This window comes from Methylothermaceae bacteria B42, from assembly GCA_001566965.1.
Taxonomy (GTDB): domain Bacteria; phylum Pseudomonadota; class Gammaproteobacteria; order Methylococcales; family Methylothermaceae; genus Methylohalobius.
Genome location: LSNW01000023.1, coordinates 1 through 57,671, shown reverse-complemented (window position 1 = coordinate 57,671; position 57,671 = coordinate 1). Strand labels below are relative to the sequence as shown.

The following is a 57,671-nucleotide window of genomic DNA, read 5'->3' as shown; positions in this document are numbered from 1 at the left end:
GCTTTTCCGGGGTAAATTCGATGATTTGCTTGCCGGGTTTGAGTTCAATTTCCAATCCCAAATCAGGGACCAGAATCACGCGGTTACAGCCAGTAAGCTCTTTGCCTTCGATTTCCCATTTTACCGGTACGCCTTTTTTGAGGACAAACCGGTTGGGTTCGTAGCCGCTGGCCTTGACTTTCATGTGGATGGTCTGAAAATCCTCTTTTCTAGAAGGCTGGGCCGGTTGAACTTGGCGCTGGGATAACACTTTCCGCTGCATCAAGGTATGGAAATCATAACCGGTGCCAGTCATGGCCAGCCCCCGGTTGAGCATAATCAATCCCAAGCTGATCACCAGGATGCCAGAGGCGTTAAGAATCTTATGGGTCATGCGGTGTGAAATCAGGCTTGTCAGAAAGCCAAAGCCAAACATCAATGGCAAGGTGCCCAGTCCGAAAATAAATAGCAATTTCGCGCCTTCCAGCGCACTGCCTGTCCCCGCCGCCATGACATACATGGCCTGCAGCGGTCCACAAGCAATCATCAACCCATTCAACAAACCAATCACGAAGGGATGAGTGGTTTTATTGGTTTCTTCGCGAACGAAACGCGCCAGGAACCGGGGCATGGTAAAGCCAATGCGGACGGACGAAAACACGTGGAGCATGTTAAAACCGTACAGAATCAGGAAGCCCCCTGCAAGAATGGCGGCAATTCCCCGAATTACCGGAGTAAAACTGATAACCGCTCCCAAAAGCCCAAATCCCGCCCCGATTAAGGTATAAGACAAGACTTTTCCCAGGCCATACTGGAAATGCAGCCAATAGGTCTTTTGCCCCAATTGGGCGCCCTTGGCAGTATAGCTGACGACAAAGCCGCCGCACATGCCAACGCAATGGAATCCGGTCAGCAACCCGACAAGAAACAGCAATCCGTAGCTGAGCTGGAGGTTAATTTCAGGCAAATCAAAACGGTGAATAAAGCGGGAACCGCCGTAGAGGATCAATAAGATGCCAATGACCCCTAAAACCGCCCCTAAAACGCGGTTGAACGCTTGCTTGCGCTGGGCCGCGGCATCAATCAAAGAGCAATGGTAGCCCTTCGCTTCAACTGTATCGAAAATCTGGGAAAGCGGGATTTTAGAAGGATCAAAGCTGACTTTAACCACTTCGGAGGCATAATTAGACCTCACTTTTTCCACGCCAGGCAGTTTGCTCAACGCCAGTTCGATGACTTTTTCGCAACTGGTGCAATGCATACCCTTGGCGCGAAATGTTACTTGACGCATAACCATAGGCACTTCGCTTAAAACTTTATCGTTATATTTCGACCTTTTCCGGAAGAAAAAAGTCCTAACAACTTTAAACCATTATAATTCTTACTACTTTAAACCCTGTGCGGCATATTGTCGCACAGGGTTCAAGGTTTTTTGTTGGGCGAAAACTAAGGAGACTCTGATTTATTCAGAGCCCCCCAAAGCCGGCTAGAAAAGGGCAATCACCGACCTACGCAACAACTGGAGTATTTCTCGGAACGCACATTTTAGCTTGATTTGGCTCATGCAGCGCCAATGACCTTTCACTTAGCTTTTGAAAAACTGCAGCAAGGTTTGGAAAAATGCTTTCAGCTTGTCAACGAAAGATTCTTCGCCGAAGCCAACCACTTTAAATCCTTGATCGACAATCGTCTGCTTCAGCTCATCCAGATTAGCCTTGGTTTCATCGTATTCAATTTCTACGGTCTTGGCTTGATGATCGGCCTTGACGGAAACCACGCCTTCTTTCTCCATCACAGCATCATGAATCAGATTTTCACAGGCATCACACTTCATGCCGGTGACTGGTAAGGTTACTTTTTCCATTGCAGCTCCTCTTGTTTATTTTGACGATTATTGTGGGTGTAAAAGAGTAATATTCTTATTCTCCCACCCGCATGGCGACCAGACTGATGTCGTCGTAGAATACATCACTTTGATGAAAATCATACAACTCGTCAATAAGACCCTGCACCAATTCAGACGGTGACGCTGCCGACAATCGGGTAAAAGCACGGCACAAACGGCTCATGCCAAAAAACTCCCCTGCCGGATTTTGAGCCTCGACTATGCCGTCAGTATAAAGCAGTAACAAATCTCCAGGCAGCATGGATAGGGTTTTTTGTTCGAATTCCACACCGGGGCGAACCCCTAGAATCAAACCCTCGGCATCTAGCTGCCTACATCCACTTTCGTTGCTTCGAATCAAGAGGGGATGGTTATGGCCCGCGTTGGCATAATGCAATTGTTTTTTTACCGGGTCGTAACGGGTATAGAACAAAGTGATAAAAAGTTCCGAACGGTCCAAATCTTCGAATAATACGTTATTTAAGGTCTGGAGTAACGAGGCCACATCCGGAGGTGGGAATTGCTCTTGGCGGGCCCTGCTTTGCACTTCAACTCTCAATGTACTACGGGCTTCCGCCATGATGAGCGCCGCCCCCACGCTATGGCCGGACACATCGGCCACCACTGCATCAACACCTGCAGCCGTAAGAAAATAATCGAAATAATCTCCCCCCACTTGTTCTGCCGGAATGCAAAGCCCAGCTAGCTCAACCCCATCGGCAATCAAGGGTTGATCGGGTAGCAGCGATTGCTGGATATGACGGGCAATTTCCATGGCGTGCTTTTCCGCCTCCGCCCTCCTTCTTTCGGTAACATCATTTTGGATCTCAATCACATGGGTCAGACGGCCTGCCTCGTCCTTGACCGGTGAAATAATCATATCATTCCAGAACGGCCGGCCTTTTTTGTCGTAACATAAGATTACCTCTTGGGCTTCGCGGCCTTGCCTGACTTCCGCGCGAACTTTTTCCAAGGCACCCTTGTCGGTTTCCGGGCCGCACAACAGATCCGGAATGCTCTGTTTGAGCAATTCTTCTTTGCTGTAACCTGTCATCCGGCAAAGGGTCGGGTTGACATAAATTGCTTGCCAGCGCGAATCCAACACTTCGTCAATATCAATGCCGACACTGGCCGATTCAATGGCCCGTTCCCGGACCCGCAATTGATCTTCGTATCGCTTTCGCTCGGTGACGTCGTGATCTACCCCGCGCCATTTTAGCAGTCGCCCCGCCGAGTCAAACAAGGGAATCCCCGTGGACTCGGTAAAGACTTCGTGACCGTCCTTGTGGCGGTAACGGTTGATAATGCGGTAAAAATGCTTGTGATAAAGCGGTTTGAGAGGGGTATGCTGCTCCCAGCGGCGGCGGTCTTCGACGGTAAACAAGTCCAAATAATGTTTGCCGATAATTTCTTCCGGTTCATAGCCGAGTATTTGTTTAACCGCGGCGCTGCTATAAATATACCGGCCTTCCGGATCTTGTTCCCAGATCCATTCCCCCGTCATATCGGCAATCTGGCGAAAACGGGCTTCGCTTTCGGCAAGGGCTTCCTGGGCTTGTTTCTGTTCGGTGATATCTTTCTGAATTGCTAGAAAATGGGTGATCTCTCCTTGTTCATTTTTGATGGGAGAAATAGTCTCCAGCACCCAATACAATTCGCCGTCTTTTTTACGGTCTTGAATTTCCCCCCGCCATTCACCGCCTTTTTGAAGCGTTTCCCATAATCGTCGGTAAGTTTTAGGAGGCGTTTTCCCGGATTGCAATAACCTGGGATTTTTACCCAGGACTTCCTCTGCGGAATACCCCGTCATTTGGCAAAATTTGGGGTTGACGTACACAATCTTGCCATTAAGATCAGCAATCATGACCGCGTTGGGACTTTGCGTTACCGCCGCTGTCAAAATGCTTAAACGGCGCATTTTTTCATCCGTGGCTGAGCGGTCACGAAATAGTAGCCATGCCCCTTTAATCTGGCCATTTCGACTAAATGGCTTGAGCGTCAGATATACGGGCAATTCCCGCCCGTTTTTACGGCGCAAAAAAGCTTCTTCTTGTTGCCAGGTTTTGCCTGTTTCTAAAAAAACCGGCCAACAAAATGCGCCGTCCACCAGCAAGCGGTTTAATTTAACCCCGCGCAATTCATCGGCGCTGTATCCCAACAACTCCTCCGCCGCTGGGTTGACGTACCGCATTGCGCCTATCTCATCCAGCACGCAGAAACCCTCCGGCCAATCTCGCCAAAAATCTGGGCAAGGGTTATCCAAACCGTCAAACATCGGCCGTCTCAACCATGGCGGTCCTTTTCGCCAACCAGGATTTTAAAACTTCAGAGCCCGCCCCGGGCCGGTTCCCCTGTTCGCTTAGATGCCGGCGCCAAAGACGCGCCCCGGGTTGGCCATGATACAACCCGGAAAGATGACGAAGCATGCTATGAAGACGAATGCCTTCGCTCAATCGCGCTTCTACATAAGGCATATAGCTTTCCAATATTTGCTCCCGGGTGGGAATCGGGTGATTGTCTTGAAAAAAAAGCCAATCCGCCTGGCTTAATAGATAAGGATTATGATAGGCAGCCCGGCCTATCATGACGCCGTCAACGCTTGACAACAGGGATAAGGCTTGTTGCAAATCAACAATGCCGCCGTTGAAAATGAATGTTAACTCAGGAAAATCCTGTTTCAATCGGAAAACAAGGTCATAACGCAAAGGGGGAATAGTACGATTGTCCTTGGGCGATAGCCCCGTCAGCCATGCTTTGCGGGCATGCACAACAAATGTCGTACACCCCGCCAAGGCAACGGTTTCGATGAAATTCGCCAGCGCTTCATAGCTATCCCTGTCATCCACGCCTATCCGGCACTTGACCGTAACCGGCAACCTGGTTTTGGCTTTCATGGCAGCGACACATTCGGCCACCAATGACGGTTCCTTCATCAGACAAGCGCCAAACCTGCCTTTTCGCACCCGGTCACTGGGACAGCCCACGTTCAAATTCACCTCATCATATCCCCACGCTTCGGTTATGGCCGCACACTGGGCCAGTGACTTTGGACAACTCCCTCCCAATTGCAAGGCCAATGGCTTTTCTTCCGGGTTGAACGCCAGCAGCCGTTCGCGGTCACCATACATTATTGCCTGGGTGGTAATCATTTCACTGTAGAGCAATGTATGATAGCTGATCATCCGTAAGAAATATCTGAAATGACGGTCAGTCCAATCTAACATGGGCGCTACCGCCAACACTCGATTGAAAGCGACAGATGATTTATCGTAATTAACCATACTAATGAAATAGAATAAAAGTCATGACTACTGAATGCCGACCTGCTTGCAAAGTTTTGGATGAGTTAACGATAGAAATAGAAAAACTGAGAAAGACGCTTGACACCCTCAAGGATTTAGAATTCGAGCATCTGCTCATTGACCATATTCAAAAACACTTAGGCACTCTGGATACGCTGCAAAAAGCTTACCACAGCCATTACCTTAAAATTATCCGATCTCTGCTGAACGCGATTTCACAAAACCTTGATGCCACCGATCCTGTTAAAAAACGTGTCATCTTTCTTGAAAAGCTTTTGGACCATCCTCCAACCCTTAATGAATTAGAAACCTTGCACATAGGCATTCAATCGTTGCCTTCATTATCTCAAATATTGGTTTCCCTCAAGCCGAACCAAGTCATTGGTGATCTCCCACCTTTGCCACAACAATATTCGCAAAAACCGGCTGTCAACCATACCTCTTCCGTTATGGAGAAAATGGATCTGTTACAACAAAAAACCCAGGAACTTGGCGACCAGATTCAAGACATTCTCGACTTTCTTCGGGACCCTGCTCAAAAATCGGAAAACGACTCTACACAGCAAACGCTCTTGGAACAAGCCAAAATCCTGGCGGGCGGCCAGAAATATCTGGCGATGCAACTGGAACAAACCAAGGCACAACTAGCTTCGGAATGGGCGCAGAAAGAACAATTAAACGCGGAACTGGAACGCACCAGGACCTTAAGCTTGACCGATGAACTCACAGGCTTGCCCAACCGGCGGGCATTTCTAAACCGATTGGAAGAAGAGATAGGCCGGGTGCAACGTTATCATTTGCCTATCAGTCTGGCTATCATCGACTTGGATCATTTCAAGGACATTAATGACCGCTATGGTCATGGGGTGGGCGACCAGGTATTAAAAACCTACGCCACCCTGGTATCCTCGGCCTTTCGCAAGCACGATTTAGTCGCCCGGTTTGGCGGGGAAGAATTTGTTGTCTTATTACCTAATACCCAAATGGAAGGGGCGGTGAAAGCCTTGAACAAAATTCAGGAAAGCGTGAAAAACTTGCGCCTTCAAACGATATCGGGCGAACTCGCTCTGCCCACTTTCTCCGCCGGGATTGCCACATACCACCTGGAAGAAAGCATTGCCGATTTTATTGAACGCGCCGATCAAGCCCTGTACCGGGCAAAAAAAGCGGGGAGAAACAAAATTGAAACCACGGACTGAAGACTTTACCCCCTTTCGTGATAAAGCTGATGTTGCAGGCGGGCAAGGTCCGCATCCAGGCGTTTCAAACGAAAACCGCACTGAAGCCAATATCCCCCCATGGCTACCGCCATAAATGCCAGTGCCAGCAAGGTGATGTAGAACAGGTTTTCCAGCAATGCCAGTTTGTGCAAAGCCGCGAAATTAGCATCAGTTGAAGAATCTCCAATTCTTTCGATACCCGAGGGAAGTGCAGGCTTCTTAGTATTTCTCAAATTCAATAAACGGATATCTTGCTTGATGGACTGGATCAATTCGAGATCCTGTAATCCCGCCCGCCCCTGACGAATCCGGTCTTCCAAAGATGCCAGCTTCATTGCCAGGGTTTCGGTGACTGCCTTTCCCAGTTGCTGCTGCAAATCCGCCAATTCTTGACTTAATTGCGTCACTTGATCCATTTGCACTGGCGATGGCGACACTGCGGCAGGAGACGCCTTTGCCAAGGCAGGTTGCTTCAAATAAAAGACAAATCCGGCCAATAACATCAAGAGCGCCGCCGCCATCAGCACAAAAATCCGTTTGGCAAAGCGTAATTGTTCATTCAACGCCATTCTGGCCAGGAACAGTACTTCAGGTTCTGTGGGATTTAAGGAATCAACAGTAGCAATCGGCTTCATAGCTTTTCGTTCCATTCAGCGCCTTATGGGTCAATTACGCTGGTTTTTAATTTTTTTGGATTGGAAACTATGACAAATCAAACCGACGAGGTCAATGCTTCCAGTCTTGCCGTTTTCATCAACCGCTTCATTTCCCGGACAGCTTCTTGCATTCCGGAAAAGAGCGCACGGGCGATAATCGAATGACCGATGTTCAGTTCTACAATTTCCGGGATCCGGGCAATGGCTTCCACATTATGATAATGCAGTCCATGACCAGCATTGACTTGCAACCCCAAACCGTAGGCAAACCATGCGGCCTGTTGGATTTTTTTGAGTTCTTCTTGGCGGGCTTCAGGTGTAGGCGCGTCGGCATAGCTTCCGGTATGGAGCTCAATGACCGGCGCACCCGCTTCGGCCGCCGCTTCAATCTGGGCTTTATCGGGATCGATAAATAATGAGACTTCAATGCCCGATTCCCTCAATTGCCGGCAAGCCTCCGCCACCCGATCCAATTGCCCTGCCACCTCAAGCCCGCCTTCGGTGGTCAACTCCTGGCGTTTTTCGGGCACCAGGCAACAAGCATCCGGACGCACTTCACAGGCCAAGGCGACCATTTCATCGGTGACCGCCATTTCCAGATTCAAACGGGTATGAATCATTTGCCTGAGCAGGCGAATATCCCGATCTTGTATATGACGGCGGTCTTCGCGCAAGTGGGCGGTAATGCCATCGGCACCCGCTTGTTCCGCCAGCAAGGCGGCTTGAACCGGTTCGGGAAAAGCGGTTCCCCGAACCTGGCGCAATGTTGCGATGTGATCGATATTGACGCCTAGCAAAATGGTCTCAGGTTTCATGATTTCCCTGGGTGATTAATTGTTGGAATAAAGCCCGGCTTTTTAATGGCCTGCCTTCCAGCCGGTAGTCGATGACTTGGCGCAATAATTTTTTTGCCTCTCTAAGGACCTGAGGATTGTCTAATTGTCTATCCGCCAGCGCCAGCAGGGTTATCCCGCATACATTCCCTTGCGGATCCAAATACGGCCCGGCATCCGGTTCGTAGCGGTAACGCGCCTGCGGCAAGATGGGCTCTTGATATTTTACCTCATGATCCAGAATCAATCCGTAGCCGATTTCCATCAATAGATCCATCTCGAATAGACGCAAACGGGCTTCCATGGCTTTTTCATTGGCAAAAACCCGCAGGGTTTCCTGATAACGTAGGAATAAGCGGGGATGAGGATCGTGTCTGTGGGTCAAATAAGCCAACAACTCATTGAGGTAAAAGCCGCAGTAGAGGCCTTTTCCCGATAAGGCGGGTAACGAAGCACATGGCTCCGCGCCGGTCAAGGTTTTAAGATCGCCTTTGCCGTGCCAGCGAATTTTCAACGGCTGAAACGGTTGGAGATAAGTCGCGGATTGGCGCTTTCCCTTCCTCGCCCCTTTTGCCAGTAGGGCGACTTTTCCGTGGTCGCGGGTAAAAACCTCCAGCCACAGACTGGTTTCCCGCCAAGGCCGGCGGTGCAAAACAAATGCGTCGTGCCATCGTTCAGCCATGGATCATTCAGCATAGCCCAACCTTTGCAGCATTCGCTCATCATCGGACCAGCCTTTTTTAACCTTGACCCAAAGATTGAGATACACACGCCTACCGAGAAAATCCTCCAGTTCCAGGCGGGCTTTTTGACCAGCCTTTTTCAGCAAGCTCCCCTTATCACCAATTACAATCCGCTTTTGCCCTTCCCGCTCCACCCAGATTACGGCATAGATGCGCGTCAGTTCCCCTTCATTTTTGAACTGCTCGATCTCCACCGTCAACCGGTGGGGAACTTCATCGCCCAGGTAATAGAGCAATTTTTCACGGATAATTTCGGCGGCAAAAAACCGTTCCGGTTTGTCGGTAATCTGGTATTCGGGATACATGGGCATTCCTTCGGGGAGCAAGCCAATAATGGCCTTTTCCAAGGCCTGGACATTCGTACCCCTTAGGGCGGAAACAGGAATAATGACTTCAAAGGAGAAACGGTATCTCGCTTCCTGTATGAGCGGCAGCAATAAGGCTTTGTCTCTTACCTTATCGACTTTATTGATGACCAGAATGACCGGAATATTGATGGATTTGAGCTTTTCCAAAATCAAACTGTCATCTTTATCGAAACCCTTGTTATCAATCACCCAGACAATGACATCCACACCCACCAAAGCGGTGCTGGCGGTTTTATTCAAATAACGATTCAACGCCTTGGAATCGCTTTGATGAATCCCTGGGGTGTCCAAATAAAGAATTTGGGCGTCATCGGTGGTTTTAATCCCTAGGATCCTGTGCCGGGTGGTTTGAGGTTTGCGGGAGATGATGCTGAGTTTCTGGCCAATCAACTGATTGAGCAAAGTGGATTTGCCCACATTGGGCCGGCCAATGATGGCGACATATCCAGTTTTCATAATTGCTTGCCCAATTGCCGGGATAATGTTTCCAATACTTTCTCCGCTGCTTGCTGCTCCGCCCGTTTCCGCGATGGACCTTTTCCTCTTCGAGGTTCAGATAATAGCGCCACATGGCATGCGACTTCAAATAGCTGATCGTGGTCTGAACCTTGCTGGGAAATCAATTCATATCGAGGCAGCGGCTCCCCCCGGGATTGCAAAAATTCTTGCAGACGGGTTTTGGGATCTTTCTTTCCCTTCCCTTCCGCCAGTTCCGCCAATCGGGTCTTGAATAACCCCAATACCCATTTTTGGCAGACCTCAATCCCCTGATCTTCCAAAATAGCGCCGATAATCGCTTCCAAAGCGTCAGACAAAATGGAATCACGGCGGAAACCGCCGCTTTTCATCTCCCCCGGCCCTAAAATCAGCCAGTCTCCCAGCTTCAATTGTCTGGCCAGGGCAGCCAAAGAGGTTTGATTGACGAGATTGGCCCGCATCCGGCTCAATTCACCTTCGCGGGCATTGGGGAAGCGGTGAAACAAGGCTTGGGCGATGATGAAACCCAAGACGGCGTCACCTAAGAATTCCAGTCGTTCGTTATTGGGGGAACCGGCGCTGCGATGGGTAAGCGCTTCACGTAGGATCTCCAGATCGTTAAATTTGAGACCGAGACGCTTGCTAAGTGTTCCCAGATCGGCTTTCAAGAACCTCCCACCTCAATTTGATCGTCAAAATAGACTAATACGCTTAAATTCCCGAAAATTGGCTTTTCTACTTCATAGGTCACCGCCACGGTAACAACGCCGTCTTCCTTGCTGACGCTGATATCATCGGTCGTCACGTTTTCAATCATGTTGATATCAAATCTTTTATTAAGCAAGCTGTATATTTCACGCCGGCTCTTTTTTGGTAATGCAGGATCTTCTTTCAGGGATTGGAGAGAACTGACTACCTTGTAATGTTCAAGATAAATGGGCCCGATTTTCAAAATCAGAATGGTAAAAAAACCAATCAAGCCTAAAAGCAAGGCAAAACCAATCAGGGTGATGCCCCGTTGACGGCGGTAAGTTTGGATCATGGCATTTCTCGCTTAATATTGCTGCAGCCTACAAAATAAAATCTGCTTCATAATTTATCTCGCAAAGGTGTCCTGGCCTGCCATTTCGCTGGTGTTGGTGGCCCGGACGGCCACCATCAAGCCCCCAGGGAAGGATTCACGGCGTCCAGTGGATGGCAGGTCAGGACATCAACGGAAGTCGCCAATATACGCTTCAAAAACTTTTTAGGCATCAAACAAAAGCCCCTTTCGGGCTGGATAAAAAGTTCAGTGCAACAATGTCCCAATGCGCTCTAAAGCCACACCGGGACTACTGGGATCCCAATGCATCCAGATCAGAAAGGCCTTCCCTACTAGATTTTCTTCCGGCACCGGCCCCCAATAGCGACTGTCATTACTATTGTCACGGTTATCACCCATGACAAAATAATGTCCCGTGGGAACCACAAATTCACCTTCGACACTCGGCTGGCCTTCCATGATTAAGATCTGATGCTCTACCTCCCCCAGCTTTTCCTTAAACACCAAAGCCCCGTTATAACGCTGATTTTGCCCGGCCCCGGTAAAATGGCCCATGGGCGTCAATGTCACAGGCTCGCCATTGATGTATAACTTCTTATTATAGTAGGCAATTTTATCTCCGGGCAGGCCCACCACTCGCTTGATGTAATCAACGGCGGGATTGTTGGGGTAGCGGAAAACCACAATATCACCCCGCTGCGGTTCGTCTATGTCCACCACTTTGGTATGGGCCACCGGCAAACGAATACCATAGACAAACTTATTGACCAAAATAAAATCGCCCACCAACAGGGTGGGCATCATCGATCCGGAAGGAATCCGAAAAGGCTCCACCAAAAAAGAGCGAAGCACGAGAACAATAAATAAAATGGGAAAAAACGAACGGGCATATTCGACGATGACCGGCTCTTTCTCTTCTTCTTTTTTCTCCGCCCCTCTCGTCCAGAAAAGATACCCCCCCCAGATCAAACCCGACACCACGGTGCCGAGTAGCAAAAAAAATTCAAAATCGAAATCCATATCGTGGTCCTTATCAGGATTCTTGTTTTACTTTCAGGACAGCAAGAAACGCCTCTTGAGGAATTTCCACCTTACCCACCTGCTTCATGCGCTTTTTACCCGCTTTTTGCTTTTCCAGCAATTTCTTTTTCCGGGTAATATCGCCACCATAACACTTGGCGGTAACATTTTTACGCAACGCCTTCACCGTAGAGCGGGCGATTATCTTTGAGCCTATCGCCGCTTGTATCGCCACTTCAAACATTTGCCGGGGAATCAATTCTTTCATTCTTTCGACTAATTCGCGGCCGCGCACTTCCGCCAAATCCCGGTGGACGATTAAAGAAAGGGCATCCACCCGCTCGCCATTGATCAAAATATCCAGTTTAACCATGGGCGCGGCCTGAAACCGCTTGAATTCGTAATCAAAAGAAGCAAAGCCCCGGCTCACTGACTTCAACCGGTCAAAGAAATCCAGCACCACCTCGCTCAAGGGTAACTCAAAGGTCAGTGCCACTTGGCTGCCCAGGTATTGCATGTTTTTCTGGACACCCCGTTTTTCAATACACAGGCCAATCACGCCTCCAAGATAATCGTGGGGCACCAAAATATTAGCTTCGATAATGGGCTCGCGGATTTCCTGGATTTCATTAGCGGGTGGCAAATCCGCCGGATTATCCACTGACAGCACTTCACCTTTGGTGGTCAGGACCTCATATACCACCGTTGGCGCCGTGGTAATCAGATCCAAGTCGTATTCCCGTTCCAGCCGTTCTTGCACAATTTCCATGTGCAGCATCCCCAGAAAACCGCAACGAAAACCAAAGCCCAAAGCCTGGGAAGTCTCTGGCTCGAATTGAAGGGCGGCGTCATTGAGGCGCAGTTTGTTGAGGGCTTCGCGCAAATCTTCGTAATTTTCCGAACTGACCGGATATAATCCTGCAAATACCCGCGGCCGGACCTGCTGAAAACCTGGCAATGGTTCGGCGCAGGGACGATCGGTCCCGGTGATGGTATCCCCCACGGGCGCGCCGAAAATATCCTTGATTCCCGCCACCACAAAGCCCACTTCTCCGGCATGGAGCGCGTCTTTTTGTTGGCGCTTGGGATTGAATACCCCCACTTGGTCGGCCTGATAGCTTTTTCCCGTGGACATGACGGTGATTTTTTGTTTTTTTGTCAAAGTACCGTTGACAACCCGCACCAAGGAGACGACACCGAGATAATTATCGAACCACGAATCGATAATCAACGCTTGCAACGGCGCTTCCACATCGCCTTCCGGCGGGGGAACCTTGGCGACAATCTGTTCCAGAACGTCTTTTACCCCTTGGCCGGTTTTAGCGCTGATCTCCAGTGCCTCATCGGCCGGAATGCCAATAATTTCCTCAATCTCGTGCTTGACCCGCTCGGGCTCGGCCGAGGGCAAATCCACCTTATTCAGCACAGGGAGCACTTCCAGTCCCTGTTCAATGGCGGTATAGCAATTGGCGACGGTTTGCGCTTCCACCCCCTGCGCGGCATCCACCACCAATAGCGCACCCTCGCATGCTGCCAGGGAACGGGAAACTTCGTAGGAAAAATCCACATGACCTGGGGTATCGATAAAATTGAGCTGATAGGTCTCGCCATCCTCGGCGGTATAGTATAGCGTCACGCTTTGCGCCTTGATGGTAATGCCCCTTTCCCGCTCAAGATCCATGGAATCGAGCACTTGCTCCGCCATCTCCCTGTCAGCCAAGCCGCCGCAGATCTGAATGAAGCGATCGGCCAAGGTAGACTTGCCGTGGTCAATATGGGCGATGATAGAGAAATTTCGTATATTTTTTAGATCTGTCACGTTTTAATCTTTTCCCTATTGCTTTGGTTTATTGGCGCCCGGCTTGATCGCCAAAAACAGCGAACCATCGCCTCGCTTCACCAACACCGCAATCGGCTTGCCTTTGGCTAAACTGGCCGCACGCTTTTTCAAAGCCTTGGCGCTGGTAACGGGCTGATCACCAATACGGACGATAATATCGCCCGGACGAATACCTGCTTCCCGCGCGGCACCCGCCAACACCCGGCGAACGATCACACCGGATTTCACGCCCCGGCGCTTGCGTTCCTGGGGACTCAGGTCCGCTACAATCAAGCCGAATTGTGGAACTTTCACGGAACCCGGCTCGAGCGGATGTACCGAAAGTGCTCCCTCTTGCTGTTCCTTGGGCAATTGCCCGATACGCACCGTTAATGTTTTGATTTTTCCGTCCTGAAGCACTTTAACCGAAACTTCAGTGCCAGGCGGCGTCATCCCCACCAGGGGCGGCAAAGCCCCGGCAGTCTCAATGGGATGACCGTTGTACTCAATGATGACGCTTCCCACCTCAAAACCGGCCTTGGCTGCGGGGCTATCCTCCAGCACTTGCGCAATCAGCGCGCCCCGGGGCCGATCCATGCCGAAAGACTCCGCCAATTCCCGGGTCACGTCCTGAATCTGTACGCCGAGCCAGCCGCGGCTGACATGACCTTTGGTTTTTAATTGCTCCACCACTTCCAGCGCCACGTCAATGGGAATAGCGAACGACAACCCCATAAACCCGCCGGTGCGGCTGTAAATCTGGGAGTTGACGCCAACCACTTCCCCATCCATATTGAACAAAGGCCCGCCGGAGTTGCCGGGATTGATGGCCACATCGGTCTGGATGAAGGGAACGTAATTATCGCCAGGTAGGCTTCTGCCCTTCGCGCTGACGATGCCCGCGGTCACCGATTGATCAAAACCGAACGGCGAGCCAATGGCAACCACCCATTCCCCTACTTTCAAGTCGCGGGATGAGCCCATGGTCACTACGGGAAGATCTTCTGCATCAATTTTTAATAAAGCCAAGTCGCTGGATTTGTCCGTACCAATTAATTTGGCCACCAGCTCGCGCCGGTCTTGCATGCGGACAATGATTTCATCGGCATCCTTGACCACGTGGTGATTGGTAACGATATAGCCATCGGAAGAAATGATAAAACCCGAACCCAATGAACGCGCTTCCCGTGGCCCAAGAGGACCTTGCTGGCCAAAGAAATGTTTAAACAAATCTTCCAGAGGCGACCCTTCAGGAATCTCCATGCCCTCTGGTAGTTCCGGCACCGGCTGACTTTCCACCGTCCTCGTGGTGCTGATATTAACGACGGATGGACTGGTTTTTTCTACCAGCTCGGTAAAGTCGGGCAGTTCCCCGGCCCAGGCTTGGCTCAAACCAAGCCAAAACACCCAAATCCACACGGCCTTAATGACGAATTTTGTATTTTGAAACATAAAAAATGCGTTAAACATGAAAAAAATGTCTGTATTTTAAGCGAACACTATAGCATTCATAAACTTGAATCCTAGTTCCTGGCTATTTTCTTGGGACAAGGTAAAGCCTAGCGTTCATCCCAGACGCCATCCACAGAGCAAAGTTGGAACATTCCGATGGCAATCGGAACGGGTCAGGAAGAGGTGGATCCTGTATCTACCCGCACCCCATTGGCGATAGCTCTGACTGTTTCGGGAGGCACATCCCCCAGCACAGTGATATAAAAATCACCAATCTGTTTGCTGTAGGTATTTACTGCCCCCAATTTTTTATTGCCGGGATCAAAGCCCTTTTCATCGCTTTTTTTAATATAGATTGAGACTGAAGCGATTCCGTCACTCACCAAGATGTGATCAATGGGCTGTTGATCGATTGGATCTAGCCGTCTCGTGCGCATCACTTCGCTGAAACCCGGGGGCAGAAAACTCAACTGCCAATGTTTGTCCTTAATAGGCGTGACTTTTCTATCTAAAATCTTCCAGGTTTTACTGTGATTAGGAAGTGCGGTTGCCACTGCTGCCGCCGCCTCTCCCAATTGAATATCGGTCACGATAATGGCTTCGAGAATACTGCCGTCATGATCCAATAATTCTAATTTGAGCGGCAGCTTGGTTTCTGTATCGAGCCAAATTCTGCGGGGATAACGATACTTGTCCAATGGCTGGATAATAATTTCCTGAGCTTGTCTTCCTGCTACGTGGCCGCTGTGCCCTGATTTAAACTGATAAATTTCCTCCTTTTGCTGCCATTCCCAGGGAAAATGAACAAACAAAGAATCTTTTCCCTGCTGGTATTCCACCACCATTGCCCGCCGGTCCGGAAAATAGCAGGTCACTTTATCACCATCTCTAACGACTTCCCGCAGCGGATCATTGAGCGCCTGCAAATGTTCTCTAACCACACCGTTTTGTATGATCCGGGAAAGTTTCAGGGTTTGAATTTGATTATCTCTGCTATAGACCACCGTCGCCTGGTAATCTAGATTGTGCATCGCATCCCGCATGGCTTGTAACCATGCCACTGCATCCTTGGATATTGGTTCTTGGGAAAATGCGGAAACAGCAAACGTAATCAAAAACGCGCCGACCACCCAGTGTGGTAATAATCCCGCTTTCTTCATAATATTAACGCCCGTCATGGCTGACGATGCGCGCATAACTCAACATGCCTTGGGGGCCAGTGGTATATAAACTGCCTTCGGTATGGGCTATCAAATAATCTTCAAAGCGGGAATAGTGTAGGGCCTGATCTGATTGTTGGGGGATCGCCTGTTCCGAAGTCACGTTGGCCAAACGTATGGAAGGCGCGGCAGATTGCTTGGCAGCCGCTTTTACCGTGGCGGCGGAATGCAGAGGCTCGTTCCACTGTTTTGCCAATAGCACGGTCACGACGGCAACCGATGCCGCCAAGGCGAGAGGCACAATCATTTGTTTTATTGAAAAAGATGTCGGAGAAGAAGAGGTTTGGGGTGGAGGAAGTTCAGTAGATGCCAACGAGGCGCGAATACGGTGTATAAATGTCTTATCCGGCTGAACCACGTTACCAAATCGCATCGCCTGGCTCATTGCGTTATAACAACACCATTTATCCAATAGATCCGGGTCTTGATGGATTCTTTCCAATAATTCAATGGCATCCTTGGTATCCAGTTCGTCGTCCAGTAACAGTGATAGTTTCCAGTTCACATCGTCCTGCATCGGCCTCCGCCTCTTGTCATGATTTTTCTGAAGATTTCTCAGGTAAGGGTTTTTTCTTTTCTTTCCGCATCCCTGCACGCAAAGTCCTCAGTTTCTTGTCAATGGCTTCCCGAGCCCGAAAAATACGTGAACGAACAGTGCCCACCGGACAATTCATTGCTTGGGCAATCTCTTCGTAGCTCAACCCTTCAAACTCCCGCAAAGTGATTGCAGTTCTCAATTCATCAGGCAGCTCTTCGATGGCCTGACGCACGGCTTCCGCAACTTCCTCACTTAACAATATACCCTCGGGAGTTTCTTGATCTTTTAGACGCACCGCTGTCTCGAATTGTTCCGCAGTATCCAATTCAATTTCCGAATCAGAAGGCCGCCGGGCTCTGGCGGCGATATGATTCTTCGCCGTGTTAATGGCGATCCGGTATAACCAAGTATAGAAAGCGCTGTCGCCACGGAAATTGGGCAACGCGCGATAAGCCTTGATGAACGTTTCTTGCGCCACATCCAAAGCTTCTGAAGGATCTTTGATATAACGGGTGATCAAGGGAATAATTTTATGCTGATATTTGAGAACCAGCAGATCGAAGGCTTTTTTATCGCCTTGTTGAACCCGCTTGACCAGCTCTTGGTCAACATCCGCCGCTGACCTGCTGTCTCCCTTCAATACCTTTTCCTCATCTTTTAACGGTGAATGGGCTTGTACCGCCATAGTCAACAAAATGTCGAACCACCTGCCACTTGGCGTAGTCGTACAATTAAGCTTATTATCCCGGTTTCGCTCTATCCATTCAATCAGGGTGTCGCAAAAGCCCATCCTTGGACTTTTGCGACTCGGAATCGGAAAAGCGCGATTTTCCGATTCCTCCATTTTCAATGGCTTATGGCCATCGAAAATGGCGATGCATCCCTGCACCGCGGAGGGTGTCGCCTTTTGCGACACCCTCCATCCAATTGGACAGAACCTAACCCACTTTGATTACTACACTGATGTTACGCACGGTCATTCCAAAGCAGCCCTCAAACGCAGTGCACAGTCTGGCAAGGAACCCTGTCATTGGCTAGCAGGCAAGACAAGGAGCCCCCCCCCCCCCCCCCCCCCGCAAGCGGTGGAGGGAGCGACGGACCTTGCCTTAAATCCCCTCTCCCTCAGGGAGAGGGGGTAGGGAGAGGGCGTGATGGCACGGTCCTTGCCGTATGTTGCATAACATCAGTTACTGCAAAAAAGCATTTTTTTTGGGATTCTGGTATAAATTTCCTATGAGTGAATCTCTCAATTATGACCTGCTTATCATCGGCAGCGGTGCCGCAGGCTTGAGTCTTGCCCTGAGAATCGCCGATATTGCGCGAGTTGCCGTGCTTTCCAAAACGCAACTGCAAGAGTGCAGCACTTTTTACGCCCAAGGCGGGATTTCTGCGGTTCTGGACGCCAATGACTCCCTGGAAGCCCATATCGAAGATACCCTGGACGCCGGCGCCGGGTTATGCAATCCAGACATCGTCCGGTTGGTGGTTTCCCAAGGGAAGGATTGTATCGAATGGCTGCTGCGTCAAGGCGTCGCCTTCACTGAGGTGGAATCAGAAAACGGAGAAAAACACTTGCATTTGACGCGGGAAGGAGGACACAGCCACCGCCGCATTGTCCACGCTGCTGATGCCACCGGAAAAGCCTTGGAAACCTCATTGCTAGCCCAGGCCAAGGCACATAGCAATATCGACTTGTTTGAATTTCACAACGCCATTGACCTGATCACTGCCAACAAATTAAAAATGTCTCCTCAACGGGTGCTAGGGGCCTATGTCCTCGACCGGGAAAGGCAAAAGGTTAAATTATTCCGCGCCCGGGCCGTGGTACTCGCCACCGGCGGCGCCGCCAAAGTTTATTTGTACACCAGCAATCCCGACACCGCCACCGGTGACGGCCTCGCAATGGCTTGGCGGGCGGGTTGCCGGGTGGCCAACATGGAATTCATGCAATTCCACCCCACCTGCCTGTACCACCCCGAAGCCCGGTCATTCTTGATTTCCGAGGCACTGAGAGGCGAAGGCGGAAAACTGCTGCTGCCCAATGGCGAACGCTTCATGCAGCGCTTCGATCCACGGGAAGAACTGGCCCCCCGGGATATTGTCGCCCGCGCCATCGACCATGAAATCAAGCGGCTGGGGGTGGATTGTTTGTACCTCGACATTTCCCACAAGGGCGCGGATTTTATCAAAAACCATTTCCCCACCATTTACGAAAAATGCCTGCAATACAATATCGACATCACCCAGCAGCCGATTCCAATTGTACCTGCCGCCCATTACACCTGTGGCGGTGTCATGACAGACGCCCGCGCCCGCACTGATATTCCGGGGCTTTATGCGGTCGGGGAAACCGCTTGCACGGGCCTTCATGGCGCCAATCGCATGGCCAGCAATTCCTTGCTGGAATGCTTGGTTTTTGCCAAACAGGCAGCGGATGATTTACGCCGGCAACTGCCGGAATTACCCCCGCCACCTCAATTGCCCCCCTGGGATGAATCTCAGGTGACCGATTCGGACGAAGAAGTTGTCGTCAGCCACAACTGGGACGAAATCCGCCGCTTCATGTGGGATTACGTCGGCATTGTCCGCACCAATAAACGCCTGCAAAGGGCATTGCGGCGAACTGAAATGCTGAAACAGGAAATTGCTGAATATTATGGGAATTTCCGGGTCACCAGCGACCTGCTGGAACTGCGCAACCTCATCATTGCCGCCGAATTGATCGTGCGTAGCGCCATGGCCCGCAAGGAAAGCCGGGGGTTGCATTACACCCTTGATTATCCCCACCCGGACAACAGCAAGCCGCCCGCAAATACGATTCTCACACCTGGGCAAAATTAACCCCTAGATTACACCTAGCCCGGATATTTCACCAGCATCCCGGATGATGGCGCAGGACAGGTGCGGCTGGGCGCCGGGCTGGACTGAAAGGCATAGCCTTAGCTATGGCTTGAAGGAAGCCCAAGCCCAGACGTGCCTGGACAAGCCAGGGCCGGGATACGATTCGGGCTGAATCCAAATCGGATTTCGTGGAAATCATGAAACTTAAGCATTTTATGTTCAAAAATCAGTTAATCACAAGAAAGTCCGAAGCCGGCTGGTGAAATATCCGGGCTAGATTACTGGGCCATACGAGTATATCTCGACATATCCACCACAAACCGTTTCGCTCCCCAGTCGCCGGGTTTTTCCTCGAATACACCTGCTACCGGCGTGCCACATTGGCTGCACTTACCATCGGCGGTCAGGTTCCAATCGGTGAGAATATACCAATCGCGGCCAATCAATAACTGTCCGCATTGGTGGCACCAGGTGCTATCGCCTTCCGGATTGTGGACATTACCGGTATAGACATAGCGCAAGCCGTTTTTCAGTGCGATATTACGGGCGCGGATTAAGGTTTCCGGCAGCGTGGGCGGCTTGTCCACCATCTTCCAGTCTGGATGAAAAGCGGTGAAGTGATGCGGGACATCAGGCCCCAGCTTTTCCATCACCCACTGGGTCATTTTGTCGATTTCTTCCTCGGAATCATTTTCCCCCGGAATTAATAAAGTAGTGATTTCCAACCAAACGTCGGTTTCATGCTTGATGTATTCGAGAGTCTCCAATACCGGTTGCAAATGCCCGCCGCAGATTTTGTGGTAAAAATCTTCGGTAAACGCTTTTAAATCCACATTGGCCGCATCCATGTATTGATAGAATTCTTGGCGCGGCTCTGGGCACACGAAACCTGCGGTCACCGCCACCGATTTGATACCCTCTTCCCGGCAGGCAATCGCGGTATCAATGACATATTCATGAAAGATAACCGGGTCGTTATAAGTATAAGCCACGCTCTTGCACCCCAAATCTTTGGCGGCCAAGGCAATCGCATTAGGCGGCGCTTCCACGGTCAAGGTATCGAATTCGCGGGATTTGCTGATATCCCAGTTTTGACAAAACTTGCAAGCCAGATTGCAGCCTGCGGTGCCAAACGACAAAATCGGCGTACCGGGAAGAAAATGATAAAGGGGTTTTTTTTCGATCGGATCAATGGCAAACCCGCTGGCTCGGCCATAAGAGGTGAGGACAATCTGGCCATTTTGACAGGCGCGCACAAAACACAATCCACGCTGCCCTTCGTGCAGTTTGCAAAAACGCGGGCAGAGGTCACACTGAATTTTGCCATCGGGCAATTTATGCCAATACTTGGTGGGCACAGTATCTTTAACGAGTGCGGCGGTAGTCATTGTATTTCCCCTGTTGAATTGTGTGGGTAATGTCCATATATAGACGGTAAGAGTCAATTTCAAGTTCAAAGGGAGAAGAATATGACTGCCATCCGTCACCCCGCCGTTGCCGGAATGTTTTATCCGGACAACCCTCGGGAATTGGACCAAATGGTGCGGCAATTTCTCGCATCCACTCAAGTGGAAGGTCCCGTCCCTAAGGCTATTATTGCCCCGCACGCAGGCTATGTCTATTCGGGTCCGGTTGCCGCCAGTGCTTACCGGCTGCTGATACCAGCGAAAGATATTATCAAACGGGTGATTTTACTGGGACCGGCTCACCGCGTACCCTTCCAGGGCCTGGCAATCCCTGCCGCCGATTACTTTATGACCCCCTTGGGCGCAGTGGCAGTAGACAAACAGGCCATTCAAGCCATCGCCGATCTACCCTTTGTGGTGCAATTCGACGCAGCCCATGAACCGGAACACAGTCTTGAAGTTCAGCTGCCCTTCTTGCAGGAAGTGCTAGAAGACTTCAAGGTAGTCCCCATTGTGGTTGGCGATGCAACACCAGAAGAAGTGGCTACGGTTCTGGAACGTTTGTGGGGAGGGGCGGAAACCCTCATTATCATCAGTTCGGATCTCAGCCACTACTATGATTACGAAACCGCCAAACAGTTGGATGCCGCTACTTCGGCAGCCATCGAAGATCTCGATCCCAGCCGTCTCGGCGTGGAGTCTGCCTGCGGCCGTATCCCCGTAGCCGGACTGTTGCTGGCTGCCCGCCATCATAATCTCAAGGCAGAAACTGTGGATCTGCGCAATTCTGGCGATACCGCTGGACCCCGAGATCAAGTGGTAGGGTATGGCGCCTACGTCTTTTACTCATAGCCCAAAAGCCTGCCCACATTTCTCCTTAAACACATATATACGTACTAAGATGAGCACCAATCATTCACTTTCTCCACAACACCGGCAGTTACTGCTCGAACTGGCAAGAGAATCCATTCGTTACGGCGCCCGTCATGGACGGCCAGCGGCAGTAGATCTTCAACAACTGCCGCCGCCCTTGCAGGAACAAAGAGCGACTTTTGTCACCCTTCAAGAAAATGGTCAGCTGCGCGGCTGTATCGGTTCATTAGAGCCGCGCCGTCCACTGGCGGAAGATGTCATCTACAATGCCTTCGCCGCGGCCTTTCAAGATCCCCGCTTTCCACCTGTGACTGAGGACGAAGTAGATAATCTGGATATCCATATCTCTGTGCTCAGTCCGTTAGAGGAAATCCAGTTTATTTCCGAACAAGATTTACTTTCCAAAATCCGTCCAGGCATTGACGGTCTGGTTCTTGAGGATGGCCACCACCGAGGCACCTTTCTGCCCGCCGTATGGGAATCGTTGCCAAATCCTGTGGATTTCCTTCGTCATCTAAAATTAAAGGCCGGCCTGCCACCCGATTATTGGTCAAACAATTTGCGGATGTATCGCTACACCACTGAGGTATTTGGGACAGATATACCGGAAGAAGGCTAGTCTGAATATGGTCTCCTAAGTGGGATTATTCACTATCGCCTTAAAATAATGTCAGCTATGCTGGCTTTAACTAGGAAGGTATCTCAATTAGGTAATGTTTGCTGGGACAAAACTAGAAAAAATCTGACAAAAGCCTATAATTTGTTGTAAATAGGCAAATATTTTTATCTTTTCACAACAATGAAACCCCATGCATCCCTTATAGTCACTTGGCTGTTTTCCTTTTTCTTTGCTGCATGGCAGACGGAAGCTCTTAGGGCGGAGCCCCTACCGTTTTCCATTCCCCAAATAGAACAACAATGGGATGAAATTTATTACCACTGGCCGGAAGAACAGCGCAAAGAGGGGCTAACACAGCTCTTAGCCCACATTAAATCATTAAAAAAACAACAGCCCAACCAGGCCGAACTTCTTATCTGGGAAGCAATTGTATTAGTTACCCGTACCGGGGTAGCACCCGACCTCTCAGCATTATCCAATTTGGAGGAGGCCCGTAATTTATTACAGCAAGCGATCAAGATTAATCCCTCCGCACTTGACGGCGCGGCATATCTAGCCTTGGGCTGCCTCTATTATCAAGCGCCAGGATGGCCCATTTCCTTTGGCGATAACAAAAAAGCAGAACAGTATCTGCGCAAGGCATTGGCCTTGAACCCAGAAGGCATCGAGGCAAATTATTATTTTGCCGATTTTCTAAGGCAAACCGGCTATTTTCAGGAAGCGCTTAAATATTTCCAAAAAACCGCTGTGCTTCCTGACAATCCAAATCAACCGTGGCTTTCTGCGCAACTCAAGCAAGATGCAACCACTGCTCTACAGTCGTTGCTTGCCCGTCTCCAGCAAAAGCCCCTGTTTCAGCCCCTACCGTAAAGCTCAACCCAGTGCTTGATTTGGCCAACATCGGCTTGGCTCACCTGGTCCCAGGAAAAACGCCATTGCCAATTCCCTTCGATGGTGCCTGGAGTATTCATTCGGTGTCCCTGCCCCAAGCCTAATATATCTTGCATGGGTATCACCGCCAGCTTGGCCACCGATTGCATGGCACTCAGAACCAAACTGTAAGGCATGGAAACCTGGGGATGGGCAAGATAATCGACAACATAGTCTTGCTGGTGGGCATTCAGCAATTCGAACCAGGACAAAGTGGTATCGTTATCGTGGGTGCCGGTATAAACCACATTATCCTGCGTGTGATTATGGGGTAGGTAAGGGTTTTCTGTCCCGCCTTCAAAGGCAAACTGCAGGATAAGCATGCCTGGAATGCCGAATTTCTTGCGCATAGCCTCCACTTCCGGCGTGATAATTCCCAGGTTTTCCGCTACCAGGGGTAATGCGCCGAATTTTTCGTATATGGCTTCCAGCAACGCCTCCCCAGGCGCTTCCACCCAACGGCCTTTAATGGCGGTCATAGAATTGGCAGGGATTTCCCAGTAGGCTTCAAAGCCCCGAAAATGGTCAATCCGGATCCAGTCGAATAATTCCAATTGGGTATGCATTCGCTCGATCCACCAGGCAAACCCATCCTCCTGCATTTTCCGCCAATTGTAGTGGGGGTTGCCCCAACGCTGGCCGGTTTCGGAAAAATAATCCGGCGGCACCCCGGCCACAACCGTAGGATGTCCTTCTTCATCCAGGAGAAAATATTCCCGCCGCGCCCAGACATCAGCGCTGTCGGCAGCCACAAAAATAGGCATATCGCCGAAAAGCAGCACCCCATGTTGGTGAGCATAATGGCGCAGTTCTTTCCATTGCTGAAAAAAAACGAACTGCTCAAATTGAATCCGCCTGACTTCATCAGCCAGTTGCCGGCATACTTCCTCTATCGCGGCGGGATTCCGGTCTCGGTAACTTTCAGGCCAATCCCACCAAGCTTGATTTTTGAAGCTGGCCTTAAGCGCCATGAACAGGGCAAAGTCTTCCAACCAATAATGATGAAAACGGATGAATTTTTGATAAGCCTCTTGTTGTTCGCTATCTTTTGCTTCATTAAATGCTTGAAAGGCTTGTTTAAGGCATTCTTCCCTGGCTGCCACCGAAAGTGCTTTGATACAGGTTTTCTCTGGGTCCAGCCAGCCTTGCTCAACTAGCCATTGCAGGTTGATCAACAAGGGATTGCCAGCGTGGGCGGATAAACATTGATACGGGGAGCCGTCCTCGTGGGTAGGACCCACGGGAAGGGTCTGCCAGACCGAGAAGCTATTACCTGCTAGGAACTCGACAAAACGGTGAGCATGCTCCCCCAGGTCGCCTGTACTTCCCTGGCCCGGCAATGATGTGATATGTAATAGAACCCCTGCCCGGCGCCTTTCCAGGACACTACTTTCAACTGCCGTTGGCATTAGCGGGCAAAATGGATTTTTTGCCCGAGCATATCCGGCGTTACCGTGACAATCCCGCCAGGGCTTACGTCAAAACGTTTTTTGTCCTCCTCCAGATCATAGCCAATTTCCATGCCCTCAGGAATATTGCAACCACGATCAAGAATCGCCTTGCGAACCTTGGCGTGGCGGCCAATATTCACCTGCGGCAACACTACTGAATCCTCCACCAAAGCCCAGGAATTGGCCCTGATATTAGAAGAAAAAATAGAGTGACGGATGGTGGCGCCGGAAATGATACACCCACCACAGAGCATGGAATCAAAGGCTTGTCCCACGCGGTCGTGTTCACGGTCCTCAAACACAAACTTTGCCGGTGGCGCTTGCTCCTGGTAGGTCCAAATCGGCCAATCTTGATCGTAGAGATTCAACTCGGGGTTCACTCCGATAAGCTCCATATTGGCTGACCAATACGAATCAATGGTCCCCACATCCCGCCAGTAACTTTGTATGCCGGTCTGAACATCAAGAAAAGGATAGGCAAATGCCCGGTAACTTTTGATCACCTGGGGAATGATGTCCTTGCCGAAATCGTGACTGGATTTTGGGTTGTCAGCATCTTTGATCAGCTGCTCGAACAAAAATTTGGCATTGAAAACATAAATGCCCATGGAAGCGAGGGCGGTGTCGGGCTTTCCTGGAATCGCCGGGGGATTTTCCGGCTTCTCGACAAAATCGACGATACGGCCATTCTCATCCACCTGCATGACGCCAAAAGCCTTGGCATCTTCAATAGGAACCTCGATGCAGGCAATGGTGAGATCCGCTTCGTTCATACCGTGAAAGCCCAGCATGGCGCCGTAGTCCATCTTGTAAACGTGATCGCCCGCCAGCACTAACACGTATTCAGGACCATAGTTGCGGAGAATGTCCAAGTTCTGATAGATGGCATCCGCGGTACCTGCATACCAAGATTCGCTGAGCCGTTGCTGGGCGGGCAAAAGATCTATGAATTCTCCCAATTCGCCCCGCAGAAAACCCCAACCCTTTTGGATATGCCGAATGAGCGAGTCCGCCTTGTATTGCGTCAACACACCGATGCGGCGAATGCCGGAATTCAGGCAATTGGACAAAGTAAAATCGATGATCCGGTATTTGCCGCCGAAATGGACGGCGGGCTTGGTGCGCCATTCGGTCAATTTTCGCAGCCTGCTGCCGCGGCCACCGGCAAGCACCATGGCAACCGTGTGGCGGGTCATCAGACTAACAAATCGTTCGTATTTGTTTTCAGGCATTGGATGTCTCCCTGGCTGGCGGAATTTGTTACTATAATGGCAAAAACAGCCGCTTTCTGCTTTTGCTCCCGAACTATTATTAGAGAAACAGTTACGTGAACTCAAGTATTTCCGCATCTTCAACCAAGAACAAAGCTTTACCACCGGACCTGGAGAAGATCATCCAGGCCAGGCATCACGACCCTTTTGATGTATTGGGCCGGCACCACGAACACGGCGACGATTTGATCCGGGTATTCGTACCAGATGCCAAAGAGGTTCAAATTGCCAAGGGCCCCAAATTAAAGCGGATTGATGGCACTGACATTTTCGAAGGTTCTGTCAAAGACGTGGATATTCCAATTCACTATGAAGTCGTATGGACAGATAAGGTGGGTAAAAAGCACCGTTTTATCGATCCCTACACTTTTGCGCCACAGATTCCAGACTTTGATTTATATCTGTTTGGCACGGGAAAGCATTGGCACATTTACCGGATTTTGGGAGCACATCTGAAAACCGTCGAGGGCATTGACGGGGTTTTGTTTTCAGTCTGGGCGCCTAACGCCGAACGGGTCAGCGTCGTGGGCGAATTCAACCGGTGGGACGGTCGTTGTCATCCCATGCGTTGCCGTTATGAGTCCGGCGTCTGGGAACTGTTCATACCCGGCCTCAAGGAAGAACTGTTATATAAATTCGAAATTCGCAACCGGGATTCCGGGGATGTGTTTTTGAAAACCGACCCCTACGGCAGATTTTTTGAACTGCGCCCCAACACTGCAGCGATTGTCGTCAAAGACGATACCTATCAATGGCAGGACCAGGCGTGGATGAAAAAACGGCGCCGATGGGATTGGCTGCATGAGCCCAAATCCACCTATGAAGTGCATCTAGGCTCCTGGCGCCGCGACAAAAAAGGCGGGTTTCTCAGTTACCGGGAGCTGGCTAAAGAACTCGTCCCTTACGTTAAGGAAATGGGCTTCACCCATATTGAACTGCTCCCGATTACCGAGCACCCCTTGGACGCCTCGTGGGGCTATCAAACCACGGGCTATTTCGCCCCCACCAGCCGCTTTGGCCGGCCAGACGACTTCCGCTGGTTTGTCGATTATTGTCACCAAAACGATATCGGCGTTATTTTAGATTGGGTGCCCGCCCACTTTCCCAAGGACGCCTTTGCGTTGGCCTGGTTTGACGGCACGCCACTCTACGAACATGCCGATCCCCGCAAAGGAGAGCACCGCGACTGGGGCACCTTGATTTACAACTACGGGCGCCCGGAAGTGAGTAATTTCCTTCTCGGCAGCGCCATGTATTGGCTGGAGGAATTTCACATTGATGGCCTCAGGGTGGATGCGGTCGCTTCCATGCTGTATCTGGATTATTCCCGCGAGCCTGGCGATTGGGTACCTAATCAATACGGTGGCAACGAGAATTTGGAAGCCATCGAATTTCTCCGCCAGCTCAATAGCGTGACCCAGGAACAACACCCTGGCACCGTCGTAATCGCCGAGGAATCCACTGCCTGGCCCCAAGTCACCCGGCCGCCCTGGGTAGGGGGGTTGGGATTCGCCATGAAGTGGAACATGGGCTGGATGCACGATACATTATCGTATATGAGTCACGACCCCATTCACCGTCAATACCACCACGACCAACTCACCTTCGGCCTGCTTTACGCCTTTACCGAGAATTTCGTTCTCCCTTTTTCCCACGACGAAGTGGTGCATGGCAAAGGCTCGATGATTGGGAAAATGCCCGGCGATGAGTGGCAACGATTTGCCAACCTGCGTTTACTCTATACCTATATGCTGACTTATCCCGGCAAAAAACTGCTGTTTATGGGCAGTGAATTCGCCCAAGTCTCGGAATGGGACTTTGATCAAGAACTGGAATGGGATTTGCTCAAGCATCCATTCCACCAAGGGGTTAAAACACTATTGTCTGATCTCAACCGGCTCTATGCCACCCACCCTGAATTGCATCACTTCGATTTCGACCACCAAGGCTTCGAATGGGTAGATTGCCATGATTCAGCGCAATCCACGCTAAGCTACTTGCGCAAGGACGAAGAAGACTTCCTACTCGTCGCCCTCAATTTTACCCCCGTTCCCCGCCACGACTACCGTCTGGGCGTCCCGGAAAGCGGAGGCTATCAGGAAATCTTCAATTCCGACTCCAGCTACTACGGGGGGAGCAATGTGGGCAACGGCTGGATCGAAGCCGAAGAAGTGCCTTGGATGGGACGTCCCTATTCCATCAGCATTACCCTGCCACCTTTAAGCGGTATTGTATTTTGCCGCCAGGCAGAGCCCACCGTGCTTCCAGAAGAACCCTTAGAATCTGACTAGAAGCCTGTTTCCGTGAAAATCTTATTTATTGCCAGCGAATTGTTTCCGCTGATTAAAACCGGGGGATTGGCTGACGTGGCAGGCAGCCTGCCCAAGGCCATGTCTGAATTGGGCAAAGACATTCGCGTGCTGATGCCCGCATACCCCGAAGCCAAAGCAGTCCTGCCAAATGCCTCCCCTGTCGCCCATCTACAGCTGCTGGGACATTCAGCCACGTTATTGGCGGGTACTTTGCCCAATAGCAACATCCCTCTTTGGCTTCTGGACGCCCCCCATTGGTTCGAGCGCGAGGGTAATCCATACCTGGCCGAAGACGGCAATCCTTGGCCCGATAACGCGGAAAGATTTGGCGCCCTTTGCTGGGCGGGATTTCACTTGGCCTTGAACCATGCCGGCCTCGACTGGCAACCCGACGTTGTTCACTGTAATGATTGGCAAACCGGATTGGTTCCAGCGTTGCTTTCATTGGAGGCCAACCGGCCCGCGCTGGTCTTCACCATCCACAATCTGGCTTATCAAGGTCTGTTTCCGGAAGCGACTTGCGCCGCACTGGAACTGCCACCATCACTATGGCACCCGGAAGGACTGGAATTTCACGGACAGCTGTCCTTTCTCAAAGGAGGGTTGGTCTATTCGGACCGAATCAACACCGTCAGCCCCACTTACGCCCGGGAAATCCAAACCCCCCGCTTCGGTTATGGTCTAGAAGGCCTGCTCCGCCACCGCAAGGACCGCTTAAGCGGCATTCTAAATGGCATTGACACCAACAAATGGAACCCCGCTTCTGATAAGCTCATCGCCCAAACCTACGACAGTAAGTCCCTGCAGTTAAAAAAAGAAAACAAAATAGCAATACAAGAACGTTTCCAATTGCCACAGCAACCCGGGCAACCTTTATTGGCTTTTATTGGACGCCTGGTACCGCAAAAAGGCATCGATTTGATCCTAAAGGCCTTACCGGAATTACTGCAATTTCCCCTGCAGTTTGTCTTTTTAGGCTCTGGTGACAGCGATTTCGAACACAGCTTGCTGTATTGGTCGCGCCGCCATCCCAAGCAAGTAGTCGTCCATATTGGTTACGATGAGGCTTTATCCCATCAAATCGAAGCAGGCGCCGATATGTTTTTGATGCCATCGCGCTTTGAACCTTGCGGCCTGAATCAAATGTATAGCCAGCGTTATGGCACCCTCCCCATTGTCCACCGGACCGGCGGCTTGGCGGATACTGTCAGTGACGCAACGCCTTTAACCTTAAGGGATAAAACCGCTTCGGGTTTCAGCTTTAACCAACCCTACGGAAGTACGCTGGTTGAAGCCGTGAAACGAGCCTGGTTGCTTTACACCAATGAAAAACTGTGGCGATCTTTACAACAAACTGCCATGGCAAAAGACTTCTCCTGGCGTAGAAGCGCCCAAGAATATTGCCACCTCTACGAACAGGCTATCGTTGATAACAAACCCCTTTTGATGCCTGAAGGCAATACTACGTAGCCTTTTTCTGCCTTCAATGCCGAGCTATCTTTTTATAAACCGTCAATGACTTTCCAAGCCTGGCTGGCCGTTGCCACAACCGGGATTTGTATTCTTCTGATGGCTTTTAGTCCGTGGGGACCGGAACTGATTCTTCTAGGGGGAGTCACGGTTCTACTACTGAGTGGCGTCATTGATATTCCAGACGCTCTCGTTGGCCTAAGCAATCCCGGCATGGTGACCGTGGCTTTAATGTATGTGCTTGTGGCCGGCATCCGGGAAACCGGAGGCGTGGAGGTCATTGTCCGCCATATTCTGGGCCGCCCTCGAAGTCAAAACAGAGCGCTTTTAAAAGCGACGCTGCCGGTCTTCTTCCTAAGCGCCTTCATGAACAATACCCCGGTGGTCGCCACTTTCATCCCCGCCGTCATCACCTGGGCCCGGCGCTTGAAATTGCCCGTATCCCGGTTATTGCTGCCATTGAGTTACGCCGCAATGCTGGGCGGCACTTGCACTTTAATCGGAACCAGCACCAATCTGGTGGTCAACTCTCTACTGGCTCAGCGTTACCCGAAAGCTGCCTTGGGAATGTTCGATCTGGCCTGGATTGGCATCCCAATTGGGATCGCGGGAATACTCTACATGCTGATCTTCAATCGATGGCTGCTGCCGCAACGGGAATCCGCCGATTCCATGTTTGGCAACCCCAAAGAGTACACCATCGAGATGGAAGTGGAACCTCATGGCCCCTTGGTCGGCAAAACCGTGGAAGAGGCCGGGCTACGCCATTTGGGTGATGTCTATCTGGTGGAAATCGAACGCGGGGAAACCCTTCTCGCTGCCGTGGGGCCCAAGGAAAGGCTGCAAGCCAACGACCGGCTCGTCTTTGTTGGAAGCACGGATGCTGCTATTGACCTTCAGCAAATCAAGGGATTGAGACCCTCGGCGCAAAGTGGGTTCAATCTTGCCACTCATCCCGAACGTTGCATTGTAGAAGCCGTCGTTTCCCCCCAGTGCGCCCTGGTTGGGCAAACCATCCGCGACGGGCGTTTCCGTACCCAATATGGGGCTGCGGTTCTGGCGGTGTGCCGCAACGGTGAAAAGGTAAGCGGTAATCTAGGCCAAGTCTGCCTGCAACCGGCAGATACGTTGTTACTGGAAACTCAACCCAGCTTTGTTGACCGCTACCGGCAATCGCGGGATTTTTTGTTAGTAAGCGAGGTGGACGGTCAAGCCCGTCCCAAGCACGAAAAAGCCTGGCTGGCCTGGGCAATCTTGGCAGGGGTAGTGGTTTTAGCAACCAGCGGCCAGCTGTCCATGTTTGAAGCAGTGCTGGCAGGCGCTAGCGCCATGCTGATCACAGGCTGCTGTACCTGGAATAAAGCCCGGCGCAGTGTAGATGGCTCGGTCCTGCTCACCATTGCCGCTTCTTTTGCCATTGGTCAAGCTTTGGATAGCTCTGGAGCTAGCCACGCCGCGGCGCAAGTTTTTTTACAGATGGCCAATGGACCCTGGATGCTATTGGCGGAAACCTATGGACTAACAGCGCTTCTCACCGCCATCATCACCAATAATGCCGCGGCGGTTCTGGTCTTTCCCATTGTGATGGCCATTACTCATCAATTACAACTCAACCCCACGCCCTTTATCGTCATACTGATGCTGGCCGCTTCCAGTAGTTTCGCTACCCCCATCGGCTATCAGACCAACTTGATGGTTTATGGACCGGGCGGTTACCGCTTTCGTGATTATTTGATTTTCGGCGGTGGTTTAACGCTTTTGGTTGGGGTTTTGGCTGTCATGCTGGTACCCATGATCTGGCCATTTTGAACTATCCATTACCGGGCCGGCGGCAATTGCAGCATAAGGGATTTGCCTTCCCCTTGCATCAATGTCGCTGGATAAGTGCCATTCCATTTCTCCACCGACCGGTAGCGGATCAATTTGTCGGTGATGGAACTTGCTATTAAGTGATTGGCTTTCGCCTTAGCCTGGGCTTCCTTAGTGATCTGATAGGCCTTGGCGTCAGCTTCGATGCGTTTTTTCTCCGCCTCCGCCTTGGCTTGGGTGGTCACTTCAATCAGGCGGGTGTTGGCTTCGATGGTTTTAATCTTTTGGTTCTTCTCCGCCTGTTTCTCGACCATGGCCAGGCGTTGCTCTTCTTGCTTGGCCAGTTGCACTTCTTCAATTTTCTTGAGCACAATCTGGGGCAGTTTTATTTCCCTCAAAGCCACATCATTCAACTGAAACGGCAGCTGCTTGAATTTCTCAGCCAACATCACCCGGATTTCATGGCCGATGGCGCTGCGGTCGGAAGCGATTTTCTCCGCCTGGTACTTACCCACCACATCCCGGACCACGTCCCTCACTATGGGATTGATTAATTTTTCAAAGTAATTGTCCCCGAAACGGGCCAAAATCTCGCTGGCTTCTGACGGAATCGGCGTGTATTGCACCGTCAATTCAATGCCGATGGGCAAGTTTTTGTTGTCCAGCACCTGGATGATGGGTTTGTTGATTACCCCTTCGCGGGCGGGCAGTGGCTTGCCTTGGTGATAAGTCACAGTATGGAGTTTCACATCGAAAACCCGGACTTTTTGGACCATGGGAATCTTAAAATGGATGCCGGGTTCTCTTTCATCGGCGTCGTATTTGCCAAAGGTGCTCAAAACGCCCACGGTGCCACTTTCGATGGTATAAACCGTCATAAAAAGCAACCCCAAAAAGAAAATTCCTGCCACCACCAAACCGCCGCTAAAGACGGAGCTAGCCAATCTTATCTGGGTTGCCATTAATTTCTCCTGCAGCTTAGTTATCAACTCGTTTCAACAAGTTTAGCCTAAATTGGATTACCCCCCTTTAACTACTGGATTTTCATGATAAAAAGCACGCGCGTGCTCAAAGGCAAGTGCTCCGCGGTTTCCGACACCAGTTCGATTGAATGCTTGTGGCCGACAGCAGGCGTCCGCGCCTGCCGCCCAATGCCGCCACGGATTGCTTTCTCCCGGCCATGGGAAGGACCGCTTTCGCCACGGATGTTATGGGTATGGGTGCGGGAACCCACTTTTTGCCAGGTCTGACGCGCGCTCGTGGTGCCAATGAGCATTTGATAGTTCAGATTCGGCGTCCCCTGGGTACCGTCGCATAAGGCCCATCCCTGGGACTTGAGCCACCGTTTCAGGCTTTCGGTATCGGAATAGTGTTTAGAGTTGGACTCGGGGAGAAAGGCGATAATGGCGCCTTTCGGTAAGGTTCCGGATATCGGCGCGCCACTGGCTGCCTGGGCCAGGCCGAAAGCAATCACAAAAAAAATCATATTGAGATAATACACAGTCATTTCCTAGACATCATGATTTGACCCGCCATCATTTAACCCCAAAGCACCTGTACCGCGCTTAAACTCGCGGCAACTGCGGTTTCTACCCGCAGTATCCGGGGACCAAGGCTGACTTTGGTAAACCCGCGGGCTTGCGCGGCTTCCACTTCCCGCGAACTTAAGCCCCCCTCGGGACCGATGAGCAGGGTAAATGATTGTCCGGGTTCTTCCAGGGAACGCAATGGCATGCCATGAGGATCAAGCAAATATCCGTGAGACTGTTGTGGAATCCAGGAAAAGAACTCCTGGGGCAAGTGTATCTCGGGGAGGGTGTTGCGGCCACTTTGCTCACAAGCCGCGATGGCAATTTTTTGCCAATGTTCCCGCTTATGCCCAGCTCTGTCGCCAGGCAAACGAACATTGCAATATTCGGTCAGCAAAGGGAAAATCGCGGTGACGCCAAGTTCTACCGCCTTTTGAATCGCCCAGTCCATCCGTTCGCCTTTGGCAATGCCGACCGCCAAATAGGTCGCCAAGGATGATTCCGCTTCCCGGTCAAGCCACGCACCCGTTTGTATTTGGACGCGACGGCGATCCACTGACAATACTTGGGCTTCGTATTCTCCACCTTTGCCGTCGAAAACGATTAACTTGGCGCCCCGGCGCAAACGCAGCACTGTCCGCAAATAATGGGCGCGCTCGCCTTCCAATAGAAATTCTCTATTTGCCGCTAATGGTTGTGGGAGAAAAAGCCTGGGGCTACGCACTCAACCCAATGCGGTCTTGGGAGGCGGAACCTGGAGATAAAACCCTTGATCCTCCAAGGATTGCATAACAGTGGTCACATCTGCCCGCGCCAGCTTGCGCTGGGGCGTCAATTCCAGTTCAAAGACAAATACCGGATTGACAAAGTGAGGCATCAGTTCCGGCGGAACCGCAGAGAAATCGTCCTTGTTCTTAAGAAACAAATACATTTCATCCTGTTTGCGGGAGCGGTAAACGTAACACTTCATGCCTTTGCCAAGCCCAGATTTTGGCAGATTGTTAATGTGGGTTCGGCCCGGTTCATGGTATAAAAATGCAACCCCGGCGCGCCGCCTTCAATCAACTGTTCACACAAGTGGGTAACCACATCAATGCCAAACGCCCGGATTGCCGGCAAATCGTCCCCAAACCCTTCCAGGCGTTTCCGCATCCAGCGGGGGATTTCCGCGCCGCACATATCGGAAAAACGCGCCAATTGACTGTAATTGGTGATGGGCATAATGCCGGGCACTATGGGCACCTCGATGCCGTGGCGGCGGCAGTCTTCAACAAAATAGAAATAACTGTCGGCATTATAGAAGTACTGGGTGATAGCACCATTAGCCCCAGCCGCCACCTTGCGCTTGAAATTCAGAAGATCGGCCCGGTAACTGGTGGCCTGGGGATGTACCTCGGGATAGGCGGCGACTTCGATATGGAAGAAATTACCGCTTGTCTCGCGAATGAAGGCCACCAGTTCATTGGCGTAACGGAAGTCCCCCATGGCGTGCATGCCGGAAGGCATGTCTCCCCTTAGCGCTACAATCCGCCGAATTCCCTGCTCCCGGTAGGATTGCAAAAGCCCTTGAATTTCCGCCCGGGTGGAACCGATGCAAGATAAATGCGGGGCGGCATCAATGCCGGTTTCCCGCTGGATTTCCAGTACCGTTTCAAAAGTATTCTCGCGAGTCGTCCCCCCGGCTCCATAGGTAACCGAGAAATAGCCAGGCTTCAATTTTGCCAGGAGCCGATAGGTCTCCCGTAATTGCTGGGCAATCTGGGGAGACCTGGGGGGGAAAAACTCGAAACTTAGGTTTGTTTGACGCACTATCATCTTAATAGAGACATGGTTCGTCTTTTGGGAAACGCCGTAAACTCATCACTGAGGGCTTGATGGCGGGCATCCATACGCCTACATTCCCAAAAGCCGCTCCATCCCTCTTCCTAACATTACTTATTGGAATACATTCTTAACTACCCGCATCAATAGCGGTAATGGTCCGGCTTGAATGGCCCGTCCACCGGCACGCCGATATACGCGGCCTGGGCTTCGGTCAAGCGGGTCAATTGCGCGCCCAGTTTACCTAAATGAAGACGGGCGACTTTTTCATCCAGGAATTTCGGCAGCACATAGACCTTATTTTCATACTTGCCAGGATTATTCCAAAGTTCGATTTGCGCCAATACTTGATTGGAAAAGGAATTGGACATGACAAAGCTGGGGTGTCCCGTGGCGCAGCCCAGGTTAACCAAACGCCCTTCCGCTAACAGAATAATGCGCTTGCCGTCGGGGAAAATGATGTGATCGACTTGAGGCTTGATATTTTCCCAAGTGTACTGCTTCAAGGACGCCACATCGATTTCGTTGTCGAAATGGCCGATATTGCAGACGATGGCATTATTTTTCATGGCTTGCATGTGCTCGTGGGTAATGACGTGATAATTGCCGGTGGCGGTGACGAACAAATCCGCCTTGGATGCCGCCTCATCCATGGTCACCACCCGGTAACCTTCCATTGCCGCCTGCAAGGCGCAAATGGGGTCGATCTCGGTAATCCAAACCGTTGCTCCCTGCCCCCGCAGCGATTGGGCACAGCCCTTGCCCACATCCCCATATCCCAAGACCACGGCGATCTTGCCGGCAATCATCACGTCGGTGGCGCGCTTGATGCCATCGAGCAAGGATTCCCGGCAACCATAAAGATTGTCGAACTTGGATTTGGTCACCGAATCGTTGACGTTGAAAGCCGGGCACTTCAAGGTGCCTTCCTTCATCATTTCGTAAAGACGGTGAACCCCGGTGGTGGTTTCTTCCGATACCCCCCGGATGTCTTCCATCAACTCGGGATATTTTTCGTGCATGACTTGGGTCAAATCGCCGCCGTCATCCAGCAGCATGTTGGGACGCCAACCGTTGGGGCCGAAAATCGTCTGTTCCACGCACCACCAATAGTCTTCTTCCGTCTCGCCTTTCCAGGCAAACACCGGGACACCGGCAGCCGCCATGGCCGCCGCCGCATGGTCCTGGGTGGAAAAGATATTGCAAGAAGACCAACGTACTTCCGCGCCCAGTTCCAGCAGGGTTTCAATAAGCACCGCGGTTTGAATGGTCATGTGCAAACAGCCCGCAATACGGGCGCCTTTGAGGGGTTTTTCACTGCTGTATTCTTCCCGTAGCGCCATCAGGCCAGGCATCTCGGTCTCGGCAATTTGAATTTCTTTCCGGCCCCAGTCCGCAAGGGACATATCGGCTACTTTATAATCTGGATCCAAGTTGGTCACAGGTTGTGTCATGGTCAATATCCTGAATTTGATTTTAACTAAATTGATAAACCGGCTTTTTACTTAGCCCCTCGGCGGTAGTCCCGCCGCTTCCCGCAAGGCTTCGGCCTTGTCGGTGCGCTCCCAGGTAAACTCATCCTCCCGGCGCCCGAAATGGCCGTAAGCGGCGGTTTGACGATAAATGGGCCGGAGTAGATCCAGTTCCTGAATCAAGCCTTTGGGACGCAAGTCGAAGTGCTGCCGCACGATATCCACCATGCGCGATTCGGCAACCTGACCGGTACCAAAGGTTTCAATGGTGATAGAAGTGGGCTCTGCAACGCCGATGGCGTAGGATACCTGGATTTCACAGCGCTCGGCCAACCCCGCAGCGACTATGTTCTTGGCTACATATCGGCCCATGTAGGCGGCGGAACGATCCACCTTGGAAGGATCCTTGCCGCTGAAACAACCGCCACCGTGGCGCGCCATGCCGCCATAGGTATCCACGATAATCTTGCGGCCGGTCAGACCGCAATCCCCCACGGGTCCGCCAATAACAAACTTGCCGGTTGGATTGATAAAATATTTGGTGTCTTTGTGTAGCCATTCTTTCGGCAATACTTTGAGAATAATTTCATCCATGACCGCTTCGTGAATGGCTGACTGGGAAATTTCCGGGGAGTGCTGGGTGGAAAGCACCACCGCATCCACCGCTACCGGCCGGCTGTCTTCGTAACGAATTGTGACCTGGCTTTTGGCATCGGGCAGCAGCCAAGGAAGCACCTTGCTTTTCCGTATCTTGGCCTGGCGCTTGACCAATTCATGAGCATAGTAAATGGGCGCCGGCATGAGGACATCAGTCTCATCGCAAGCATAACCAAACATCAAGCCTTGGTCGCCCGCGCCTTGCTCGTGGTCTTCGGATTCATCCACTCCCATGGCGATATCCGGAGATTGCTTGCCGATGGCGGACAAAACCGCGCAGCTTTGCCAATCGAATCCATACACTGGATCGTCGTAACCGATATCTCTCACCACTTCTCGAACCAGTTGTTCGGTATCCACCCAAGCCTCGGTGGTGATTTCTCCGGCGAGCAATACCATTCCGGTCTTGACCAAAGTTTCACAGGCCACCCGGGATTTGATATCTTGACTGAGCAATGCATCCAACATGGCATCTGAGATTTGATCGGCAATCTTGTCAGGATGCCCTTCCGATACCGACTCTGAGGTAAAAATAAAATCTTGACTCACTGCAATCTATTCCTTTTTCCGTTTTCTATAATCTTAAGGAGCGAAGGAGTCGCCGTGTTATTCTCTCAATATAGTCCCTTCGCAAATTCTGTAATATCCGATCTGATTTTGGGGGACAACGCCCAATTCATCCTTAACACCAAAAGAAAGTAACTTTTTATTGTAACTTAAAATCAATTTTGCCTGGTAATTTGCCTGATGATAAATCGTCATCTAGAGTTGAATAAAATTCATCCTGGGTTCACGACAAAAACGTAAATCTAGCCCGGAGATTTCATCAGCATCCCGGATGATGGTGCAGGACAGGTGAGACTGGACGCCAGGCTGGACTGACCAAATCGCCGGGAGCGATTTGGAACAGCTCTGCTGGCCCCGTCAGGGGCGGAGGGCAGGACACCCAGAGTAAAGGCATAGTAGTATCTATGGCCTGAAGGAAGCTCAAGTCCAGGTGTGCCTGGACAAGCCAGGGCCGGGATAGGATTCGGGCCGGATCCAAATTGGATCTCGTGAATATTGTTGACCTTCAGTATTTTATATTAGTAAATCAGTCAATTTGGTAAAGGCCCGAAGCCGGCTGGTGAAATATCCGGGCTGGAAGTTGATAATTTCTCGAAGTTTAAACCCCAAGACAAGGAGATACGCATGAAAAAAATAGCTACTCTGACGGCTGCCATGATGTTGACCGCAGGCTGCACCACGAATCCCTATACCGGCGAACAACAAGTCAGCAAAACCGTCATCGGAACGGGTGTGGGCGCCGCAGCCGGCGCTGCGGCTGGCGCTATCGGCGGCGCAATTGCCGGAAAACCCGGGACAGGCGCAGCCATTGGTGCGGGAATAGGCGCCTTGGCCGGAATGGGGGTAGGCGCCTATATGGATCGTCAAGAGGCCATTTTAAGGCAGAAACTGGCTGGCACGGGCGTGCGTGTCGTCAGGGAAGGCGATAATCTTCGCCTGATTATGCCAGGAAATATTACTTTCGCCACCGACTCCGCGGATATTGCTGCCCACTTTTTTCCGGTACTGAATTCTGTTGCCATTGTGTTGAAGCAGTTCCCGGAAACCTTGATTGAAGTCACCGGTCACACCGATTCCACTGGCAGCGCCGAATACAATCAACGACTATCAGAGCAGCGCGCCCAAAGTGTCGCTCAGTATCTAATGGCGCAAGGAGTTGCACCCAACAGAGTCATTGCCAGGGGGATGGGAGAAAGCATGCCTATCGCTTCCAATGCCACGCCGGAGGGCAGAGCGCAAAACCGGCGGGTGGAAATCCGCATTCATCCCATGACTCGCCACTAATGTAGCCGTTGACCTAATATTAATATTATAGGCGCCGGTATTCCACCGGCGCTTTACCTTTTATAATCCTTATAATCCCTGCTTTGATTAACTGAACAAATACCAGTTATCCTTAAGTTTTCTTACTAATCCAACTTGAACTCCTTCATGGCTGAAATCAAAATTCTAGTTGTCGATGACGAAGCCGCCATCCGCGATATGCTCAAGTTAATTCTGGAACAAGCAGGTTTTTCCGTCGACTTGGCGCCAGATACCAAATCCGCGCTTCTACGCATGGAAATGGACATGCCGGATTTGATTTTGCTGGATTGGATGCTGCCCGGCATGAGCGGAATTGATTGGGCAGGGAAAATCAAACGAGAGCCTGAATATAGCGATACTCCTATCATTTTGCTCACTGCCCGGGGGGAGGAAGAAGACAAAGTCGCGGGCCTGGATAGCGGCGCGGATGATTATGTTACCAAACCATTTTCTCCCCGCGAACTCATCGCCCGAGTCAACGCGGTGTTGCGTCGCTTTGGCAAAGGCGAACGTCCCAGCCTCATTGAAGCTGGGGGTATCGTGCTGGACCCGGAAAAACACCTAGTACAAATTGAACAACACCCTATCAATCTGAGCCCAACGGAATACAGGTTACTGGAATTTTTTCTCACCCACCCCAATAAGGTTTATAACCGCAGTCAATTACTGGACCGGGTTTGGGGCCGGGAAACCTATATTGAAGAACGAACCATTGACGTACACATCCGCCGTCTGCGGAAAATTTTGGCTGAATTCAACCGGGATGCTATGATCCAAACTGTTCGCGGTTTTGGTTATCGTTTTTCTTCACAACCACAATAATTATGACCCACCCCTGGCGGTCGGAAATCAGTCTCTGCCTCTGGGCATTGTTCATATCTTTATGGATTGGATGGCTCCAGGACAGCTGGGGTTTAGCCTTTTGGTTGTTCATTACCCTACTGCTGGCCCGCCACCTGTATTACATCTATCACCTGCTCGCCTGGCTGCGTTCGGAAACCAAGGAACCGCCTGATGGCAACGGTATTTGGGAAGAAATCTTTCACCGCCTGCGGTTGATGCGGCGCCGTCATCAGCGCCGCAAACGCCGCTTGATGAAGATGCTAAAGCGCTTTCGCCAGGCTACCGAGGCACTCCCCGACGCCACGGTGGTACTGACCAAGGAATTTGAAATTGACTGGTTCAACAAGGCAGCCGCCCGCATGCTGGGATTACAGCCCATGGACATGGGGATGCGTATCGACAATTTGATCCGCCAGCCTGCTTTTGTTGCGTACCTGCACAAGAAGGATTTCAACCACCCTATCACCATCTCGGCGCCCCATGATGAGAATATGCGCCTGGAAGTGCGGATTGTTCCCTTCACTGGCAATCAATACTTACTGATTGCCCAGGATGTTACCCAAATCCAGATGCTGGAACGGCAGCGCCGCGATTTCGTTGCCAATGTTTCCCATGAATTACGGACGCCTGTCACGGTGATTCGCGGTTATCTTGAAAATCTGCTCGATCAAGAAACCTCAGTCGATCCAAGCCTGAGACCGACCCTGTCACGCATGGAAGAGCAATTACAGCGCCTCCAATACCTGGTGGATGACCTGCTCTATTTAAGCCGCCTGGAAACCACCCCGCAGGGGACAAAAACCCATCCAGTGGATGTCCAGAGACTACTGACGGAAGTTTGCCACGAAATGGCGTCCATTCCCGAGCCTCATGCTTCAATTCAACTGCAGATCGAATCCCAAGCAAAACTCATTGGTAATAGCCAGGAGTTACGCAGCGCTTTCGAAAACCTGATTACCAATGCAATCAAATACACCCCGGCCGACGGAAAAATTACTGTCCGTTGGTTTGAAACCTCTCACGGGGCATGTCTTGAAGTTTCCGACACGGGCGAGGGCATTCCGCGGCAGCATTTGGCGAGAATCACGGAAAGATTTTATCGGGTTCCGGAAACCGAAAACCGCAACCCCACTGGCACCGGCCTAGGACTGGCCATTGTGAAACACGTTCTCAATCGTCACGAAGGACATTTAGCCATTAAAAGCCGGGTTGGGAAAGGAAGCACCTTTCGCTGCTACTTCCCTAAATCCCGGGTAATCAAAGAATCCATCGAGGCGGGCCAAACGACGCCCGCAACATAAATAAGTCACTAATGTTACGCAATTTACGGCAAGGACCGCACCGTCACACCCTCCTTGATGGGGAGGGTTGGGGAGGGGACACCCTGTCTCAATGACAGGATTCCTTGCCGGACAGCTCACTGCGTTTGAGGGCTGCTTTGGAATAACCGTGCGTAACTTCAGTAAATTATGGAATTCATCCCAATGGGTGGCAAGGTGCGCCGAGATAGCCTCTCAATTCGCCCGGCAGCAATTTCGCCCTGCTTGCTTGGCTTCATAGAGCGCTTTATCCGCCCGTTCAAACGCGGTTTCAACCCGGTCGCCTTCCCTGAATTCGGTGATACCACAAGAAATCGTAATGGGCACAGGCTTCCCGCGGCTATTAAATCCACAGGTTTCAACCGCCCGGCGCAACTTTTCCGCTACTTTCAGACCGCCTTCAACTTCCGTGCCAGGCAAAAGCATGACGAATTCTTCCCCCCCATATCTGCCGATAAAATCCGCTTCCCGAATCCCTTGACCGAGGGTTTGGGCGACAATCCGCAGTGCCTTATCCCCCGCCTGATGCCCGAACCGATCGTTGATCTGCTTAAAGCGATCGATATCCCAAACCAGTAAGCTGACCGGCTGCTTGAATCGTTGCCAACGGGAAAACTCCTGGGCCAAGCGCTCCTCAACGGCCTTGCGATTGGGCAATCCCGTCACGGGATCATACAACGCTTGCTGATGGGCCAAACGCAACCGCTGATGCAATTCTTGCGATTCCCGCTCCAGCGCTTGCAAGCGTTCGGTCATCGCCCGGACTTTTTGGTCCACCTCGCTATTTCTCTGGGCTTCAGCTTCCTGATAATGGCGTAATTGCTGCGTCAGCATATCCAATCTGGAACTTATTGTGGTTTTTAATGCCTCCAGATCCGTTTCTTCCAAAGCATGGTGGCGAAGGTGTTCCACATGCCGGGACACGGAATCTCCCCATACCTCCTCGGAAGAAAAAACCTTCCCGACATCCAAGGCCTGTTGCTCCAGATTTTGCAGCTTATTGGTCAATGTACTGAGAAAATCTTCGATTTCTTGTTGTTCTTTCTTGAGTTGAGCCTTAATTTCGGACAGCAACCTTGCAGTGCCTTCCAGTACCTCTTCAATATCACAGTGCGCTTGTTTGAGTTGATTGAGCAAGTTTTCACTTTGCTCTGTCAACCTTGGAGGAATTTCAATTTCTTGGATGAGTTGCAATAGTTGTTCTTTGAGAACCCCTTCGTCAGTTGAAGCGGTTTCCGGGATCCTTCTAAACCAACGACTAAACAGAGAAGGCGAGGGTTTTGCCGAAGAAGCCTGAAGTGCTTCTTCCAAGGCGTGGAACAGGGCTTCTGCATCCTCAAACGGACGTTTTTTTACTATTTCCTGAAATTTAGAAAATACCGCCCTTTCTCCCTCGCCTTGGGCCTGAGAATAAAACAATTCCAGCACCTGGACCTGCCAATTGACGGTCGGCGCATGCTTGAACTCAAGATCCAACAGGGTATTGGCAAAAGTATCCAGGTACTCGAGCTTCTGATCGTCCAACCGGCCGCTTTTGAGAATTTCCCGCAGGCGCTGCAAATAAGGATCAAGGGACTGATCAATCCCCTGGCAAATATGGCTCAAACGAACAAGAGCCCGCGCCATGCATTTTTCATGGCGTTCCCGGCGGGCTTGCTGCTCATCCAGCTCCTCCGCCAAATTCAGGCATTTTTGCTTCCACTTGTCTGCGTCAGAATGAGACATCTTGTTTCACGCGGCTTCACGGTAACTTTCAGGCAAACTGACATTCACCCCGATGGGCAAATGATCCGAGCATGCAAAATCAAAAACATGGACGTTTTCCACTTCTAAACCCGGGCTCACCAGAATATGATCCAACTTGCGCTGAGGTCGCCAGCTGGGAAAAGTCCGGGCGTGGGGAACCGGATCAATCAAGCCCGTTTCTGCTTGCAGCATTTCTAGTTCCGGAGATCCGGGGCCGCAATTCAGATCCCCCATCAAAATTACATGGGGCAGCCCTTGAATCAACCCCGCGATAAATTCCAGTTGGCGCATGCGCGCCCGGCGCCCAAGGGCCAGATGGAGGATACACAGATGCAAGGCCAGGTCATCGTTACCGAACCGGGCAAGCAGGGCGCCGCGGCCAGGCAGTCCAGGCAAGGGGGTTTCATGGATATAATGGGGCCGCAAACGGCTTAACAGGCCATTACTGTGTAAAGCCAAGTTGCCAATCCGGCGATTCACTTGATTGTGCCAATAGGGAAAACCCGCCCGCCTAGCCAGATATTGGGTTTGAATGACATAATCACTACGGGCACCGCCGCCATCGACTTCCTGCAAACCGACGATATCAAAAGGGCGGAGAAATTCGGCGATTCTGTCCAGGTTATTGAGCTTTTTCGCGGTGGGCCAAAGGTGCTGCCAACCGCGAAATAAATAATCCCGATAGCTACGGGTACGAATGCCCGTTTGAATATTAAAACTGGCCAGCTTCAATCGGGTTTTGGGCATACCCTCATGGATTTTCCTCATTTCTCCCCCTTGCAATGGGTGGGATCAAGGCGAAATCATTGCGCCTTCGCGCTCGCCTGGAGTGCTTTGCGCTCCTGATCCACCAGTTGCTGCATGACTTTAATCATGTTTTCGTAATTTTTCGCGGTGCTGCCCGTGACTTTGTACTTCCCGTTCACGGCAATGGCAGGCACCCCGTCAATGCCATAGGTTCCGGCAATCTCGTTGGCCTGGCGCATTTTCAAATCCACCGCAAATGAATTGAACGCCTTTTTGAAAGTCTCCTTGTCGACCCCGTGGGCGGCAAAAAAATCAGCCAGTTCATCTTCTGTGCTCAACGGCTTTTTCTTGACGTGCATGGTATCAAAAAAATCCTTGTGGATTTTATCCACGACGCCCAGTACCTCCGCCGTAAAATACGCCCGGGCATGTGGCGCCCAATGCTTGCCGAATATCACTGGCTGCCGCTTGAAGACCACATCATCCGGCTTTGTCTTCAGCCACGACGCCACGTAAGGGTCAAAGCGGTAACAATGGGGGCAGCCATACCAGAAAAACTCAATGACTTCGACTTTACCTGAGTTATCGGTTGGCCGGGGCGGGTCAAGCACAATATATTCATCCGCCGTTAATGCGAAAACAGGGGTAGCGATCCCCAAAGTGAACAAAATCGCCCAAACATAATGCAGAATACTTAACTTCATCTTTTCTCCTAAGCTGGATCTTATTTCAAACTGCCGATATAAGCGGCAACGGCTTTCATTTCATCTTCCGTCATCCGCTGTGCAATCGTCCGCATCGGGCTCTTTTCTTCCCCCCGCTCTCCGGATGCAAAATCCGTCAAGGCTTTCACTGTATAAGCGGGATATTGCCCTTTCAACAAGGGAAAACCCGCGGGAGCATTGCCTTGTCCTTGGGGGCCATGACAAGCCGAGCATGCAGGGACTTTCTTTTCCGCCATCCCGGAAAGATAGATTTTAACGCCTTCCGGCGGCGCCTCACCCTCTTCAGGCCCAGGGGAGTGTGCGGAAAAATAGGCGCTCAAGTCCGCAATATCTTCATCACTTAAAGTAGATGCGACTGCATTCATGGCGGGAATGTTCCGTACTTGATCCTTGAAATATCGAAGTTGACGGCTTAAATACTTGGCGTTTTGCCCCGCCAGTTTGGGAAATATCGGGTTTGCCCCCTTGCCTCCTTCCCCATGACAGCCCGCGCACACCTCGGCTTTTTTCTTTCCCGCTTGAATCGATGCCGCGGAAACCACCGTAACCATGCTCGTCATTGTTCCTATTGTGAATAATGTTAGTATAGTTTTGATTTTCATAACACTTCGTTCCTTTAGCGCTGCTCATGACATAATCGGGAGTTATTGTACTCGTTTTGCCGTCTTAGTGCCGTCATGACAAATTTTACCTTTAGCAATGAATCCTCTTTACCATCAAGCCAAATTTCTTTTAAGCACGCTCAACTTCAACGCCGATGTTCCCGACCAAGGTTATGAAGTCGCCTTTGCCGGCCGCTCCAATGCCGGCAAATCCAGCGCACTCAACGTATTAACCCGGCGAAAGGCACTGGCCCGCACCAGTAAAACGCCGGGCCGCACACAACATCTCGTGTTTTTTGAAATTGACTCAAACCGCCGTTTTGTGGATCTGCCCGGCTATGGCTATGCCAAGGTTTCCCAACAAACTCAAACGCAATGGCGCCGCGCCCTGGAACGCTATCTGAAGGAGCGCGAATGTCTGAAAGGGGTCTTTCTGGTCATGGATATCCGCCACCCCTTGACTGAATTTGATCAACGCATGATTGAATGGTGTGGCTTCTATGAATTACCCCTTCATATTTTGCTGACCAAAGCCGATAAATTAAAATTCGGCCCGGCCAAGAACCAATTGCTGAAAGTGCAAAAAGCATTATCTGAACTCCCTCATCCTCCTTCAATCCAGCTATTTTCCGCGCCTAAAAAGATGGGCGTGGAAGAGGCTCATGAGGTACTGGATGAATGGTTTGAAATCGAGAATCAAGCTTGAACTTTTCTCTAAACCTTATGCGGCAAGGGTATTCCAGTCTGTCATTTGTGGAACGCCGTAAACCCATCCCTGGGGGCTTGATGGCGGCCATCCAGGCCGCCAACATCCACAAATGACAGACTGGAATACCCATACGGCACAGCTATTGCCACAGCATCCCGGATGATTGTGCATTATTCGGGCTGGAAACTGAGAGACAAAAAAAACCCCAAAGCAAAGGGGGAGATGCTTTGGGGCTAGTGATGCTCCGGCTTGGGGGAACCGGAGCTGCTCGCTACTCATAAGGGAGGAAATGAGTAGAATTGCGTCGTTCCCGACACATAACCTTGAGACTTAAGGGCAAATAAAAAGTTCACAGACAATATTTCCGATTCAGAACCAATAATCCAGCCAGAGCTCCGTCATCTATTCAAGACGAATCAGGCCACCTGCCCCGGCAATCAACCCTTTACGTGTTTAGACATGGCTCTGATAATCCAGCAACAACCCTAAAAAAATCACCGCGCCAAACCAGTGGTTGTTCAAGAAAGCCTGGAAGCATTTGGCCTTCTCCCGCCCGGCAATCAAATACTGCTGGTAGACCGCAAAACAAGCAGCCGCAAGCAATCCAAGGTAATACCATGCCCCCAAACCGGCGCTTCGTCCTACCCATACCAATATCAGCAACATGGCTACCTGGATTCCGGCGATAATCCAGCGGTCATAACGGCCAAACAAAATAGCAGTGGACTTGACCCCGATTTTCAAATCATCGTCCCGATCCACCATCGCATACATGGTGTCATAGGCCAGCGCCCACAGCACAGTCGCCAGAAACAATCCCCACGCGATCAAAGGAACGGTGCCTGTTAACGCGGCAAAAGCCATGGGCACCGCCCAGCCAAAAGCGATGCCGAGATACGCCTGGGGCAATTGAGTGATTCGTTTGGTAAAGGGATAGGAGGCCGCCAGGAATAACGCGATGAATGACAGGGCAATGGTCAGGCCATTGAGCTGGAGAACGAGCAAGAAGGCCAGCAGACACAATACTGCAAATAACATCAAGGCTTCCCTGGGGCTGACCTTACCCGAGGCAATGGGCCGGTCTTTGGTTCTTTCCACGTGAGGATCAAACTCCCGGTCAGCGTAATCGTTAATGACACAACCGGCCGCGCGCATCAAAATCACGCCAAGCACAAAAATCACCACGACCTTGACATCAGGCCGGCCATTGCCTGCAATCCATAAAGCCCAGAGCGCCGGCCACAGCAATAAGAAAATCCCAATGGGGCGGTGGAAGCGCATCAAATAGGCATATTGCAACAGACGGTCTTTCAAATCATCCGAGGATAACTGCGGCTTATCCATCCCCATGCTCCAGAGAAAAAACACTTGGCATAAAGAATTCACTCACCAGTAAAGGACGACCACTCACGCGGTATAATGCCCGCCGCCCCCACTGGGGCAAAGGCTGCAAGCCGGGCAGTTTCCATATCCCGGCAGGCAAACGAGTCCATTCAAGCCGCTCCCGCCAAATATACGGGCTTGTAAACAACACTTCTCCCAAAGGGCGTGTTCCCAACCGGGTAAATTGACTGCCCGCGCCAGCCAATGTCGATTGCGGGGCTATTGTGCGCGCCAGCAACAAGGGCCGGCCAGCACCTGATAAAATGATTTCCCGAACCCAGGCCAACCGGCCCCAAGGCAGCCCCAATTGACTGGCCTCACTTAAAAACGGCCTCCCCCAACCTTGTTTTTTAACTTCCACCCGGATTTCGCCGGTAGCGGCCCGCAACCGGGCGGTTAAAGAAGCGGATTCTTCAAGCCAACTGCGAATCCCGCCAGGAATGCCGGAGGTTTTTGGCAACCGATCATCCCGCCAAAGAGGATCTTCCCTCAGCAAACAACTATGAAACATTTTCAAACATCGGCATATTGGTTGCCATCCCCCAGCCAAAATTTCAACAAAGTTGGAATAGATGCGCCTTCGTGCTCCCGTAGCGCTTTGGCATCTTTCTGAACTTTAAGCAGCAAATTCTGATCGCGCACAGGGTCGGCCATTTTAAACTGCAACGCCCCGCTTTGGCGAGTACCAAGCACTTCCCCTGGGCCCCGCAGTTCGAGATCCTTCTCCGCCAAGGCAAAACCGTCGTTGCATTGGCGCACAAAGTCCAAACGCTGCCGGGCAATGTCTGTTAAAGGGGGCTTGTATAACAAGATACAATAGCTTTGACCGGGTCCTCTCCCTACCCGGCCCCGAAGTTGATGCAGCTGGGCCAGCCCGAGACGCTCGGCGTTGTCAATGACCATCAGGCCGGCATTGGGCACATCCACTCCCACCTCAATCACTGTCGTCGCCACCAGCAGGTCTATCTCTCCCTGCTTGAAAGCAGTCATTACCTGCTCCTTTTCCACCGGTTTCATTCTGCCATGCACCAAACCGATACGGACACCAGGCAGGCTGGACTGGAGAGCAGAAGCGGTATCTTCCGCGGCCTCGCAATCGAGCGCTTCGGATTCTTCAATCAAGGTGCATACCCAATAGGCTTGGCGCCCCTGTTTGATCCAGGTCTGCAGCCGGGCAATCAATTCCTCCCTTCTTTTCTGACTCATCACCCGGGTCTCTACCGGCTGGCGGCCGGGCGGCAGTTGATCTATCACCGATACCGCCATATCTCCGTAACGGAGCATGGCCAATGTGCGGGGAATGGGCGTCGCCGTCATCACCAAATAATGGGGAATTACCTGTTCCCCCTTGGCTTTCAAAGTCAGGCGCTGGTCCACGCCAAAGCGGTGCTGTTCATCGACAATCACCAGCCCAAGCCGGGCAAAATGGACTTCCCGCTGAAACAAGGCATGGGTGCCAATAAAAACAGCTTTGGAGGAGTCTTTCATGGCGGCCAGAACTTGACGACGGTCTTTCCCGCTCATTTTGGAAGTGAGCAAATGCACTTCGATTTCCAGGGGCGACAACCACTGCCGCCAGGTCTGGAAATGCTGTTCCGCCAGTAATTCGGTGGGCACCATCAATACGGTTTGATATCCACTCCCGTGACTGACCAAGGCCGCCAAGGCCGCCACCACGGTTTTGCCACACCCCACATCCCCTTGCACCAACCTGCCCATGGGACGCCCCGAACCCAGATTCGCCTGAATTTCCGCAAATACCCGGCGCTGGGCATCGGTCAATGGAAAAGGCAGTGAAGAGAGAAATGTGTCTATTAGAAATGACGGGGCTTCCATTTTAGGCCCCTGGCCGGTTTGCCGGAAGTCTTGCAAACTTTGCAGGCTCAAGTGATGGGCCAGCAGTTCCTCCCACGCCAACCGCTGTTGAACCGGGTGGCTGCCGGAATTGAGCAGCACGACCTCAGCTTCAGCCGGTGGTTGATGGAGGAATTTCAATGCCTGCAATGTTGTCATGGCTGCCTGTTCCGACACTGGTGAAACGCAAGGCAGCCACTGCGGATGGGATTCAAACAAGGTCAGCGCTTGACCAATCAAGCGCCGCAATACTTTTTGCGTCACCCCGGCCACGGCGGGATAGATGGGCACAATCCCGGGCAACGAAGCATCGGCGGGCTCCATTTGGGGATGAATCATCTCCTTGCCGAAAGAGGATACCTTCACCTCTCCGAAACAGCGCCAGCGTGTGCCCGGTATCAACCGGTTGCGCATACCGGCGTTGAAATGAAAGAACCTGAGATCCAGACTACCGCTGGAGTCACACAATCGGCAAACCAGCATAGGCCGGCTTCTGCCCGTGATATCGGTCAGCACCACTTCCCCTTCAATCAAGCATTTACCTTGACTGGCGGAAGCGATGGGGAGGATCTTGGAGCGGTCCTCGTAGCGCAGCGGCGCCAGCAGCACCAAATCCCGCACGTCCATCACACCAAGACGCTGAAGCTTGGCTGCCAGGGCGGGACCGGCGCCTTTCAGGGAAAGCACCGGCGGGAAGGCAGCAGAGACTGCCGCCATTGGGTTTATTCCAGCACCATTACCGCATCCATTTCCACCCCGGCGCCCTTGGGCAAGGCGGAAACCCCCACAGCGGCACGGGCAGGATACGGCTGGCTGAAATAGGTGGCCATGATTTCGTTGACCTGCGGGAAGTGGTCCAGATTCCGCAAATAAACGGTTAGCTTGACGATATCATTGAGACTGCCGCCCGCCGCCTGGCAAACCGCCTGCAGATTGTCGAAAACCCGGCGGATTTGGACCTCAATGCTCCCCTCCACCAACGTCATGGTTTCAGGATCCAGGGGAATCTGGCCTGACAGATAAACCACGCCATCGATCTTGACAGCCTGGGAATAGGTGCCAATGGCTTGGGGCGCGTCGGGGGTGGAGATGATTTCCTTGGTCATAACAAAACAGAAACTTGGAAGGCTGGTTATCTTGACTTGACCCGCTGAATTTTCAATACCACATCCAATTGCCGGAGGCGGCGGATGAGCTTTGCCAAATGCACCCTGTCCTTCACGGAAATCGTAATCACGTCGGTGCTGGTGTGGCTGTCTTGCTGGGTGACTACAAAATTCTCGATATTGGCGTCACATTCGGCAATGGTGGAAGCGACCCGGGCCAAAGTGCCCCGTTGGTCAAACAACACCACCCACAGATCCACGGAAAATTCGCTTTCCACGTGATCATCCCATTCCGCCGGGATCCAGGTCACGTTCTTCTTCTGAAATTCAACCACATTGTTACATTCACTGCGGTGCACCACCAGTCCCTTGCCCGGATTGAAAAACCCGATGATGCTGTCGCCGGGAATCGGCCGGCAACACTTGGCCAGACTCACCACCATCCCTTCCGTGCCCTTAATAATCAAAGGCACGCCGCTGCCGCAACTGTCATCCAGGGCGACATCCAGCCCTTCCTGTTCGGACACCAACTGCCGGGCCACCAATAGCGCCATTCGATTCCCAAGGCCGATTTCTTCCAGCAATTGCTCGATGTGCTCGAAACCCATGGCTTTGATCTTCTCTGCCACTTGCTCGGGGGGTAAGGTATCCAGGGAAGCATCAAGCTTGCGCAGTTCCGCCTCCAACATTCTCTTTCCCAGCCGGACCGCTTCCTGGGTTTTGAGATTGCGTAAATAACTTCGAATGGCCGACCGCGCCTTGGCGGTAACCACGTAATTCAACCAGGATGGATTGGGTTTGGCCCATTCCTTGGTGACCACCTCCACGGTTTGACCGTTGTAAAGGGCGGAATGCAGCGGCACCAGTTGGCCATTGACCCGGGCGCCGACACAGGCATTGCCAATCTCGGTATGCACCGCATAGGCAAAATCCAGGGCCGTGGCGCCTTGGGGCAATTTGACGATATCCCCATCGGGCGTGAAAACGTAGATTTCCGAAGGAAACAGGTCGACTTTCAGGTTATCGATAAACTCCAGAGAACTGCCTTCGCTTTGCTGATGCTCGAGAAATTCCTTGACCCAGGCATAAGCACGGGCTTTTGGGCCGTAACCATCGTCATCCACTTCCTTCTTGTAGAGCCAGTGGGCGGCGATACCGCTTTCCGCCACCCGATGCATATCGCGGGTGCGGATTTGCACCTCCACGGGCAACCCATAAGGTCCCACCAACACCGTATGCAACGATTGATAGCCATTATCCTTGGGCAAGGCGATATAGTCCTTGAATCGTCCAGGGATGGGTTTATACAAGCCGTGCATCAACCCCAGCACCCGGTAGCATTCATCCACGCTATCGGTGATGATGCGCACGGCGTAGACATCAAATACCTGATTAAACGACAAGCCTTTGGTGCGCATCTTGTTGTAGATGCTGTAGATGTGCTTTTCCCGGCTGTTGACCTCGCAGGATAGGCCTGCTTCGCGCAAACGATTGCGGATGGCCTCTTCGATATTGCCAATAACCTCCTTGCGGTTACCCCGCGCCCTTTTGACCGCCTGGCTCAAGGCCCGGTAACGCAAGGGATACATGGCGTTCATGGCAAGCTCTTCCAGCTCCAGCCGAATCCGGTTCATCCCCAGACGGTTGGCCAGGGGAGCATAAATATCCAAGGTCTCCCGGGCAATCCGGCGGCGGCGGTCGGCAGGCATGGGACCCAAGGTACGCATGTTATGCAAGCGGTCTGCCAATTTGACCAAAATCACCCGCAAATCGTTGGCCATGGCCAGCATCATTTTGCGGACGCTTTCGGCCTGGGCTTCCATTTTGGATTTGCAATCGAGCCGTGTCAGTTTGGTGACGCCGTCCACCAGATTAGCCACCTCGCCTCCAAACATTTCCTGCAATTGATCCTTGGTGACGGGCGTATCTTCGATCACATCATGCAAAATGGCCGCTACAATGCCGTTGACGTCCATGCGCATTTCCTGCGCCAGAATCAACGCGACTTCAATGGGATGACAGATATAGGGCTCGCCACTCAGGCGAAACTGATCAGCGTGCGCTTCATCGGCGAAATGATAGGCTTGGTAGATTAATTCGGTTTGGGATGGCTCAAGGTAGCTCCCAACCTTCTCAATCAATTGGGTCATGAGGAGGTCTTGCGGGCGTTCTAATTTGGGAGCCAGTTCCGCCATGGACAATACCTACAGACTTTGCGCTTCTTCAGCAGGTTGAGGGGTCATGGCTGAAGGAATCCCTCCGTCCATATCTACTTCCCTCAATTTATCGATATCCAACTTGCCCGCCGCGATTTCCCGCAGCGCCACCACCGTGGCTTTGTCTTTACCCCAATCCACCAAAGGCTCCGCACCCGCCAATAATTGCCGGGCGCGCTTGGTGGCCAATAAAACCAGCTCAAAACGGTTTTCCAGTTTTTCCAAACAATCTTCTACGGTAATCCGCGCCATAAAAACCTCATCATTAAATTAAAAAATACGCTAAATAATTTACCCTAAAAATTAATGACCACCTGACTTGCATGCTTTGTTACGCCGCAATTCCTTCCAACGCCAAATAATTTACATCTGTTTTTTTGCTGGCGTGTTCCACGGTTATTGCACAGATATTTCCCCCGGCATCCAAATCAAGAATGGTATTTTCATCCAGATCCTTCGTTTCCACGATTTCAGTATCACTAAATTCTATATATAGCGTATCTGTATCAGGGAAATATTTTAATTTCATGGTTCAAACCTTCTGTCAAAAAACGCATTGTGAATCGTTTCACCATTTTCGAGCAGGATTACTCGAAGATACCTCTCTCCTGCCTCGCTGATTTTTGCCCAACGACGAATCCTGCCATCTTCTTGCACGCTCTCATACTCCGGATTCTCAACAACATGCATTATCCATTCGTCTTTTATCCACGCCCGGTCCGCCCTTGACCTCAATGATTGAAGGGCACCTCTAAAAATTTAGAGGTGCCCGCGCTGGGCAGGGAAGCCCGGCCATTTTCAATCAAGTAAGAGATTGAAAATGGAGCAAACCGGAAACCGCGTTTTCGGTTTGCGAGGAGAAAAATTGCCTGGACGGCAATTTTTCGAGATTCCCTGAAGGCACTTCGTCGTTTTCACCTGGCGCTTAGACTTATGCTAAATGAGGCTTGATTCAGGTTCATACTTACGCCACAAACGCCTCTGATATATCAAAAAGTATCCTTAAACTCTTGACTCCTTCTGTTGTTTATGTATAGCAAAATTGTTGCAAAAAAGAAAATCTTTTTTAAATCAACAATCTCTTTGCTCCAAAATCTCCACTGCCGGCAGTTTGCGTCCTTCCAAAAATTCCAAGAACGCGCCGCCACCGGTGGATTGATAGGACACCTTGTCGCCAATGCCGAATTTTTCAATCGCCGCCAAGGTATCGCCACCGCCGGCAATGGAAAACGCCTTGCTCTCGGCGATTGCCTCGGCCAGCACCCGCGTCCCTTCCGCGAATTGGTCTATCTCGAATACCCCCACCGGGCCATTCCAGACAATGGTGCCTGCTTTTTTAATCAAATCCGCGTAGTATTGGGCGGTTTCGGGGCCGATATCAAGAATCAAATCATCGTCGGCCACTTCATTGACCTTTTTGACCGTTGCCTCGGCATCTTCGGAAAATTCCTTGGCCACCACCACGTCTTCCGGAATGGGAATATCCGCGCCCCGGGCCTTGGCCTGTTCCATCAAGCGCTTGGCGTCGGGAATCAAATCCGGCTCATAAAGGGATTTGCCCACGGGGAAACCAGCGGCGGCAATGAAAGTGTTGGCGATGCCGCCCCCTACAATCAGTTGATCCACTTTCTGGGCCAAAGTTTCCAAAACCTTCAGCTTGGTGGATACCTTGGAGCCCCCGACAATGGCCAATAATGGCCGGTCCGGGTTTTGCAGGGCCTTGCCCAAAGCCTCCAACTCCTGGGCCAAAAGCAAGCCGGCGCAGACTTCAGGCGCGAATTGCGCCACCGCATGGGTCGAGGCTTGAGCCCGATGGGCGGTCCCAAAAGCATCCATGACAAACACATCGCAAAGGGCCGCCATTTTCTTGCCCAGCTCGGGATCGTTGGTTTTCTCTCCTTTGAGGAAGCGGACATTTTCCAGCAATACCACTTCGCCGGACTCTGTCTTCACGCCGTCAATCCAGTCCTTGATCAAGCGTACCGGCTGGCCCAGCAACTCCGACAAACGCTCGGCCACGGGCGCCAAGGAGTATTGCGGATCGTATTCTCCCTCTTTGGGCCGACCCAGATGGGACATGACCATTACACAGCGCGCGCCTTGTTCCAGGGCCTGACGGATCGTAGGCACGCTGGCGCGGATTCTGGTATCGCTGGTCACTTCTCCATCCTTGATGGGCACATTCAAATCTGCGCGTATCAATACCCGCTTGCCTTTCAGATCCAGGTCGATCATTTTTTTAATGGTCATGGGTGATTTTTTCCTCTTTGAAAATGGTTAATATCGGTTTATATCTCATATTTGGCGGCTTGAGATTGCTTTAGGTGCAGGGGTATTTCTTCCGTGGGACGTCGTAAACTCTTCCCTGAGGACTTGAAGGCGGCCATCCAGGCCGCCAACACCCACGGAAGAAATACCCCTGCACCTTGGCAATGTAAAATACATAGGCAAGTAATGGGTTGTTACTCAGGTTCGTTGCCCTGCTTCCACTTGATGGAACAGCCCATGCTGGGAATCTGTTCTTCCGGCCCCCTGCCGGTGAGGGCGACTTGCTTCATGGCCTCGAACAATTCCCGCCGGGCGCCGGGCACGGGTTCTTTGCGGCTCTCGTCCAGCCGTCCCCGGTATTGCAACTCCAAGTCTTTGTTATAACCGAAGAAATCGGGAGTACACACCGCGCCATAGGCCTTGGCGACTTCCTGGGTATCATCCAACAAATAAGGAAATGGAAAGTTGTGGTCCTGGGCGAATTTCTTCATATTTTCGAAGGAATCTTCCGGGTATTCAACGGTATCATTGGGCATAATCGCCACCGAGCCGATGCCGTATTCCTGAAGCTCCCGGCAATCGCGGACAATCCGGTCGATCACAGCCTTGACATAAGGACAATGATTGCAGATGAACATCACCAACAAACCATTGGGACCTTTACACTCGTCCCGTGTCCACACCTTGCCGTCCACGCCGGGCAAGGCAAAGTCAGGGGCCTTTTTGCCAAATTCACACACCGGGGTCGTTAGGCGTACCATGATGTTTCTCCTGAAAATTTCGGTTTCGACGATTTGATGAAGTTACCGGAAATCATACCAAACCCGCCCCCCTTCTGTCTTTGCCGGCCATGATTGCAAAGGTTTTATTCAAGGGATCGCTGATAACATTGGTGTTGCTTCTCGCATTCGCCGCCGGCTGTGGGTATCTGCTCAGCGCCTCCCGGCTGAACTATGGCAATGCCGTTAAAATTCCCAACCTGTCGCATCCGGCCGTCATTCATTTTGACCGCTTCGGGATACCTGCCATCCACGCCCAAACCCGGCTGGACGCCTATCAAGCGCTTGGCTACCTGCACGCTGCCGAGCGCCTGTTTCAAATGGATTTGACCCGGCGCAAAATGGCCGGCCGATTATCGGAAATTGTCGGCGCCGCCGCCCTTGAGCTGGACATCCGCCAACGCAGCCTGGGTTTTTACCGCGCCGCCAAAACCATTGCCCGACACTGGCCGCCCTGGCAACAGGCCATTTGCCGCGCCTACGCCCAGGGGGTCAATGCCTGGCTGGATCAACAATCCGTTCTGCCGCCGGAATTTCTATTGCTCCGCTACCGCCCGAAAGCATGGACCTGTGAAGACACCATTTTGGTGTCGCTTGCCATGTTTCAAATGCTTAATGAACCGGGCAACCAGGAACGCATGCTCGCCGTCATGGAGAAAACCCTGCCCAACCCGGTGGTGGATTTTCTTACGCCCGATGAAGACCCGTTCGACCAGCCCTTGCTTGGGGGCCGATGCGGGCGCCGTCCACGAAAACCCATGCCTGTGAAAGCCATTACTGATCTGATGGCGCAATCGAGCACCACGGCAGGATTAGTCAGCCACGCCCTCCCCGCCGCTTCCAATCAATGGGCGATTGCCGGCTGGAAAAGCAGCAACGGCCAGGCCATCCTGGCCAACGATATGCACCTGCATCTGGGCGTGCCCAATATCTGGTACCGGGCCAGGCTCCAATATCAAAACATCACCCTCGATGGCATCACCCTGCCCGGCGTGCCTCTGATGGTTGCCGGCAGTAACGGGCATATCGCCTGGGGATTCACCAATGCCTTGGCCGATGTCATCGATTTGGTGAAATTGACCACCAACCCCAGGCACCCTGGTTCCTACCTGACCCCGGATGGCTGGGAAGCTTTCCAAACCTTCGAGGAAGTCATCCGCATCAAAGGCCAGCCCGCCCATACTTTCACCGCCCGCGCCACCCGTTGGGGACCGGTTTCCCCTGCAAGACTTTTCAATCAGCCGGTAGCGGTCCGCTGGACCGCCTTCGAACCGGAAGCCGTCAACCTGAAGGCCCTTGAGATTGACCGGATACAAACCGTCGAAGCGGCGCTGGGATTATTCAATCAAGCCGGTATTCCGGTCCTCAATGTAGCGGTGGCCGATCATCTGGGCCATATCGGCTGGACCTTGAGCGGCAAGCTGCCCCGCCGAATGGGGTTTGACGGCACCCTCCCCCACAACTGGGCCAGCGGAAAGACAGGCTGGCGGGGGGGGGTTCCCCCCCCGGACATCCCCCGCATGATCGACCCGCCACAAGGATATTTGGTCACCGCCAACAACCGCACCCTCGGCTGTCATTCAACCCTCAACCCGGGACATAACTACGCCACCAGTTTCCGTGCCCACCGCATTGCACAGGCACTCACAACCAAATCGAAAATCAGCCCCCAACAGGCTTTCAAGTTGCAACTGGATAGCAAAGCCGAATTTTATGAGTTTTACCGGGCACTGGCCCTGGCAGCGCTCGACGAACAGAGCCCAACAGAAACCGACCGGTTACTGGCGCAAGTCCTTCATGCCTGGAATGGAAAATCGGATACCGGCGGCCTTGGCCTGCCCTTGTTGGTGGCATTCCATCAACGCCTGGAAAACGCGGTATTCTCACCGCTCTTGAACCCATGCCGGCAAACCGATCCCCACTTCCGTTATGGATGGTTCAAGCGGGAAGTTCCCCTGCGGCAAATGCTAAGGCTCCGCCACCCCGCAACACTCCCCGGCCAACAATTCAGCACTTGGCATGGTTTTATCCGGCATCACCTGCTCGCCGCCAAGGAAGCCCTGGAAAAAAAGCACGGCAAAAGCATTGCCGATTTAACCTGGGGCGATGTCAACCGCGCCGAAATCAGGCACCCCTTGAGCCGCGGCCTGCCGGTCTTATCTTTTTTTCTTGACATGCGAGGCGACCCACTGCCCGGATGCCGCTACTGCGTCCGCGTCGCCCTCCCCGATTACGGCGCCAGCATGCGTTTAGTCGCCGTCCCCAACAACCTCAAAGACAGCCTCCTCCAGATGCCCGGCGGGCAATCCGGCCATCCATTCTCCCCCCACTACCGCGACCAGCAACCATACTGGGTGAAAGGGCTTCCTATTCCTTTGTCTCCTGCCAATATGCAACAGTGAAATCCCAGTTTAAAGTCCCCGATAGGGGATCCGTAAATCCCACGCCTTTAGGCGGCAGGGATGGGGTGGTAAGCTTGACGCCATG

General features: G+C 51.8%; 51 protein-coding genes and 1 pseudogene (1 of these 52 running past the window's edge). 13 read left to right on the top strand and 39 right to left on the bottom strand.

The features are described from left to right. The 4 genes from AXA67_00930 to AXA67_00915 all read right to left on the bottom strand — a co-directional run. Positions 1-1,276: the 5' portion of a hypothetical protein gene (locus AXA67_00930; GenBank protein ID KXJ40747.1), read on the bottom strand. The gene continues 167 nt to the left of window position 1, outside the view; only the first 1,276 of its 1,443 coding nucleotides appear in the window; it begins with the start codon at positions 1,274-1,276; its stop codon lies off the left edge, out of view. 288 nt (positions 1,277-1,564) lie between these two features. Further along, on the bottom strand, positions 1,565-1,843 hold the full coding sequence (locus AXA67_00925) for a hypothetical protein (GenBank protein ID KXJ40746.1): 279 nt from the start codon (positions 1,841-1,843) through the stop codon (positions 1,565-1,567). Between the two features lie 55 nt (positions 1,844-1,898). Continuing rightward, positions 1,899-4,139: a hypothetical protein gene (locus AXA67_00920; protein ID KXJ40745.1), complete on the bottom strand. Its 2,241-nt coding sequence runs from the start codon at positions 4,137-4,139 to the stop codon at positions 1,899-1,901. Then, positions 4,132-5,088, bottom strand: coding sequence for a tRNA dihydrouridine synthase DusA (locus tag AXA67_00915; protein KXJ40744.1), 957 nt, complete (start codon positions 5,086-5,088; stop codon positions 4,132-4,134). The genes AXA67_00920 and AXA67_00915 overlap by 8 nt, the downstream gene beginning before the upstream one ends. 80 nt (positions 5,089-5,168) lie before the next feature. Here AXA67_00915 and AXA67_00910 point away from each other — a divergent pair, with 80 nt between their 5' ends. Then, on the top strand, positions 5,169-6,365 hold the full coding sequence (locus tag AXA67_00910) for a hypothetical protein (protein ID KXJ40743.1): 1,197 nt from the start codon (positions 5,169-5,171) through the stop codon (positions 6,363-6,365). Positions 6,366-6,370: 5 nt separating this feature from the next. On the opposite strand, the gene AXA67_00905 is transcribed toward AXA67_00910, so the two are convergent. From AXA67_00905 to AXA67_00850, 12 genes and pseudogenes are all read right to left on the bottom strand, one after another. Next, positions 6,371-7,021, bottom strand: coding sequence for a hypothetical protein (locus AXA67_00905; protein KXJ40742.1), 651 nt, complete (start codon positions 7,019-7,021; stop codon positions 6,371-6,373). Positions 7,022-7,098: 77 nt separating this feature from the next. Further along, positions 7,099-7,857, bottom strand: coding sequence for a pyridoxine 5'-phosphate synthase (locus tag AXA67_00900; protein ID KXJ40741.1), 759 nt, complete (start codon positions 7,855-7,857; stop codon positions 7,099-7,101). Beyond that, positions 7,847-8,557, bottom strand: a complete 711-nt coding sequence (locus AXA67_00895; GenBank protein KXJ40740.1) for a hypothetical protein — start codon at positions 8,555-8,557, stop codon at positions 7,847-7,849. Before AXA67_00895 ends, AXA67_00900 begins: the two co-directional genes overlap by 11 nt. Before the next feature lie 3 nt (positions 8,558-8,560). Beyond that, positions 8,561-9,442, bottom strand: coding sequence for a GTPase Era (locus tag AXA67_00890; protein ID KXJ40739.1), 882 nt, complete (start codon positions 9,440-9,442; stop codon positions 8,561-8,563). Beyond that, positions 9,439-10,131: a hypothetical protein gene (locus AXA67_00885; protein ID KXJ40738.1), complete on the bottom strand. Its 693-nt coding sequence runs from the start codon at positions 10,129-10,131 to the stop codon at positions 9,439-9,441. Before AXA67_00885 ends, AXA67_00890 begins: the two co-directional genes overlap by 4 nt. Further along, positions 10,128-10,505, bottom strand: coding sequence for a hypothetical protein (locus AXA67_00880; GenBank protein KXJ40737.1), 378 nt, complete (start codon positions 10,503-10,505; stop codon positions 10,128-10,130). Before AXA67_00880 ends, AXA67_00885 begins: the two co-directional genes overlap by 4 nt. A gap of 246 nt (positions 10,506-10,751) precedes the next feature. After that, on the bottom strand, positions 10,752-11,525 hold the full coding sequence (locus tag AXA67_00875) for a S26 family signal peptidase (protein KXJ40736.1): 774 nt from the start codon (positions 11,523-11,525) through the stop codon (positions 10,752-10,754). 13 nt (positions 11,526-11,538) lie between these two features. Next, positions 11,539-13,344 carry an elongation factor 4 gene (locus tag AXA67_00870; GenBank protein ID KXJ40735.1) on the bottom strand — a complete coding sequence of 602 codons (1,806 nt, stop codon included), beginning with the start codon at positions 13,342-13,344 and terminating at the stop codon, positions 11,539-11,541. A gap of 15 nt (positions 13,345-13,359) precedes the next feature. Continuing rightward, positions 13,360-14,796: a serine peptidase gene (locus tag AXA67_00865; GenBank protein KXJ40773.1), complete on the bottom strand. Its 1,437-nt coding sequence runs from the start codon at positions 14,794-14,796 to the stop codon at positions 13,360-13,362. Between the two features lie 173 nt (positions 14,797-14,969). Continuing rightward, positions 14,970-15,974 (bottom strand): hypothetical protein, encoded by a 1,005-nt coding sequence (locus AXA67_00860; GenBank protein ID KXJ40734.1) that lies wholly within the window; start codon positions 15,972-15,974, stop codon positions 14,970-14,972. After that, complete coding sequence (locus AXA67_00855) at positions 15,961-16,533, bottom strand: hypothetical protein (GenBank protein KXJ40733.1); 573 nt, start codon at positions 16,531-16,533, stop codon at positions 15,961-15,963. Before AXA67_00855 ends, AXA67_00860 begins: the two co-directional genes overlap by 14 nt. 79 nt (positions 16,534-16,612) lie before the next feature. Then, positions 16,613-17,194: pseudogene (locus AXA67_00850) on the bottom strand (RNA polymerase sigma factor RpoE). A 593-nt stretch (positions 17,195-17,787) separates the two neighbouring features. Between AXA67_00850 and AXA67_00845 the strand changes: the two are divergent. Continuing rightward, the gene (locus AXA67_00845; GenBank protein ID KXJ40772.1) at positions 17,788-19,395 is read left to right on the top strand and encodes an L-aspartate oxidase; all 1,608 of its coding nucleotides are present in this window, start codon (positions 17,788-17,790) and stop codon (positions 19,393-19,395) included. A 278-nt stretch (positions 19,396-19,673) separates the two neighbouring features. Here AXA67_00845 and AXA67_00840 read toward each other — a convergent pair whose 3' ends face one another. Further along, complete coding sequence (locus AXA67_00840) at positions 19,674-20,783, bottom strand: radical SAM protein (GenBank protein KXJ40732.1); 1,110 nt, start codon at positions 20,781-20,783, stop codon at positions 19,674-19,676. 81 nt (positions 20,784-20,864) lie between these two features. Here AXA67_00840 and AXA67_00835 point away from each other — a divergent pair, with 81 nt between their 5' ends. The 3 genes from AXA67_00835 to AXA67_00825 all read left to right on the top strand — a co-directional run bounded on the left by AXA67_00835 (position 20,865) and on the right by AXA67_00825 (position 23,163). After that, entirely contained in the window at positions 20,865-21,653 is a 789-nt protein-coding gene (locus tag AXA67_00835; GenBank protein KXJ40731.1) for an extradiol dioxygenase, read from the top strand. A gap of 49 nt (positions 21,654-21,702) precedes the next feature. Then, positions 21,703-22,293 (top strand): hypothetical protein, encoded by a 591-nt coding sequence (locus AXA67_00830; GenBank protein ID KXJ40730.1) that lies wholly within the window; start codon positions 21,703-21,705, stop codon positions 22,291-22,293. 180 nt (positions 22,294-22,473) lie between these two features. After that, positions 22,474-23,163 carry a hypothetical protein gene (locus tag AXA67_00825; GenBank protein KXJ40729.1) on the top strand — a complete coding sequence of 230 codons (690 nt, stop codon included), beginning with the start codon at positions 22,474-22,476 and terminating at the stop codon, positions 23,161-23,163. Here AXA67_00825 and AXA67_00820 read toward each other — a convergent pair. Then, positions 23,148-24,632, bottom strand: coding sequence for a 4-alpha-glucanotransferase (locus tag AXA67_00820; protein ID KXJ40728.1), 1,485 nt, complete (start codon positions 24,630-24,632; stop codon positions 23,148-23,150). The two genes, AXA67_00825 and AXA67_00820, sit on opposite strands and share 16 nt — an antisense overlap. Then, positions 24,632-25,906 carry a glucose-1-phosphate adenylyltransferase gene (gene glgC / locus AXA67_00815; GenBank protein ID KXJ40727.1) on the bottom strand — a complete coding sequence of 425 codons (1,275 nt, stop codon included), beginning with the start codon at positions 25,904-25,906 and terminating at the stop codon, positions 24,632-24,634. The genes AXA67_00820 and glgC overlap by 1 nt, the downstream gene beginning before the upstream one ends. A gap of 107 nt (positions 25,907-26,013) precedes the next feature. Between glgC and AXA67_00810 the strand changes: the two genes are divergently transcribed. Genes AXA67_00810 through AXA67_00800 form a run of 3 tightly spaced genes read left to right on the top strand, consistent with a single transcriptional unit; the run spans position 26,014 to position 31,536 of the window. Then, the gene (locus AXA67_00810; GenBank protein ID KXJ40771.1) at positions 26,014-28,236 is read left to right on the top strand and encodes a glycogen-branching enzyme; all 2,223 of its coding nucleotides are present in this window, start codon (positions 26,014-26,016) and stop codon (positions 28,234-28,236) included. A gap of 12 nt (positions 28,237-28,248) precedes the next feature. Continuing rightward, complete coding sequence (locus AXA67_00805) at positions 28,249-29,727, top strand: glycogen synthase (GenBank protein KXJ40726.1); 1,479 nt, start codon at positions 28,249-28,251, stop codon at positions 29,725-29,727. Positions 29,728-29,772: 45 nt separating this feature from the next. Next, complete coding sequence (locus AXA67_00800) at positions 29,773-31,536, top strand: potassium transporter TrkA (protein ID KXJ40725.1); 1,764 nt, start codon at positions 29,773-29,775, stop codon at positions 31,534-31,536. 8 nt (positions 31,537-31,544) lie between these two features. Here AXA67_00800 and AXA67_00795 read toward each other — a convergent pair whose 3' ends face one another. The 7 genes from AXA67_00795 to AXA67_00765 form a co-directional block, all read right to left on the bottom strand. Beyond that, the gene (locus AXA67_00795) at positions 31,545-32,498 is read right to left on the bottom strand and encodes a hypothetical protein (protein KXJ40724.1); all 954 of its coding nucleotides are present in this window, start codon (positions 32,496-32,498) and stop codon (positions 31,545-31,547) included. Positions 32,499-32,569: 71 nt separating this feature from the next. After that, the gene (locus tag AXA67_00790) at positions 32,570-33,037 is read right to left on the bottom strand and encodes a hypothetical protein (GenBank protein KXJ40723.1); all 468 of its coding nucleotides are present in this window, start codon (positions 33,035-33,037) and stop codon (positions 32,570-32,572) included. A 38-nt stretch (positions 33,038-33,075) separates the two neighbouring features. Next, positions 33,076-33,789 (bottom strand): hypothetical protein, encoded by a 714-nt coding sequence (locus AXA67_00785; GenBank protein ID KXJ40722.1) that lies wholly within the window; start codon positions 33,787-33,789, stop codon positions 33,076-33,078. Next, positions 33,790-34,035 carry a hypothetical protein gene (locus AXA67_00780; GenBank protein ID KXJ40721.1) on the bottom strand — a complete coding sequence of 82 codons (246 nt, stop codon included), beginning with the start codon at positions 34,033-34,035 and terminating at the stop codon, positions 33,790-33,792. Then, on the bottom strand, positions 34,032-34,880 hold the full coding sequence (locus tag AXA67_00775) for a 5,10-methylenetetrahydrofolate reductase (GenBank protein ID KXJ40720.1): 849 nt from the start codon (positions 34,878-34,880) through the stop codon (positions 34,032-34,034). The genes AXA67_00780 and AXA67_00775 overlap by 4 nt, the downstream gene beginning before the upstream one ends. A gap of 149 nt (positions 34,881-35,029) precedes the next feature. Continuing rightward, positions 35,030-36,340, bottom strand: coding sequence for an adenosylhomocysteinase (locus AXA67_00770; protein KXJ40719.1), 1,311 nt, complete (start codon positions 36,338-36,340; stop codon positions 35,030-35,032). 51 nt (positions 36,341-36,391) lie between these two features. Continuing rightward, entirely contained in the window at positions 36,392-37,564 is a 1,173-nt protein-coding gene (locus AXA67_00765) for an S-adenosylmethionine synthetase (GenBank protein ID KXJ40718.1), read from the bottom strand. A 642-nt stretch (positions 37,565-38,206) separates the two neighbouring features. Between AXA67_00765 and AXA67_00760 the strand changes: the two genes are divergently transcribed. From AXA67_00760 to AXA67_00750, 3 genes are all read left to right on the top strand, one after another. Then, on the top strand, positions 38,207-38,866 hold the full coding sequence (locus tag AXA67_00760; protein ID KXJ40717.1) for a cell envelope biogenesis protein OmpA: 660 nt from the start codon (positions 38,207-38,209) through the stop codon (positions 38,864-38,866). A gap of 147 nt (positions 38,867-39,013) precedes the next feature. Next, on the top strand, positions 39,014-39,709 hold the full coding sequence (locus AXA67_00755) for a two-component system response regulator (protein KXJ40716.1): 696 nt from the start codon (positions 39,014-39,016) through the stop codon (positions 39,707-39,709). Positions 39,710-39,711: 2 nt separating this feature from the next. Further along, a complete protein-coding gene (locus AXA67_00750) occupies positions 39,712-41,031 on the top strand; it encodes a hypothetical protein (protein KXJ40715.1) in 1,320 nt (439 codons plus the stop codon). A 213-nt stretch (positions 41,032-41,244) separates the two neighbouring features. On the opposite strand, the gene AXA67_00745 is transcribed toward AXA67_00750, so the two are convergent. The 4 genes from AXA67_00745 to AXA67_00730 are packed head-to-tail and all read right to left on the bottom strand — an operon-like array spanning position 41,245 to position 44,818. Beyond that, positions 41,245-42,774 carry a hypothetical protein gene (locus AXA67_00745; protein ID KXJ40714.1) on the bottom strand — a complete coding sequence of 510 codons (1,530 nt, stop codon included), beginning with the start codon at positions 42,772-42,774 and terminating at the stop codon, positions 41,245-41,247. Positions 42,775-42,780: 6 nt separating this feature from the next. Further along, positions 42,781-43,542: an endonuclease gene (locus tag AXA67_00740; protein ID KXJ40713.1), complete on the bottom strand. Its 762-nt coding sequence runs from the start codon at positions 43,540-43,542 to the stop codon at positions 42,781-42,783. A gap of 56 nt (positions 43,543-43,598) precedes the next feature. Further along, on the bottom strand, positions 43,599-44,246 hold the full coding sequence (locus tag AXA67_00735; protein KXJ40712.1) for a disulfide bond formation protein DsbA: 648 nt from the start codon (positions 44,244-44,246) through the stop codon (positions 43,599-43,601). A 20-nt stretch (positions 44,247-44,266) separates the two neighbouring features. Next, positions 44,267-44,818, bottom strand: coding sequence for a hypothetical protein (locus AXA67_00730; protein ID KXJ40711.1), 552 nt, complete (start codon positions 44,816-44,818; stop codon positions 44,267-44,269). 148 nt (positions 44,819-44,966) lie between these two features. On the opposite strand from AXA67_00730, the gene AXA67_00725 reads away from it, so the two are divergent. After that, positions 44,967-45,575 carry a hypothetical protein gene (locus tag AXA67_00725; GenBank protein KXJ40710.1) on the top strand — a complete coding sequence of 203 codons (609 nt, stop codon included), beginning with the start codon at positions 44,967-44,969 and terminating at the stop codon, positions 45,573-45,575. Between the two features lie 456 nt (positions 45,576-46,031). Here the strand turns inward: AXA67_00725 and ubiA are convergent, their stop codons facing one another. The 9 genes from ubiA to AXA67_00680 all read right to left on the bottom strand — a co-directional run bounded on the left by ubiA (position 46,032) and on the right by AXA67_00680 (position 55,166). Continuing rightward, positions 46,032-46,892 (bottom strand): 4-hydroxybenzoate octaprenyltransferase, encoded by an 861-nt coding sequence (gene ubiA, locus AXA67_00720; GenBank protein KXJ40770.1) that lies wholly within the window; start codon positions 46,890-46,892, stop codon positions 46,032-46,034. A 22-nt stretch (positions 46,893-46,914) separates the two neighbouring features. Beyond that, positions 46,915-47,472 carry a hypothetical protein gene (locus AXA67_00715; GenBank protein KXJ40709.1) on the bottom strand — a complete coding sequence of 186 codons (558 nt, stop codon included), beginning with the start codon at positions 47,470-47,472 and terminating at the stop codon, positions 46,915-46,917. A 2-nt stretch (positions 47,473-47,474) separates the two neighbouring features. After that, on the bottom strand, positions 47,475-49,532 hold the full coding sequence (locus AXA67_00710; protein KXJ40708.1) for an ATP-dependent DNA helicase RecG: 2,058 nt from the start codon (positions 49,530-49,532) through the stop codon (positions 47,475-47,477). Between the two features lie 5 nt (positions 49,533-49,537). Next, on the bottom strand, positions 49,538-49,921 hold the full coding sequence (locus AXA67_00705; protein KXJ40707.1) for a reactive intermediate/imine deaminase: 384 nt from the start codon (positions 49,919-49,921) through the stop codon (positions 49,538-49,540). Positions 49,922-49,947: 26 nt separating this feature from the next. Further along, entirely contained in the window at positions 49,948-52,116 is a 2,169-nt protein-coding gene (locus AXA67_00700; GenBank protein KXJ40706.1) for a (p)ppGpp synthetase, read from the bottom strand. Positions 52,117-52,125: 9 nt separating this feature from the next. Then, positions 52,126-52,389, bottom strand: a complete 264-nt coding sequence (locus tag AXA67_00695; protein KXJ40705.1) for a DNA-directed RNA polymerase subunit omega — start codon at positions 52,387-52,389, stop codon at positions 52,126-52,128. Between the two features lie 79 nt (positions 52,390-52,468). Further along, on the bottom strand, positions 52,469-52,666 hold the full coding sequence (locus tag AXA67_00690; GenBank protein KXJ40704.1) for a hypothetical protein: 198 nt from the start codon (positions 52,664-52,666) through the stop codon (positions 52,469-52,471). A gap of 542 nt (positions 52,667-53,208) precedes the next feature. Continuing rightward, the gene (locus AXA67_00685; GenBank protein ID KXJ40703.1) at positions 53,209-54,387 is read right to left on the bottom strand and encodes a phosphoglycerate kinase; all 1,179 of its coding nucleotides are present in this window, start codon (positions 54,385-54,387) and stop codon (positions 53,209-53,211) included. Positions 54,388-54,599: 212 nt separating this feature from the next. After that, positions 54,600-55,166 (bottom strand): alkyl hydroperoxide reductase, encoded by a 567-nt coding sequence (locus AXA67_00680; protein KXJ40702.1) that lies wholly within the window; start codon positions 55,164-55,166, stop codon positions 54,600-54,602. An 80-nt stretch (positions 55,167-55,246) separates the two neighbouring features. On the opposite strand from AXA67_00680, the gene AXA67_00675 reads away from it, so the two are divergent. Beyond that, positions 55,247-57,586 (top strand): hypothetical protein, encoded by a 2,340-nt coding sequence (locus AXA67_00675; GenBank protein KXJ40701.1) that lies wholly within the window; start codon positions 55,247-55,249, stop codon positions 57,584-57,586. Positions 57,587-57,671 lie beyond the last annotated feature (85 nt).

Coding starts and splice junctions, on each gene's coding strand:
- AXA67_00840 (KXJ40732.1), bottom strand. CDS start 20,783: ATGACTACCGCCGCACTCGTTAAAGATACTGTGCCCACCAAGTATTGG.
- AXA67_00895 (KXJ40740.1), bottom strand. CDS start 8,557: ATGGCTGAACGATGGCACGACGCATTTGTTTTGCACCGCCGGCCTTGG.
- AXA67_00795 (KXJ40724.1), bottom strand. CDS start 32,498: ATGGCAACCCAGATAAGATTGGCTAGCTCCGTCTTTAGCGGCGGTTTG.
- AXA67_00890 (KXJ40739.1), bottom strand. CDS start 9,442: ATGAAAACTGGATATGTCGCCATCATTGGCCGGCCCAATGTGGGCAAA.
- AXA67_00725 (KXJ40710.1), top strand. CDS start 44,967: ATGAATCCTCTTTACCATCAAGCCAAATTTCTTTTAAGCACGCTCAAC.
- AXA67_00905 (KXJ40742.1), bottom strand. CDS start 7,021: ATGAAGCCGATTGCTACTGTTGATTCCTTAAATCCCACAGAACCTGAA.
- AXA67_00865 (KXJ40773.1), bottom strand. CDS start 14,796: ATGTTTCAAAATACAAAATTCGTCATTAAGGCCGTGTGGATTTGGGTG.
- AXA67_00780 (KXJ40721.1), bottom strand. CDS start 34,035: ATGAAGTGTTACGTTTACCGCTCCCGCAAACAGGATGAAATGTATTTG.
- AXA67_00855 (KXJ40733.1), bottom strand. CDS start 16,533: ATGCAGGACGATGTGAACTGGAAACTATCACTGTTACTGGACGACGAA.
- AXA67_00695 (KXJ40705.1), bottom strand. CDS start 52,389: ATGGCGCGGATTACCGTAGAAGATTGTTTGGAAAAACTGGAAAACCGT.
- AXA67_00750 (KXJ40715.1), top strand. CDS start 39,712: ATGACCCACCCCTGGCGGTCGGAAATCAGTCTCTGCCTCTGGGCATTG.
- AXA67_00690 (KXJ40704.1), bottom strand. CDS start 52,666: ATGAAATTAAAATATTTCCCTGATACAGATACGCTATATATAGAATTT.
- AXA67_00845 (KXJ40772.1), top strand. CDS start 17,788: ATGAGTGAATCTCTCAATTATGACCTGCTTATCATCGGCAGCGGTGCC.
- AXA67_00915 (KXJ40744.1), bottom strand. CDS start 5,088: ATGTTAGATTGGACTGACCGTCATTTCAGATATTTCTTACGGATGATC.
- AXA67_00910 (KXJ40743.1), top strand. CDS start 5,169: ATGACTACTGAATGCCGACCTGCTTGCAAAGTTTTGGATGAGTTAACG.
- AXA67_00755 (KXJ40716.1), top strand. CDS start 39,014: ATGGCTGAAATCAAAATTCTAGTTGTCGATGACGAAGCCGCCATCCGC.
- AXA67_00925 (KXJ40746.1), bottom strand. CDS start 1,843: ATGGAAAAAGTAACCTTACCAGTCACCGGCATGAAGTGTGATGCCTGT.
- AXA67_00800 (KXJ40725.1), top strand. CDS start 29,773: ATGACTTTCCAAGCCTGGCTGGCCGTTGCCACAACCGGGATTTGTATT.
- AXA67_00825 (KXJ40729.1), top strand. CDS start 22,474: ATGAAACCCCATGCATCCCTTATAGTCACTTGGCTGTTTTCCTTTTTC.
- AXA67_00680 (KXJ40702.1), bottom strand. CDS start 55,166: ATGGTACGCCTAACGACCCCGGTGTGTGAATTTGGCAAAAAGGCCCCT.
- AXA67_00770 (KXJ40719.1), bottom strand. CDS start 36,340: ATGACACAACCTGTGACCAACTTGGATCCAGATTATAAAGTAGCCGAT.
- AXA67_00685 (KXJ40703.1), bottom strand. CDS start 54,387: ATGACCATTAAAAAAATGATCGACCTGGATCTGAAAGGCAAGCGGGTA.
- AXA67_00830 (KXJ40730.1), top strand. CDS start 21,703: ATGAGCACCAATCATTCACTTTCTCCACAACACCGGCAGTTACTGCTC.
- AXA67_00745 (KXJ40714.1), bottom strand. CDS start 42,774: ATGTCTCATTCTGACGCAGACAAGTGGAAGCAAAAATGCCTGAATTTG.
- AXA67_00705 (KXJ40707.1), bottom strand. CDS start 49,921: ATGACCAAGGAAATCATCTCCACCCCCGACGCGCCCCAAGCCATTGGC.
- AXA67_00920 (KXJ40745.1), bottom strand. CDS start 4,139: ATGTTTGACGGTTTGGATAACCCTTGCCCAGATTTTTGGCGAGATTGG.
- AXA67_00835 (KXJ40731.1), top strand. CDS start 20,865: ATGACTGCCATCCGTCACCCCGCCGTTGCCGGAATGTTTTATCCGGAC.
- AXA67_00860 (KXJ40734.1), bottom strand. CDS start 15,974: ATGACGGGCGTTAATATTATGAAGAAAGCGGGATTATTACCACACTGG.
- glgC (KXJ40727.1), bottom strand. CDS start 25,906: ATGCCTGAAAACAAATACGAACGATTTGTTAGTCTGATGACCCGCCAC.
- AXA67_00730 (KXJ40711.1), bottom strand. CDS start 44,818: ATGGTTACGGTGGTTTCCGCGGCATCGATTCAAGCGGGAAAGAAAAAA.
- AXA67_00715 (KXJ40709.1), bottom strand. CDS start 47,472: ATGTTTCATAGTTGTTTGCTGAGGGAAGATCCTCTTTGGCGGGATGAT.
- AXA67_00775 (KXJ40720.1), bottom strand. CDS start 34,880: ATGATAGTGCGTCAAACAAACCTAAGTTTCGAGTTTTTCCCCCCCAGG.
- AXA67_00760 (KXJ40717.1), top strand. CDS start 38,207: ATGAAAAAAATAGCTACTCTGACGGCTGCCATGATGTTGACCGCAGGC.
- AXA67_00880 (KXJ40737.1), bottom strand. CDS start 10,505: ATGATCCAAACTTACCGCCGTCAACGGGGCATCACCCTGATTGGTTTT.
- AXA67_00700 (KXJ40706.1), bottom strand. CDS start 52,116: ATGGCGGAACTGGCTCCCAAATTAGAACGCCCGCAAGACCTCCTCATG.
- AXA67_00820 (KXJ40728.1), bottom strand. CDS start 24,632: ATGCCAACGGCAGTTGAAAGTAGTGTCCTGGAAAGGCGCCGGGCAGGG.
- AXA67_00710 (KXJ40708.1), bottom strand. CDS start 49,532: ATGGCGGCAGTCTCTGCTGCCTTCCCGCCGGTGCTTTCCCTGAAAGGC.
- AXA67_00900 (KXJ40741.1), bottom strand. CDS start 7,857: ATGAAACCTGAGACCATTTTGCTAGGCGTCAATATCGATCACATCGCA.
- AXA67_00735 (KXJ40712.1), bottom strand. CDS start 44,246: ATGAAGTTAAGTATTCTGCATTATGTTTGGGCGATTTTGTTCACTTTG.
- AXA67_00875 (KXJ40736.1), bottom strand. CDS start 11,525: ATGGATTTCGATTTTGAATTTTTTTTGCTACTCGGCACCGTGGTGTCG.
- AXA67_00740 (KXJ40713.1), bottom strand. CDS start 43,542: ATGCCCAAAACCCGATTGAAGCTGGCCAGTTTTAATATTCAAACGGGC.